This is a genomic window from Vibrio sp. 2092 (genome assembly GCF_033339635.1).
In the GTDB taxonomy this organism is placed as follows: domain Bacteria; phylum Pseudomonadota; class Gammaproteobacteria; order Enterobacterales; family Vibrionaceae; genus Vibrio; species Vibrio alginolyticus.
In genome coordinates this window covers 152,310-209,980 of the sequence record NZ_JAWOUY010000009.1, presented here as the reverse complement: position 1 = coordinate 209,980, position 57,671 = coordinate 152,310, and the positions used below count along the sequence as shown (strand labels likewise).

Genomic DNA, 57,671 nt, shown 5'->3' with positions numbered 1-57,671 from the left:
CGCACCAAATTAATATTGAAAACCACTTCTTGATACCTAGGATTCACATTGCAACAGGATTGTCATTCAACCCTGCTCCACCTGGGCATGAACAAGACTTCAATCTACTGCGGGATTACTTAAATCTTAAACATGATTTAGTGAGTCCTCTCGATTCTCTTCATAAACGACTTACTCAAGACGGTAACGGCTTTGACAAGCGGCACAAGCTAAAGAAAGCAATCAATGTCTGGATTAAAGACATGATTACTAGCAATCGAGTAAACAATCGCAATGACATTATACAAGCACTAAGTAGCGATAAGTTTAAAGAAAAAGTCGGGGTTACCCATGTTAGTGAATCGAGTAACTTCGTCCGTTTGCACTTTGAAGATAAAAAGAACGTGCGTCTCCATGGTTTTGTGTTTACTGAGCAGTTTCGTTCTAGAGACTCCTTAACCCAGTCCAGTGAGCCATTACAAAGCAAACAAAGTCGACTGGAGGAGCTAAAAGACCAACTCGATAAAGCGATTATTAAACGAGCTAATTACAACAACAGACGTTACGGATTACACAAAAGTAAGCCTGAATTCAATGTGAGCAAAGCGCATTATTTACCTTCGAACTCTCGTTGGACAGCAGCACCAACCTTTTACATACCGCAACCTGAGGTTAATTTTACACACATGCCCGAGTTCAACCCATCCCTCAAAGGTTTTGAGATGGTTAAGCAAATTGAAGAAAGAAAAGCATTAGCTGAACGAAATGCAAAGTTAGCGCTAGAGCAGTATCACGAGCAACAAAAGAGGTTTATCCAAGAATGGATGAGTTTTCTACTCGAAGGGAAAATAGAATATGAGCCATATCGAGAAGCAATTAGCTTCACAAATTACGTCATTGACGAAGAATCAGCAGATTTCAAACGAGCATTTGCTCGCTATGATCGAGACACAGAACGAGTTTTACCTAAACACAATAAGACAAATTCAGGAACAGTATCAACACGAACGCAAAACAATCCTGAAGGACATTATTCAAAACAATCAGCTCATGATGCAGGAATACCAAGCATCTGTCGAAGCGTTACAGGGGCTATCGAAAGCCTCAAACGAAATATCCGCATCCACGAGACAGCAAATAGCGAGATTGGAACATCGATTGAACATGCTGGAAAGCTGGCAGAAAGACAGCGGGACAGCTATCTCGAACTTAGTCGAGCTTTTGAAGTTATAGCTTCTGAACCGAAATTGAGGGATGAACTGAAATCGCGCTTGATTAGAAATGAAACACGTAAAATACCACGCATGAAGAAAGACGGTTTGAGGCGGGTTCTTAAAAAACTAACGAAGCCACAACCGCATGAGCAAAAGAGGTTGGATCGTTAAGTTGAATTGAAATTATGACAACAGAATCTCTTCTAGTAGCCTAGTGCAGATACCATACCCAATAATGTGCTAGTAAGGAGGAGATGTCATCAGCGCCAATTGAAGATCATAGCTTGCTGTGTTTTACCCCTGATAGGGGGTAAACTGATTTTTACCCCCTATCAGGGGTAAAACTATCATCTATCATAGTGATTTGCTCCCCGATACCCCCTTACTTGCCCATGGGTGAACTTCTATGGTTGTTTGTAAAATAAAGACGTGTATTGCGAATCGAGAAGTGTTTGCCCTTTTTAGAGTGGTGGTACGTAACATTTTGAGTCAAAACAATTTGAACAAATATCTCTAGTTCTTCAATATGCGCATAGTTGTTCAACGATCATCAACTTGATACCTTACGTTACTATCTTATAAGTGTGGTCATTCTCGGAGGATAGATTGCAGTGTAAATGTGGGGGGCTGATGGGAATTCAGTGTGAAGTGGGTAATCGTAGTTACATATCTAGCACTTTAGTGTGGAATGGGTGCTATAGAGTACACCGTTATATAGTCTCTGGGTGTGAAAATAGCGCACCTACTCACAACGAAAAAACCAATACCATAATGTACGAATTAAACCAATATGACCACCTAGGTATCAATGACCTAGATGATGTGCGTGGTCTATTAAAGAAGCACGAATGTAGTATTGCACTGATTAAATCACTACCTAAGAATGCCAACGATAAAAACCAAGTATATTTTCATTCAGATGCGAGTCTACTTAACTCTATCTTTGATTTGAGGTTTAGTGATCGAGGTGAAAGTTCAAGTGAAACAAAGCGCTCCTCAGATCCTGGTAAGTTGATTCCACAGGCTGAATTCCACCATTTCTCATGGCTAGATACTGATGGGAACGCGGTAAAAGCTAAGCAGTGTAAAGCTATCGTATATGCTCAGTATCCAGAGGCTAGACTATCAGGATTCCAAACAGTGAATCGAGAAATGCCTCGTAGTATGTCAATTGAATATACTAAACGGACTGATCATTTACCTCGTTACTTAGTTTTAGGTGCGAATCGTTCAGGTCATGCTTTTGCCGTTTTAGTTGTGGATCCCAACGAACGATTTATTGAGCAATTTAATCAGCTTGAAAACTACTTCGGCTCAAAAGTCTGCAAGGCGTTCACTATCGATCTCGGTGATGATAGCGGTACGGAGAAGCTAAAAGAGTTACTGAAAGCCAATGTGGCAGGTAAAACCTTGCTTGGTTGTCGACTCAAGTTAGGTGAAACAGTCCCTTTCACTGGTACACAGGTACATGGGTATACTCTTGAGCATGCTCTGGGTATTGAGCCAAATGCTGACAAGGAAGGTGATATTTTTGGTATTGAGTTGAAATGTTTTACTCGCAAGAAGCTTACCTTATTCACTCCAGAGCCTGATGGAGGACTATATAAGGAGAGTTTTCCTGACTTCATGACGACTTATGGCTACAAGAAGAATGATGTGTATCGATTGACGGGGTTACATAGAGCATACAAAGAAAATGAAAAAACTCAGCTCACGTTAAAAATCCAATGCTTTCACCCCATTGTAACCAAAGATGAAAACGGCAAAAAAACTACTCGTTTTGAGCATGGTCTATATGACCCAAAGAAACCCATTACCAAGCAAATGACGGGAATGGAAGTTGTATTAGAAGATAGACAAGGAAAAATCGCAGCTAGTTGGTCCATCGAGCGCCTCTTAAACTGCTGGGGTGCTAAACACAACGAAGTCGTCTACGTACCTGCAACCAAACTACCAAATGATGAACCCAACAGTTTGGCTGATGGGTATACATTTAAGATAGAGTTTCCAGATGAAGTTCTTTGGTGTCTTAATACTAATGCTGAGAGGCTTTTCCAAGCTATTCATAGCGGTACTGTGTATCTTGATCCTGCACCGAAATTTCATCCAACTGATGCCAAGCAAAGTAAGCGACGCTCACAGTGGCGTATCAATGACATATACAAGGCGTCCAGCGAACTCTATGAAGAGGTTCATTTTATTTCGCTCAATCCTTAATAAAACGTCGCTCAGGCCTATAAAAGGGGATTAATGTGTGATACGTTTGCACACAATATTCCCTTTTTGCTACTTATATGAATCAGTATACAACTTTAAAAGGCGATCAAGAGTTTGAGAGCTATATCGAGCACTGCCATCAAGAAACAAATAAGCTACTTAAACTATTGATTACAATATATGATCAAAAGAACTTAGCCATTAAGTTTCAAGAATTAGGTGGAGAGTTCTGCGAGATCAGCCGAGAGAAACTGAATCGTTGGAAAGCCGACCCTGTAGCCAATCCTATTTCACTTGGTGATAGTTCTCTAAACAAATTGAGAGCAACCTTACTCCCAAAAAAACCTGCTCATTGGGACAACCCAAACTTTACCTTTATTGACTTATTTGCTGGCATTGGAGGCTTACGCAAGGGATTCGAAAACGTTGGTGGAAAATGTGTTTTTACTAGTGAATGGGATGAAAAAGCCAGACGAACTTACTTAGCAAATCATTATGTAGATGAGTCAGAACTGCCATATTTCCTGAATAGTGAGCAGGATGATGGCATGAAAAATACTAACTTCATGGATATCACTCAAATCACTCTAAGTGGTGACCCTGAAGCGACAGAGCTGCAACAACAGGCTAGTATTCTGAAACATATTCCTAAGCATGACGTACTTCTTGCTGGCTTTCCGTGTCAACCTTTTTCACTCGCGGGTGTTTCGAAAAAGAACTCATTAGGTAGAGCGCACGGTTTTGAGTGTGATACTCAAGGTACTCTGTTTTTTGATGTACAGAAAGTACTGGAAGCGCGACAGCCAAAATACTTTGTCCTAGAGAATGTTAAGAACCTCAAGAGTCACGATAAAGGCAACACGTTCGCGACAATCATACGTACGCTTGATCAGGTAGGTTATTGGATAGCCGACATCACCGATGTTGACTCTAATATTGAAGAAGCTATCAAGGTTGTACGTAAGCGCAAACCAGAACCAACCATCATTGATGGTATGAACTTTACCCCACAACATCGTGAGCGCATTGTTCTTGTAGGGGTACGTAAGGATCTCGTAGAAAAGAACCCAGAGTATAAAAAACTGTCTCTCAAAAACATTGAAGTTCCGCAAGAGCGCTTACGTGTTAGTGATATTTTGACCGATCTTTCTGAAGAAGAGACAAAGAAATACACGTTAACACCAAACTTGTGGAACTACCTGTATCACTATGCCCTGAAGCATCAAAGTAAAGGCAATGGGTTTGGGTTTGGACTAGTTGACCCTTCAAATCCTAATGCTGTAACAAGAACGCTTTCAGCAAGGTACTACAAAGATGGCTCTGAGATACTAATTAATCATCAAGAACTCTCTGAACAATATCTTGCTGATAACCGTGAGCATGGCTTTAGAAAGAACAAAGAGCGTCTTGAGTTTTCTACTAATTTTGCTGACCGATATGCCAAAGAAAACCCAGAGTGTACGGAAAAACAGTACAAAGAGATGATTAAGGAAGGCGAAGCTAAATATGACCAAGAACACGGTCGTTATGCCCCTGAGTTTGATCCTATGTATAAAACCCCAAGGCGTTTAACACCAAGAGAATGTGCAAGACTGATGGGCTTTGAAGATGTAAATGATCCTAACAGTGAGTTCCGTATCGTTTGTGCAGATGCGCCTGCATACAAGCAGTTTGGTAACTCTGTTGTTGTTCCTGTTTTTGGTGCCGTGGCTAAATTACTAACTAGCTATATGTAATACGCAACAACCTGTCAGCATTCAAATCATGATGAAAGAAGTCTGACAGGTTGCCTTTATACTTCAACAACATTCTGTCCCAAGATAAACGGACTAATAAGCCTGCTGTAAGAAACTCCTCTTTTCCTCATGCTGAAGCATAAATCAATCGTTCTCTTTTAGTTAGTACGAGCTTTAATTATTTAACTGCTCCTCAGAGAATACTTATATGCGGATCAAAGCACTTATGCATTTTGTTTGCTATTCTGTTATGCGTTTAAGACAACATATCCATGAAGGTGAGTAACTGTGAGCATACTAAAAACAAAATTTATTAACTGCTACGGTATCAAAAACTTGGTGTACGATTTTGATTTCTCTGGAGGTGGTAGTAAAGCCTTCGGTATATATGCTCCTAACGGATTAATGAAAACTTCGTTTACCCGAACATTTCTCGCTGTATCCGAAGGCAAAGAACCTAAGGAGGAAAGGTTTAATCGACCTACAACTTTTGAAGCTTCCATCGATGGTGAACAATTAAGTAAAGATAATATCTATATACTAAAATCTGAAATTGACATTAATTCTGATGATGAATCAGTTTCAAACTTGCTGATAAATAGGGAAAGCAAAAAGAAGTACGATTCCTTAATCGAAGGTATCAAAAAAACGAAGTCGGCTATGATTTCTAAGCTTCAAAAAGCATCGGGGGTGAAGCAAAAGGATATTGAAGAAACTCTGATGAATGATTTTGAGACACAAAATCTAATCGAAGCACTTTTGGAAGCCAAACGAACAGACGCTACATTTGAGTCAGACATCGTAATTTATGCTGAGGTTTTTGATCCAAAAGCAATTGAAATACTCGACAGTAGTGAGTTTATTTTAAAAGCAAAAGACTTCGTTCAGCGTTATGACGAGGTTTTTGAAAAGAGTGGTGGTCTTTATATTAAGGGGGTATTTAACCCCAATAAAGCTGCTGCTAGTTGTAGCTCTCTAGAAAAAAACATGTTTTTTGAAGCTGGACATACAATTAAAGTAAATGGCGAAGAGTCTGTCATTGGTTTAGATGAGTTCAAACAAAAAATTAAAGATGTAAATAAGCAGCTAGATGCTGATAAACAGCTCAACATACTAAAAACTAAGCTTGCTAAAAACGCACAGACACTGGCACTACAAGCATTGTTAGAAAACACGCCTACTAGTGAAACTGAAGCATTGATCAACCATCTTAACCCAGGAAAAAGAGAGCAATTTAAGAAAGAACTTTGGCGCATGTATATACAACGAAGTCCAGAAGTGGAAGCTTTCTTAGACTCATGGAAAGAAAATAAAGGGGAAATTGAGGCAATTGAAGTACAAGCGGCGAGTGAAGCACCACAGTGGCTTGAAGCAATCGAACTTTTTAACTCCCGATTCATTGATATGCCCTTCAAGCTTGGTTTGTTTAACCAAGGTGATGCCATTCTTGGTAAGTCAAAAGCACTATTGAAGTTTATTTTTGAAGATGGAGGCGATGTCAGGGAGTACAGTCGCAACGAAATTAAAGCTCTTAGTCAAGGTGAGAAGAGAGCTTTGTACTTACTGAATTTTATTTTTGATGTTGAAATTCTTAAGAGAAAAGAACAACCAACATTTTTCATTATTGATGATGTCGCAGACTCGTTTGATTACAAAAATAAGCATGCAATCCTTCAATATCTAGATGACTTGACTAAGAATGATAATTTTTATCAGATCATACTCACCCACAATTTTGACTTCTACCGTTCGCTAACACAATTTATTAGAAGAAATCGATGCTTGATGGCGAATCAATCCAATGAATCCATAAGCTTAGAGGTGGCGAATGGAGTAAATAACGTGTTCATCGGTCTATGGAAAAGCAAAATTACTACTTCCAATTCGATAATGTATTCATGTGTTCCATTCACACGCAACCTGATTGAGTATATTAAAAGTGAAAAACATGAAGACTATCTTGCCCTAACGAAGTTACTTCATTGGAAAGAAGGGTCAGATCAGTTTACTGAAGGACAATTTTATGCTTTATATAATCGTACGTTTGGTACAGAGCATGATGAAACTAGTCCACAAAAAATGATAGATATTCTACTATCAACTGCCAACGAAATTGCTGATTCAAAAGAGGTTGAAGGACTAAACTTACAAGATAAAGTGTTGATGTCGATTGCTATTAGAGTTCTTGCGGAACGTTATATTACAGATAAACTTCGAACCAAAAAATCCGATCCTTCTTACTGGAGCGTTCAAAAAGCCTACGGTAAACTCTTAAGTAATGAGTTTGAACCAGCTTTCCCTTCTGACCCTTCACTGCCTGTATTAAAAAAAGTTAGTGTGACAGTTTGCTCAAATATTCATTTGAACTCTTTCATGTATGAGCCCATTTTGGATCTTACAATCGAACACTTGATTTACCTGTACAAAGAAGTCCGACAGTTAACTTAAGTCAGTCCGCTCAGCTCTGATACTATGTGATATGTAAATATAGAGAGTTGAGCGAATATTGACTTTTTTCAAATGACATGTAATATCACTAATAAGTCAATTGACTTAGACACTTGTAATCGATTTGCAGCTTGAGTGTCGAAAACTCTTTTATATTCAAGGGTTTGCAAAGGATTTTTAGCGAGCGATAGGGTTCAAATCCCTATCTCTCCGCCACTTATTTAGAGAGCTCGCATTTATTGCGAGCTTTCGTCATTTTAGCTCTTAAAAAACGAGATTTAGAAATCCTCGCTCGTAAACGAATCCGGCACTTCACTATATTCCAGTTAAAAGCCCGCTAATGTTTAGCGGGCTTTTAACTTCGATTTTCTAAAGTTTAAGCAAACTTCTTAATCATTTCAGACAGGTCATTGGTGCAATTTTGCACTTTGGTGTTCATATGATTCGTTTCAGTCATCAGTTCATACGATTCACTGTACTTTAAATTAAGCGACTGGATGTTTTCATTTATTTCATCCGTTACATAAACCTGCTCTTCTATCGCGACCGCAATTTGTTGGTTTCGTTCGACGACGTCCTGAACAAGGGATTCCAATTGTTGAATGCTATCCAAAGCAGTACCTAACAATGTTACCGTTCCGGTCGACATTTCGTTACCTTTCTCTAACGCAGAAACCGCTGATTTGCTCCCATTTTGAATCCCTTCAATGGCCGATTTAATCTCTGTTGTCGATTCCTGAGTTCTTTTAGCTAAGGTTCTCACTTCATCTGCTACAACGGCAAACCCTCTGCCTTGTTCGCCTGCCCTCGCGGCTTCAATAGCAGCGTTCAACGCTAATAAATTAGTTTGTTCGGCAATACCATTGATGACTTCAACAACAGTTCCAATTTGCTCGGTTTGTTGGTTCAAACGTATGACCACTTTAGATATTTCGCCGAGCTCACCCACCAACTCTAAAACCGATTGGTTAACATTATCGATAACGCTACGGCTGTCTATCATCGTATTTTGCGCTTCTAACGTAGCCTCGGCGGTCGCTTGAGCATTATTTGATATCTCAGATGAAGAGGCTTGCATCTCGTTGACCGCTGTTGCGACCGAGTCAATCTCCACTTTCTGTGCGCTTAAGTTCTCCGTCACTTGCTGGCTATTTGTCGCAGCACTGTTAGCACTTGCGCGCGTTTCTTCGCAAGAGTCTTTTACAGACACGCCAACGCGCCCCAATAGCGCATTTGCAAATTGCTTACGCATCTTCATACCCAGCTCAATCTCAGCCAGATCGTTGATTCTTCCGCAATAAATATATTCCATGAGTGGATTATTGAAGTCTTGCCTAGCCTGTTTAGCGAGCTTCTCAACTGGTCTGGTTAATACATAAATAGAGAAAACGGAAAGTAACGCAACAACGCCAAACGCTATCACTGGTGATTGATTCATTTGTAGAATGAGTAAGCCAAGAAGGTTTGAAATTAAAAGGAAGAAGGCCGATCTCATCCACAAACGTGTACGAGGAAGATACATTTTCCACGGCTTACGATTATTTCGAAGCTTCGAATACGCTTTTTCCGCTCGCTGGATGTGTATACGCTCAGGTTTAAATCTCACTGATTGGTATTCCACAACTTCACCATTAGATTTTATAGGAGAAGCAAACGCGTCAACCCAATAATAGCCGCCGTTTTTACGTCGATTTTTGACCATTCCCATCCAGTGTTTGCCAGTTTTCAGGTGAGTCCATAAATCTTTAAAAGCCTGTTTTGGCATATCAGGATGACGCACAACATTGTGGGGTTTACCAATAAGCTCCCCTTCATCAAACCCCGCTACTTCATTAAAGTTTTCACTGGCATATTTGATGTAACTGGAGGTATCGGTAATGGAAACTAGGCTGTAACTCGAGGGGTAATCGTATTCCGTTTCACTCATAAACATGTGTCCTTACATTGAATTAATTAACAAACGGCAAATATGAACTTATCGGCATAACATTCACATGCATAATGATAGATTGATTCAAAAATAAAACAAAATTATTGACAAGCTTACTTGTTACTTAATGACTCTAGTCGCATTTTTATCCTCTAATACAAGGCTTCGTTAATATGTACAAGACTGAGCACTGTTCAAAATTAATACACAAAAGCGCTTCCGTACTGAGTTCGTAAATTGTTATAAGTAATCCACTAAAGCGAAAACAAGGAAGACAAACACAATGACTATTCACTTTCGTCAGCTTGCAGCTAAGAGAAACACGACACACTTGTTTATTGACGATTGGAAAATTAACACTCAGCAGTCTTGGGGGATATTCAGCGCGGATGGAGATATTGGCTCTCTGCTTGGAGACCTTATTTGTGATGAAATATCACCAAATAGTGGGGAAATTGAGCTAAATGGGCTGTCCGTTGCGCAAGTGTCGTTATCAGAGCAACAGCGATTACTGGAAAGAGAATTAGAAAAAGATGATACGGATTTTCTTGATCGTATCGACCAAGGAAGCACTGTTTATTCATTAATCCTAGAACAGAGCCAAGACACTAACTTAACTGAACAGCTAGTTAATGATCTCGACCTAAGTCATCTTAGAGATAGTGGCTTCCGTGTTCTCTCTACCGGAGAAACCAGAAGAGTAATGCTCGCCCGAGCTTTAGCCACACAACCTGACTTAGTATTACTCGATAATCCATTTACTGGCTTAGATATTGCGCACCGAGCTGCTCTCGCTCGCTATTTACACTCGCTTTCTCAAAATGTGCAACTACTCATAACCTTCTCTCGCGAATCTGACATGCCTGAGTGGATCAATAGCATCGCGCTTTTCAGTGCAGGAAAGCTTGATAGTACAATGGATAAGTCCAGTTGGGATAATCATCCAATCATTGGACAAATAAAATCTCAGTCAGAGCAACAGAGTGAAGAAATGATAAGCTTGATACGTCAGCATCAGCACTCGACGCCATTCAACAACCCAATATTTGAACTAAAGAATGGGGCTGTCGAATACACCGATAAGAAGATTTTTACTGACTTGAACTGGCGCATAGACAAGGGCCAACATTGGCAGGTCAAAGGCCCAAATGGTTGTGGAAAGAGTACCTTACTTGGATTGATCTTTGGCGATCATCCGCAATGCTACAGCAATGACATTGATATTTTTGGTAAAAAGCGTGGTACTGGCGAGACAATCTGGGAAATTAAGCAGCATATCGGCATGGTGTCTTCAGCGCTACACCTCCAATATCGAGTCAATTGCAGCGCATTAGAAGTCATTTTGTCAGGATTTTACGATTCGATTGGGTTGTATAACCAGCCAACTCGCAAAGAGATGAATATTGCAAACGAGTGGCTCGATATCTTACATATGAGCCAGTACAAAAAAACCTCATTCAAGCAATTAGAGTACGGTCAGCAGCGACTATTACTGATTGCAAGAGCCATCGTGAAACAACCCACATTATTGATTTTGGACGAGCCGTATCAAGGGTTAGATTTTTTGGGTAGACGGTTAGTTAAGAACACACTTGAACTCATCGCTAGAGAGAATTTAAGCCAACTATTGTATGTGTCTCACTACCAAGAAGACCGCTTAGATAGCATCAAAAATGAGTTAGAGTTTGTGTTTGATGAAAATGCTCAATGTTATAGAGCTAACGTCTACCAATCATAATGACTTCGCTGCGCAAGCTGCTCATAAGGTAATGGTTTGGAGTACAGGTATCCCTGATGATATCTCACTCCCATCTTCTTTAAGTGTTCAGCTTGCGCTATGGTTTCCACGCCTTCAGCGATCAATTGTACTTGTAATTCTTCCGCGAAGTGAACCATCGCTTTTAAGACAGAAGCACTAAGGCTAGGAATACCAATGGTTTCGACAAAGCACTTATCGATTTTTAAGTAATCTATGCGCATGTGCTGTAGAAATGCTAACGAGGTTTGGCCAGTTCCAAAATCATCGATCAGCACATCAATACCATGCACTCGCAGCGCTGCAATGCATTTTCTCGCCTCTGAATCAATGAGCTGACGCTCCGTTATCTCTACCCCTAATGAGACTTTGTTTCGGCTCAACTGTCTGTCGAGCAATTGAATTTTTCTGATCGCGTTTGGTCCGACTAAATAACCAGGCGGCACGTTAATACCAAGGTGGACAGGCTGATCAAAGCCTAATTTACTGAAGTCCTCTGCCGCTTTATCCAGAACGAAATCAGTAAGTAAAAAAACCAATCCACTTTGCTCTGCCGCAGGGACAAACTCATCCGGAGAAATGAACCCCTTACTTTGATGCTCCCATCGCACTAGCGCTTCAAACCCGAATAACTGGCCGGTATCAACGTTAACTTGCGGTTGGTAATACAGGGTCAACTCTCCTCTTTTTATCGCTCTTTTAAGATCCAGTATCAAATTGCGATGGGGATCAATAAACTTATTCAACGCATACAAGCAAAGGTAGATAACGAAAATAATTGGAATTGAGTACAAAAAATAGGAAAGTGTTCTCTGTTTGACGAAAAGATCGCTGGCTTCGCTCAAAGCTTCATACTCAAACATTTGCGACGATTTGATACCGATAGGATTACTTCCCGCTCTTAATGCTCCTTCAGGTGAAACTTGATCATGGATAAACAGCGCAGAGCGTTTTAGGCGTAAATCGTTGTTAAACCCTATTGTTGCATTAAAGTAGTCATGATCGATAATCGTTACGGCTTGATAACCCCGCTCTCCCTCCGTTACCACAAGCAAGAACTGATCGTACAAGCTATCAACACTACCAAACGCTAGCGTTTGTCCCTTAGGAAAGGTGATGTGCTCAGCTAACGGTTTAGAGATACTTCCCAATTTCGAAGAACAAGTAATGACTCCCTCTTTCACAATGAGCATTTCTTCAATATCTCGTTCAAACATTAAGCTTTGCTGGAGCTCTTCACATCGTTCAGGGTGTAGCAACGCCGTGCGGTTTTCTGTCTCTATTTGGAATAAAATTTCATCTGCAATTTGCACATTTTTTTCTAATAAATGATTGAGATTGTTTTGCACGCTTTCACGAGCTAAATACAAAACCTCTCCAATAACCAAGGGAATAGGCAGAAGAAAAATGATGGCTTTTTTAAAAATCGCCTTATTCAGCATATAAAAGTAACCTTTTATAAAACCGATTTACTGAGATGGTACCTCGATTCCGATACCCGCTAGCAACTCACGTTTTTTAACATTATTTGTTTGGATTAACTCAGTATGCGAAACGCTGAGTAATACCGCAAACTAAACAATGTCTTATTCACTCCTGTTCCAATTTAGTATCAAGCGCCTCAAACCTGAGACTTTAATTCGACACCATGTTATGTCTATCGGTACTTGCGAAATTCTTTACCTGTCTGTTTCTCATCATGTAAGAATTACCCATTAAAATTATTTTTCTTTTCTCAGTGATTAAGAATTATATTTGTCGTAACTCCTACAACACGTTACAACACTCTCATGACGACAAACAAAGCTAATGCTAACCAGGTAAACGAAAAATCACTGCAGTTGTTAATGCAAGTTGCAGTTAGTCCGTTCCCAGTTTCGGCGAAAACGCTAAGCGAGCAATTGAACGTTCCTTTAAGCAGCCTTTACCGACACTTAAAACTGCTTAAAGAGTGGAATTTGATCGAAGAAAGCGTTCACGACAAGACATTTGTCGTTGGTCCGGCGGCATTATTACTCATGCACAGCTATGAGACCGCGCAACATGGGCTCGACATGGTCGAAACCATACTGGCTAGGTTGGTACAACAAACCGGGGAAATGGCCGCTTATATGGTACCAGCTGGTTATCGTGCGCTTTGTGTCAGACAGAAAGAAAGTATGCAGGCGCTGCGTTGCAGCTTCGTCCAGGGTCAAAGTCAACCTCTGCTGCGCGGTGCCTCATCTAAAGTGATGCTCGCTTTTATGCCTCAAAGTCGATGCGAGAAAATCTTGAGATATTTTAATCAAGATCACCGACGCGACGAGTGGGAAAAAGAGCTCACAACCATCCGTAAACACGGATATGCCGTCAGTACTTCTGAGATTGACCCTGGTGTTTCAGGTATTAGCGCACCGGTAATGAAAGGAAGCAAACTGATTGGCGCAGTCTCGGTGATGGCTCCGGCCCACCGAGTCGAAAAGGACAAGCAGCGCATTATTTTACATGTACTGCAAGCGGCAAGGGCACTACCACCAGAAAGGTAATTCATCATGTTAAGCTTTTTCAAACGCTATAAACTCCATCACACAGTGAAGCAGCCGCAACATTACCCTTTTTCTTTTATGACAGTGTGTGAGTATTTGCCACCCATGTCTAAGGGCGCGTTTGAATTAGCTGATCAAAGTTTGGAAAATGCTAGTGATTGGCTTTACCAACAACATGATCATGAAACCGCTGAGAACTATGGGCACTTCAACCACGACAAACTGGAGAATGGCGAGTTTCAAGAAGCATTAAGCCTTTCGCTTTCTCGTCACTCAATTCCGGTTTTAGTCACTAACTGTACCGAGGCAATCTTGTCCATGTTACCTGTGGTCGTGTCCTATCGAGACGAAGTGGGTGTCGTAAATATCGGGCATAACATGAACTTGAAGCCGACACTTGAGCCACGCTTAGGCTCTGCATTCCATTTTGCTCTTTCTCGCTATCAAAACGTACGATTGTTTTTTGCTGGCGTCAGTGAGCAAGAGACGAAGCAGGAAACGTGGGAATACGCGGAAGATCAAGGTTGTGATTGGGTGACCGAGAAAGAGTTTTCTTTTCGTCATCGCAATAACGTTAAGCAACAGATCGGCAATTACCTAGACCACTGCGACCAAATAATCATTAGCATCGACCTTGGATCTCTAAAAACCAAAAACAGCCTTGATGGCGCGTCAGAAATTGATATCCAAATGGTTCTACGCACGATTAGGCAATGTCTGGTTGCAGGTAAAGTGAGAGCAATTCAGCTCGTTGGAGATCGAGATTGTCTGGTCTATTCGAGACAAACGAAAGCCATACTAGAAGAGTTATATCAGATGGCTCCACTCATCGTTCACGCTGCCTAGCGTTATAAACATTCAGAATCAGGATCGCTTCCTTCCTGATTCTGAACCAACATGCTTACTTATTATCCTTAACTAACAAATAGTTACACATATAAATCGACACACATCATACTTGCCTCTTGAACTAACCTGACACTTACGTTGTAATAAGGCCGCTAAACTTTGGTATGACATACGAAATAAAAAATAACCAAAGTTCAATAACTAAGCGGCTTCAAAACAAAAAGTACCGCAGCTATTCCAATTTCAGTGAGCACTTGCTCACGCTCGCTTGATGCCATCTTGTTCCACTTTTTTAGGACATTTGATGATGCGTCTTTGCAGTATTTTCGCTGCGGTTCTTTTTTTACCGCTAACCTCACACGCCACCACTTATGACGTAAAAGATCTATCTGAGTTAGGTCAACTTTGCTCACACAAGAATTTTAGTATCGGAAGCGATGGTACGACTTATCACTGTACAGGGAAACTAGTCCTACCCGCTGGTGACAAAATTGTTTCCTCATTACCGGACAAAGAGATAACGCTAGAAGCAGCTCATGGCATTGTGTTAGAGGGGAACAATACGATTGGTGAACCCAATAAGCGTATCTCTCTCCACGCCCTCGCTACCGGATTAACGGTTAGCAATGAGAAGGCTTCAAACCTTGACGATTACCAAAACAAACACACTGTCATCTATGGTGATCTTCTATCGGCTTACCCAACAAAGCTGCATAACATTCTCATAGACGGGAATATTAAGCTAACAGGTTCGACACTTCACATTGATGGAACGTACAACACCATTATTGGTGATATTTCGACACACAGCACGACCAATGTATTTAATACAAACATCTGTGGTAAGGTCGAATCACAAGGCGAAACACTACACCTAAAAACAAACCATCCTTTACAAGACCATTTTGTCGTCGGTGATGTTTCTGCGCACAACTCTCTGATTATAAAAGATATATCGATCTATGGTACAGCTGAATCTGTAGGATCGTCAGCTACATTAAGTGGCTCATTCTATAGTTCCACCGCAGCAATTAAATACTTCCAAACATTGAACTTCAACAACGCTCCAAATCAGCCTAGTCAAGTTTGTGGTGAAATCCAACAAACGCCAGGAAGTGCGCAAACGAAAGCACAAGACAACAAATACACGCAATACTGTGGATTGGGCGAGGCTGATTGTCACTACTCTTCCCAAATCTGTCCAATCACCCCTCAAGATGTTCCGAATTGCAGCATGCAGCCTCCATCGGAGAACGACTTAAACCTCAGCGTCACACCATCGGACGACATGGCACTGATGTGCGGCGACGATCTTCCGCAATTTACAGTAACAACAACCAATAATGGAGAAGTTGTAAGGGCAGAAGTCAGTGCTGTCCTATCACACCCTGACTTATTCACTTTAGAGGTGGTTAAAGGTCATCAGACATTAGGAGCAAACCAATTTATATCTGACGAGAATGGTGAACTTGTTGTTCGAGTGGTCCCGAACGATATTGATACCATCGCGTTAGGTACTAACTACACGCTGACTTTCACTATGGCGAAAGACACGAGCAAGCATCAAACTGTTAGCTTTATGTTTACACCATTTATGTTTGAGGCCTACTCAAAGGCGAAAAGCACCGCTTTAAACGAAATACACGTTATTGCAGGTAAGCCAGAAAACGTGCATACGCGATTACTTGCTTGTGCCACCAACGGCGAACCTGTAGTAGCAAGCAACTACAATGGTACGCCTAAAGTTTTTCATCCATTGGTTCAACCATTAGGAGGAAGTGAAGGAAACTTTAGCTATTCAGTAGAGTTTGAAGATGGCTTGTCTGAACATGGCCTTATCACGAACGAATCCGGCATATTTGAAGTGACACTGTCCGATCATTTTGAATGTGAGGGATTTGAAGAGTGCCCAGAAAAAGGCAAAGTGGAAGTGAGAGGAACATTTAATGTGCACTCGCGACCATGGACACTCGCTATTTGTGACAACCAACGTGCTTTGCCTTCTGGCACCTCTGAACAAGGAGAAGGGTTTCTTGCTGCCGGAGAACTTTTCTCTCTAACGGTGAAACCAATCATTTGGCAACCTGACGGCTCTGTAAGTGGGTCTGTTGAATCAGCACGCTATTGTGATGCTTCTATCACCCGTAATTTTACGCTTGATGACGCTCCAGCAGCATCGGTTGTCTTGTCGAGTGAGCAACATACGCCATCAGAGACAGCGAACCAAACCTCAAAATTGCTAAAAAGTAGTGACTCACTGGCTCAGGCGCATAATTCAGCCAAGAATGATCAATTCGTCTTTAATGGATTATATTGGGAAGAAGTCGGGAGCTTGAGAGTAAAAGCAAACCTAGAAAGTAAATATCTAGGTATGACTGTGAACGAAGGCTATCGTTACGTTGGTCGTTTTTCCCCAAAATATTTTCAAGTGCAAGACCAAGAATGGCACTACCCACATGGCCAAACTTTTGCCTACATGAATCAACCTTTTGAGAAAGTCACTTACGATGTTGTCGCACTCAATGCGAATAAGGAAAACGTGAAGAATTACGTCCACTTTTCGTCTAACCTTCAACAACATTTCGATTTAGGCGAGCTAAGCTCATACTCCGATCGGTTTTTGCCGCCTAAGCCTAAGAAGGTAGACTGGAAACTACTGGGTAGCGCGAGTGTTGGAACGTTTGTTATAGAGAAGCCCTCGACCAATGCGACTTGTAACAATAGCCCATGCTGGAAAAAGAACACGACAGATAAGCAATATCCTGATGGCCCATTTAATAAAGGGACTAACAGTGACAGCAGCAAAATAGGTATAGTCACGACTAAAGCCGTTGATGAGGTAAATTTCTTTGATAACAGCGAAATGCTCACTCAACAACCGGACATTCGATTCGGTCGTTTGAACTTTCAAGATGTAGGTGGCAACCAAGGCATGGTGTTCAAAGTGCCACTTGCTGTAGAAACTTGGCAAAACGGTCGATTTACGACTAACTTCGATGACAGTTCAACGACGGCGAATGGTGAATATTACTTCAGCACGCCAATTTGGTCGAATGCGCCTGCAAACAACGCCATGCTTTCTGGAGTTGGGACAATGCATGTTGGCAGGATGACCGATATCGTTGCAAGCCAAATTGACTCAGCACGCGAGCAAATACAATTCCACCTGGATTTAGACGGCTCAGGTAATCGCATCCCTTGGCTGAAATACGATTGGGATAACACGACAAGTGAAGAGGAAAATCCACCTGTTACAGTTACGTTTGGTATTCACCGAGGAAACGATCGCATTATTTATCGTGGTGAGCCAAATATGCTTGGCCTAAATTAACGCGAAACGACAAAACAAAAAAAGCCCCTCAATTGAGGGGCTCTTTTCACACAGACTGTGTAATTTACTTTGCGCCACGACGCGCTTTCAGGCGCTTCACCATAGCAAGACGACGCTCTGCCGACCCTTGGTCTGTTGCCGACTGGTTCGGGTTATTACGACGACCTTGACGATTCTTAAACGCTGGTTTTGAGTGCAGCTTTTCAATGTAAGATTCACGCTGTTTTGGTTCATAGCCTGCAAGCTCAATACGGCGAATGCGTTGCTGGATTAGATTTTCAACCTGAACAACCGTGAGCTCTTCATCTCGATTTACAAATGAAACGGCATGACCTTGTTTACCTGCACGGCCTGTACGACCAATTCGGTGAACGTAATCTTCCGCTAGGAAAGGCATGTCATAGTTCACAACGTGAGGTAAATCTTCAATATCTAGACCTCGAGCAGCGACATCGGTAGCCACCATGACACGTGCTTTACCGGACTTGAACTCTTCTAACGCACGACGACGAGCACTTTGAGCACGGTCACCATGACAAACCACCGCTTTGATGCCATCAAGTTTCAACTCTTTTACAACGTCGTTTGCGGTCTCTTTGTAGTTCACAAATACCAACACTTGTTTCCAGTTCTTACGACCAATCAGCTCCGAAAGCAGTTCCGTTTTTCGCTCTTGATCAACTGGATATAACACGTGAGCAACTGTCTGTGCTGTCGTATTCGCTCGCTCAACTTCAATACGCTTAGGCTTACGCAGGATATCTTTTGCTAACAGATTTAGTTGGCTCGAAGTCGTTGCAGAAAACATCATAATTTGCGGATCAGTATCCACATCTAGCATAATCTTACGTACTGCGTGAATAAAGCCCATGTCCAAGATACGGTCTGCTTCATCAAACACTAAAAACTCTAAGTGTGCGACCGAGACATTACCTTGTTCAATGTGCTCTTCCAATCGACCAGGTGTAGCCACTAGGATATCTACACCGTTTTCTAATGCCGTTACTTGAGAAGACATTTTACGGCCACCGAAAATCGCGGCCACAGACAGGTTCGTGTACTTCGTGTAAGCTTTGATGTTGTCAGCAATTTGTTCAGCAAGCTCACGAGTTGGAGCCAAGATAAGTGCGCGAGCAGTCTTACGAGAAGCGCTACGGTTACTGTCTAGCAACTGCTGAATCATAGGCAGAGAAAACGCAGCCGTTTTACCAGTACCTGTTTGTGCTGTAGCGAAAATATCATGGCCTTTGCGAGCCATTGGAATCGCCTTCTGTTGAATTGGCGTTAACTTTTCATAACCGCATTCTGCCAGTGCTTTAACCACTTCTGGCGCAAAACCTTGAGATGAAAATGACATTGAGCGTATTCCTTAAACAAACCACTAAAAATAGCTTTAAAAATTTAGCCGTGCACTATACCCGAATTTGAGTGATTTATCTCACTTTTCTCATTGAAACGCTACAAAAGCAAAAACGGCGAACGCAGACAGATTGCTGGCTCACCGTTTCCGTTTAACCTTTGCGCGATTTAATGTTTGATGCCAGATAACTGAAGGAGAATTCGCTCAAGCTCATCCCATGGCAACAGCTGAGAATCTATCACTTCTAATCGTGATTCAAACCCTTCTAAGCTGATTTCATTCACCGAAACGACTCGGTTTGCAACATTAAACGCGTAACAACCTTGATCCGTATTGACCACCGCTTTAACACGCTCTGCGGTCAAGTCCGAAAGCATAGAGAAAAGCTTTTCAAAATCAAACTTATACTCTGCCCCAAACAACCACCCACAACTAAAATAACCCTGCCCTTTGTTCTCTTTGCGCACAAAGGCTTCACCAGGCGCCAACTGGAATTGAGGCTCTTGGTGAGCATGGTCATGATGATGTGACTCGATATGGGAAGAAGCGCTGCCGTAAACCCGTTCGATATCCAAGACTTCTATCGGTAACTCACCGTCATGAATAAGCTTACTGAATACTTTTGAAGGGGATTGGTCCGTCACCCAGTCATTAAACACATCAAGATCGTGGCTGGAACATAGGTCAACCTTACTACCAATAACCACATCTGCACTGTCTAACTGGTCCACGAAGTTTTGGTTAGAACGATACTTTTCATCACTTAAGTTACGCGGATCAACCAAGGCAATCGTCGCTTTAAGATCAACGTAAGGTTCATACTGCTGTGAGGTAAGCGTCGCGATAACCTGTTTTGGATGACCAAGGCCTGTCGGCTCAATCAATAAACGGTCCGGTTTTTGACGCAATAATGCGGTGATACCTACCGACATCGGCACACCCGCAGTGCAGCACATACAACCACCCGGCACTTCTTTAATCAGCGCGCCTTGGTCGGTCATCAATGCACCGTCGATGCCAATCTCACCAAATTCATTGACCAAAACCGCCCAGTTTTCTTTTTCCGGTTTGTTCTTCAGTAGATTTAAAATCGTGGTCGTTTTACCGACACCCAGAAATCCGGTCAGTATGTTGGTTGGTACTCGATTTGACATGCTTATCTCCGACACGTTAGTGCATTAATGCTCCAGCAAAGTATACGGAGAATGTGACTCGCTTCAACGCTTTTTATCGCACGCATCAAGCTCATTGCGTGATGCGTTGGCACACATTTTTCGAGCTTGTTTGGGTTGACTTATCAACTCTGAACGCTTCATATCAGACAGGTATCTACTGGTATAAATAACGCAAGTAAAAAACGCGATAATAGCGACTACGATGGGAAGAACTCCGAGCGTGTTTTCGAATTTAAGCGCAGCAATAGCCAATGCGAAAACAGCGACAGAGATAAGTGCGATTGACTTACTTTTGTTGCTTTTCATAATAACTCGCCTTTCGTAAAGTTAGCCCCCTAACACCTCCTGTACTAGAGGAATGCCAGTTTGGAACAACATCCAACCTGACTATTCAATGCTACTCCTTTCGCTACTTGTGAAATTTGACGAAGCTAACATTTACTACGACATCAAACGACGAGCTTATCATTATCTTTCAAACACTTACTGAATTTTAAAACACTTACTAGCAAATCGTTCCACCGCTTACCAGGATATCGCTATCATTGGCAATACAAACTTGCGCCACCAGCTTTAGTCCTTCGACTATCATGTCCAAAGACATAGAAGGCTGACTGCCATCTGCTGCTTGTTCTGGCAATAATGGAATATGAACAAACCCGTGACGAATCGGATTGTCTTTCAAGTAATGTTGGATCCCATAAAAGAGATGGTTACATACAAATGTTCCAGCACTGTTGGAAATCTGGCTAGGTATACCCTGCGTTTGCAACGTTTGCACAACACGCTTTATCGGTAGTGTCGAGAAGTAAGCATCAGGACCCTCAGCCACCACGGGTTCATCAATCGGTTGATAACCAACGTTATCTGGAATACGAAAATCATCGACATTAATTGCGACACGCTCTGGGGTTATCGCGCTACGCCCGGCCGCTTGCCCTACAGTAATCACACAGTCTGGCTGGTGCGCTTCTATTGCTTCAATAACGACTTTCACCGAGTCGTATCGAGCTACGGGGACTGGGCAAGTAACTATCACACCGCCTTTTATGGCCGCAGCCTCTAATTGCTTGACCGCTTCTAAGGCGGGGTTAATGGCGTCACCACCAAAAGGTTCAAAACCGGTAATCAGGACTTTCTTCATAACAGCCTTTAGGAAAAGAGTTTTACAAATTATTGCACTCCCCTTCACCCCATCCAATAGCAAAAGTATTGATGAGATAAACCAGACAACATTATGTGACTCATGTCTAACCAGAGAGTGTTTTCTGCCTCATTGAATCTAGGCAAGTTCCGGACTATCGAGACTAACTTATTGATGATTAGTGGCAAGGCAAGGTTCTCTCATTACATGACGCACGTAGAAGCTTGGTTTCCACGCTTAACTTAGGTAGAGTACGCGACCGCAATGCAATTCGAAGAGATTGAATACAATGAATATTGATAACCATGTAATCGAAACGATTGAAGAGTTGGAGGCATTTCTGCATTTAGTAGAAAGCGGCGCTCTAGGCCTTGAAGGTGTCACAGGCGTTGCGCTAGCCACCTCTAATACCGATGGCCGTCCATTTGTTGCCGTATTAGGAGAAAAGCACCAATTGCTCCTTGGCCGCTGGGTTTCGCAGCACGTATATGACAATGGTAAAGACATCGTTCGTAACGGCCCAACCAGAAAACACTAAGCGCTCGACGCCACCTATAACATCACGCCGTCTTATACACCAAGCGTATGCTTTGAAAGCAATGCGCTTGGTGTACTCAAAAAATAAAAAAGAAAAGGCTAGCCTTTATTAATTTTGTCGGTATACTGCACATCAGCTCTTACGGAAAGAGCTATTAATGTAATTAAAGATCAAAGTTTCTCTCAGTTCCACATCGAATTCCTCGTTTACGTTCCTGCGACAAAATAGTTATCTCTAAAATCATATAGTAGCACTTGATATTAGCTAAAAATTCAATATTTAAAACAATCAAATATAGAGGTATCTATGTCTAATAAATTAACTGGTTCAGTAAAATGGTTCAACGAAACTAAAGGTTTTGGTTTTATTTCTCAAGACAATGGCGGTGATGACGTATTCGTTCACTTCCGTTCTATTGTTTCTGAAGGCTTCAAAACTCTTACTGAAGGCCAAAAAGTATCGTTCGTTGTTGAACAAGGTAACAAAGGTTTACAAGCAGCTGAAGTAACTGCTCTGTAATTCTTTGTGTGGCATCAATGTTGTTGGTGCCACAATCCCCTTCCACTTGTTACTGCCCTTACTATTCTCTATCTAAATTTATATAGCCAAATCACTTACCTCTCCCACACCATCATTAATCACTTTCAATAAAGTCACTTTGGTATACATCTTTAGGTAATCACACAACCTACCTTGCAATTCCAGTTTGGAATTAAATTAATCTCATTCATATCTGAATCACTTCGCCTCATGCTTTGCTCATAAAAATAAAGTTTATAAAATAAAAGCGATTGGCGAATATAAGAGAAAAAATGAAATTAAATATATCTGCTCAATCAATAAATTCTAATAACTACGAGCACATAATCCCTAGCTGAGAGGTTGAGTTTGCACTGAAATGTCATTACATGAAGCCATTTATCGGACAACACTTCATAGGGACAGCGTGTGAAGTCACACACTTCGGGGTATTTGTTGAGTTAGAGGAACCGAACCGAAGGTCTCATTCCTTTATCAAGTTTCCAAAATGGTGAGTTCGAATTTGATGCAGTCAAACAAAAAATTTCCAGCCAGAGCGCCACGTTTACTTTAGGAGCTAAAGTGCACGTGTTGGTTAAAGACGCCAATTCGAGACAAAGAAAGATCATGTCCAACTTAAAAGACGCGGAACACGCGGTAGGTTAGCCTGTTTTAGGTTACTTTCTAATCCATTAATCAAAAATAAAAAATAAGCTTTTAATACCGCAATTAACTTGTGATATTTCGCTGACATCGACTCATTCTAAAACCCTAATATCTGACAAAGGAAACGAATCTAATTTTTGTTTCCAGACACCATCGCAGAGTGTATTTCCAGCATTCTGTTTGCCTCGAGAGGTTCTTATGACAGCCTAGGATCTCTCGAGGCTTTTTTGCATCTATTCAAACCACCTGATTCTACATCACAACTATTATCCCCTACACAAGCTGTACTTTTTAACTAGTGCACTAGATCGCGAACTCTGATTTAAGCAACTGATCACACAACCACTTCTAAATTTTGGGTATAAAAGTATCAATACTTTCGTTAACTAGGATGTAAATAATGAAAAACTCGTTTGATCTCACTATGCCCAACGAAGAAGGATACTTTGGTGAATACGGTGGTAGCTTTGTTCCACCTGAGCTTGAACAAATCATGCATGACATCAACGCAGCTTATGAGGAATGCAGCAAAGATCCTGAATTTAAAGCGGAACTCGCTCGCCTGTATAAGCACTTTGTTGGACGACCTAGCCCAATCTTCCATGCGGAAAACTTGTCTAAAAAATACGGAGCAGACATCTACCTAAAGCGCGAAGACTTAAACCATACAGGCGCACATAAAATTAACCACTGCTTAGGGGAAGCCATTCTCGCTAAAAAGATGGGTAAGAAGAAACTAATTGCAGAAACTGGCGCAGGGCAACACGGTGTTGCGCTTGCTACAGCCGCGGCATTGGTTGGCTTGAAATGCGACATTTACATGGGTGAAGTTGATATCGCCAAAGAGCATCCGAATGTCGTCCGCATGAGAATCCTTGGTGCTAATGTCATTCCTGCCACTCATGGGCGCAAAACCCTCAAAGAAGCGGTAGATTCTGCATTCGAAGCTTATCTGAAAGATCCTGATACACAACTTTATGCGATAGGCTCTGTCGTTGGCCCTCACCCATTCCCTAAAATGGTGAGAGATTTCCAATCAATTATCGGTAACGAAGCACGAGTTCAATTCAAAGAAATGACCGGCAAGTTACCCAATAATCTCGTCGCATGCGTTGGAGGTGGTTCTAACGCGATGGGGCTATTTACTGCTTTCTTAGAGGATGAACAAGTCGCCATTCACGGCGTTGAACCTGCGGGCCGCTCTTTGCAAAAAGTTGGCGAGCATGCTGCAACACTCGCACTCGGTGAGCCAGGTATCATGCACGGATTTAAGTCTTACATGCTTAAAGATGCGCAAGGCGAACCTCAGGAAGTGTACTCTGTAGCAAGTGGCTTGGATTACCCATCGGTTGGGCCTCAGCATAGTTACTTAAAAGACATTGGCCGTGTCAATTACGGCTCAATCAGTGATGACGAAGCGATTGATGCCTTCTTTGAGCTGTCTCGTGAAGAGGGAATAATCCCTGCTATTGAATCCTCACACGCTGTCGCTTACGCAATTAAACTCGCGCAGCAAGGAGAAACCGGCTCGATTTTGATCAACTTATCAGGCCGTGGTGACAAAGACATTGATTTTGTCGTTGAACACTACGGCGCAAAATACGGCATTGAATCACTCATATAGCCTAACTCCGTAGCCTAACCCTACATGCAAAAAGCTACCTGGTACTAGGTAGCTTTTTGTTTTTGTCTACTATTTTAAGAAGCAAGCCCCTTTACTCACTGCTCTCACTATACCTTTAGAGCATAATTCGATTAACCGATAAGAGCTGGAATGCCTGGAAGCTGACCAACAATAGCAAGGGAGCCTGCACAAACGATAAACGCAGTGCCAGGAATCAGATATTTATCTTTGCGCGATAGTTCGTTAGCACGCTCATGGTCGCCGATAAGCCCGAGGTTATCCAACAGCATCGTGATTGCCCAACCGAAGACTGGATTAACGAATGCACAGGCAAAAATACAGATACCTGCACTGAGTGAATCTTTATGCTTATGGATCATCTGCATACCCGCTTCAAGAAGTGGTAAGAATACACCCACAATCAAAGCAACGCGCAGAACAGGTTCCCACATTGCTAGATCCATTGGGTAGCCAATTACCGCCGCCGCAATACACATGAAACCCGTCAACAGAGCGCCACCTGGAATAGGACGCTTGGCAATTGCGGCAGGAATCATGTACGTTCCCCAAGAAGAAGCTAGGTTTCCGCCCCCTAAGAGTGAACCAACCCCCTGACGAACAGATGCTCCGACCATCGTGTCATCGACATCCATTAGTACGCCTTTCGCTTCTTTCGGGTAGTTAAGTTCTTGAAACACACGATGGCCGAGATAATCAGGGGACCACATAGCGACTGCCAGTAGAGCAAATGGAGTCACGGCAATAAAGTGCTCTAGGGTTGGCCAGCCTAGTTGCCAACCAGTATTTTCACCCCACCAATAAAATGGACTGAAATTAGGTAGGCCGGGCTCAGTAGTAAAAGTGAATTCCGCCCCCATCATATAAGCAACAATACCCGCGAGTGCCGAACACAGCGGGATAGCGAGCCAACGTTTATTGACCTTGGCTAAGTAAGCGTAAACCATAACGGTTAGGCCTATGACCACAAACGAAATGTAACCTTGGTCCGTACTTGCAGCCCACGCTTCCGTCTTATTAATTTGCCCGAGCAACCCAACAGCACCAAGGTAGATCAACAACCCTCCTCGAACCCCGATACCAGTCAGAGTCATGAGTTTAGAGCCACCTTTGGTTAAGGCGAGAATTAACCCAAAAACACATACCATCAAACCTAGCGCGAGAGGGTGCCCTCCTGCAGCTGCAATCATAGGAATCAGCGGTATCATTGGGCCATGGGTTCCCGCTAAGTTTGCATTCGGGTTTAGGATGGCAGAAAACAGAATGACGAACAGGGCTCCAGCGATAAGTAATTCGTAACGCACGTTTTCTGCAATGAATTCCGGAGATAAACCAAACTGAGCAGCAAAAGCGGAAACCATGGCAGTGACCATAACCACTTTACCAATGGTTGCTGCTAATGCCGGTACCCAGTCTTCGATTTCAATACTGTAATCACGTGAGGGCAAATGAATTCCCCAGCGACGGAAGCTCATAACGGTTAAATCATGATTTAGAAAGTCTTCTCGGTTTTCAAATTCATGCGGTTTTTTGCGCACATCCCTGTAAAAAGTCTTACTTTTGTCAGACATTGAGTCATCCTTTTATGTTTCAACGTTGAACTACGTCAACTAGAGTTTCGCTTGGTAGACAGGCCTTCGACCAATACGAGACAACACCCACATCAAACTTCTAGGCCATACTAAGAAAGCGGCATGAACGAATTTTGATTTTGAGCTTATTAAGCATGTGTTGCTATGGGTAGGAATATTAGACATTAGTAAAAGAACAACAAAAATCTCACTTATTATACAATAATTTAACATCGAACTAGGACGCTTGAACTTTTATGAGTCATTTTTGAGCAGAGAGCCAAGTAGAACGGCCAATTCCGATTTATACTTTCAAGGTAGAGATCACTGTGCTCGCATCCATCGCAAAGTAACTATAGATATCTCTGCATTGTATACTTTGTTAAACTCCGCCCTTTAATGAGTAAGGCCCTTAAAAATGATGACTGACGAAGAGAGAATCGAGCTGCAACAGAACAATCCACTGCACGGGTTAAAGCTAGAGACTATGTTGCAAGAGTTAGTGGATTTTTACGGCTGGGACATTCTAGATACAGCAATGCGTTTTAATTGCTTTAACACTAAGCCTTCGATTGCAAGTAGCGTGAAGTATTTAAAGAAAACCGAATGGGCGAGAGAAAAATTAGAAAACTTTTACCTTTATCGCTTTAAGCGCATGCCACGCGCGAGCGAAGAAGAATACAACTTACCGCCAAGAGCTCGTACGTTCCCTCATGGCCTTGAACCTAAAGAGCCAATGCCGCTAACCGTTGACTCTATTCTTAAGTCACAAGCCAAAGCAGCGTCTGCATTTAAAAAGCGTTCACCTCGCGGACGCCCTGCTCGTCGCCAATAACACTATCTTGAAAAGCAATAGAGCCCTACTGGTAGCTCCAGCAGGGCTCTATTGTTCTTTAAAGGAATGGCTAGAAGCGAAGACTCAAGCTAGTGAGCATTCCTTTTCTCTAACAACTCCCGTAAGTAAACTCACATGTAGTTTACGTTTTCTATTGATTACGCTTTTTCTTCTTTTTACCCGTACCTGCCGGCTTCGCTCGCGGCTTCATTGGTAAAAAGTAGGCTTCACTCTGATCGTCTTCCACTTCAAAACCGACTACCTGCTCACGTTCAAGTTGGAACTTATTTTTCTTTTCTATCACTTTGAAATGGTGGTAGTCGTCGTAATCGATAAGAGATAATCCTAAACCTACTTCACCAGCACGACCACTACGACCGATTCGATGCATGTAATCAGCAGGGCTACGCGGAAGATCGAAGTTAATCACCACTGGAAGTTTTTCAATATCAAGGCCGCGTGCTGCGATATCAGTGGCAATAAGAACTTGAATCTCGCCAGACTTAAAACCGTCAAGGACACGAGTACGAGCGCCCTGCCCTTTATCACCATGGAAAACTTCAGCGGTAATACCGCGTTTTGACAGCTTTTGAGCTAAATGGTTACAGACATTCTTAGCATTCACAAAAATCAGAGTCTGTCGCCACTGATGCTGTTTGATTAAGTGCGCGAGTACCGCCGTCTTCTCACCTTTATTTACACTAAACACGCGCTGCACCAAAGTGCTGGCTTCTGCGCTCTGCAACTGAACTTCAACAGGGTCGCGGAGCAACTGCTGAGCCAACGTCGTCACTTTATCAGGGAAAGTTGCAGAAAATAACAGCGTCTGTTTCTTCTCTGGGAGTAACGCAAGAATCTTATTCAGTTCTTCGGTAAATCCGAGGCTCAACATACGGTCGGCTTCGTCAAGAACAAGCGTTTTTACTTGGTCCAACTTAATCGCGTTACTGGATACCAGATCAAGTAATCGACCCGGCGTTGCAACAATGATGTCACAGCCACCACGAAGCGCCAGCATTTGTGGGTTCACCGATACACCACCAAATACGGCAACCGTTTTGATCTTATCTCTGAGATGGTATGAGTAAGATTTGACGTTATATGCCACCTGTGATGCCAACTCACGAGTAGGTACTAAAATCAGGTGGGAAACGAAGTTGCCACGGCGATTGTTTGATTCGTCTTGCTGAACAATTTTTTGCAAGATTGGCAGCGAAAAAGCAGCGGTTTTACCAGACCCCGTATTGGCACCACCAATAATATCTTTCCCTTCAAGGATATCAGGAATAGAACGGGATTGAATGGGCGTCGGTTGGCTGTATTCCAACGCTTCTAGTCGCTCGACTAAGGTTGGAATCAGGCCAAGGTCGGCAAATGTCGCTTGCTGTGTTTTATCTGTCATTACGATGAGTGGCTCAGTGCTAGTAAAGGCCGTGTATCTTATGCTATTTCGCGTCTGGATGTTAGAAATAATGGGCCAAACAGAAGATTGGTGAAAGAAGCACTATAGGGTTCAGGAATTTCCTTTCACTAACATGAGTTAATGGTTTCGGTAACCAATACTCTACGACCAAGATGGTAAAGCTCACGACAAGCAAAGTGAAAAGGAGTCAGGCATTCTGACTCCTGTAAAGCAAAATACAGCTTGAGAAAACCCTATAGCTTATAATTGGACAAAAATGCGTTACGACAAATAGAATATTAGCAACTAATGGATAACTTCAAGTATTGAGAGCTAGCGCATGACATGTACATACGCTAGCAGGGTGCTTGTGCCAAGAGCTTGAAAGGTGATTTAATCGCACGAACTAGGGTCTAAAACATACGTCCGACTTGAGGATTTTAATGTAAGTTCTTGTTCAGAAGTACATTCAATATAGTCATATTGCTTTATTTTTTCTCTCGTGTTGTTATCTAACCATATGGCAGAGGCAATAGAACTTAATACTATTATCGCTATAGAATATAGCCCTGTTTTTGTCGAAAATGGTACTTTTAGTAATAGTTCTGTTGACCTGTGTAGCATAGCTATGGGAATGATCGCTATAAAACCAAATATTAGAAGGCCTACAAAAGAAGCAACATTGTTCACTAAACCTGCTAGTTTTACTTTAGGAATGATACCGATTGAGTTGTTAATGCTAATTAACTCATTAATTGAGCTGTAGCTCAACCACACCATAAAAACCATAAGAGGCCAACTAGCCATCACTTTAAGCCAACGCTTTATCTTTAGTCTTCGGTTAAATTTTTCATTAGAAATCATTAATAGTTTTCTCTACTTGATTCTTCATCGGTTCCGTGAATTTAAATTGGTCATCTAGTTTAGATATTTCCTTTCCTACAATAAACGCAGTAACAGCGAAAATACCAAGTGTTAGAGCGGTTGGCACAACAAGTACCGTACTTAATGTTGCGACTCCCAGAATAGTTATTCCTTGAGCGATAACTCCTGCGGCAATGCCCTTAGATATATCCGCTGTAAATTGGCCGACCACTTCACCTAGCGTTTTTTCATCATGTAGAATGTAGTCAACCGCATTAACCGCACCACTAAACACAAGTTCAACATAGATGTTGCCTTTCAAGAAACTGACATTGCCTTGAACAGTATTTAGAGCATGACCAATTTTAAGCATTTGTGGTGTTGCTTCTTGCCAACGGATACCTAGGTCTAAATATTTAGGCTTGTAGTTCTCAACCACAATATTCATTACACCATTGATATTGACAGCTTTAGCGGTTGCCCCCCAAGCGCCAAGCTCTTTAGCGACCTCATAAGCGCCTTTAAGCCCCATGCCTACGCCAGTGTAGTCCTTGCCGTTCGAAAGTTGTCCATGCGAGTCTTTGATGAGCAAGTCTAAATACTCGTTACCTTCTTCAACAGTCAGTACCGCAATACTCACGTTCTCTTGTTGAGAGGTGTCCCACTGATATTCTTTAGCTTGCTTTTGTAAATCATCGTTCCATTCTTTTTCTGTTAGGTCGTAAGCTTGTTGGTCCGCTTTGCGTTCAGCAAGAACGCGCTCTCTATTTTCAGTCCATCGTTTCTCATCGCTCGCGGTAGATCTCAGCTCTTCCTGACGTTCTCGGCGTTGACGTGCTGCTCGTTCTCTAGTGGTTTCTTGTCTTTCTTCTGGGGCTACAGGAGAGGATTCATATCTCATGGGAGTCGGTTTTACTGATAAATAAAAAGGATAATAACAATATTTTCAGTGATTTATCATCCCCAACAAGATTGCATGATGATTTAACCAATCAAATAGGCAGTTTGACTAATCAAACAAGCACAATGAAGGCTCAATAGTGTTGAGTTACATTCAATCGGATAACTTTTCGTAGGGTAAAACGTACGAACCAAATTTTGTAGAGTATTTATTCCAGTTTGTTTTGGGGCAAAAAAGAGTCAGCCTAACGGTCTGGCTCTTTTGAATGAAAAAATAGTCTGGTGGGAGAACTTGTAAGGCTGTGGCAGGTTACACTCACTTACTCCTTAGGCAGGTGACCAGTTTCCTTCGCAAGCTTTTGCATCGCCTCGGCAAACGTTGTTGTCCCGCCTTTAGCTTTAACCTGTATTACCTTATATCCCAGCTTTTCCAATGCTTGGCGCTCTGCCAAAACAGCTTTGTCATTGTGTTGGCTAACTTGAGCTGGCTGATGAATGTAACATCCCTCTAATTTACCATCTTCGACCAATTGGTGGTGTTTCAGTGCATCGATATCAAAATTCATAATAAGTCTTTTCATCAAGAGTGGGCGTTTCTGTAGCTAATTACATGCGCTTCAAAGGCTTCACGACACTATCTAAGCCTTCAATTTTGAGCGCTAAACATAGCTTGAGCAAATCCCCTAGCTCGCCGCTTGGCCAGCCCTTTTTATCAAACCACAGTAAGTATTCTTCAGGCAGATCGATTAACACTCGCCCTGCATATTTCCCAAATGGCATTTGCATTCTAGCGAGTTTAATGAGGTTTTCTTTTTCTAACATAAGTGACAGAGAGTTAAGGTAACTCGCCCAAGGGTAACACTGGTTCTCCCTCCTCACCAGCAAATCGCAGTCACGTTTATTTTGGCGGCCTTGACTCGCTTTGTGCTAGAGTACGCGGCATAAAAAATGAGAACGAGAAAGCAATGAAGTCACCTTGTCGAGCAGCATGTAAAAATAACGCCGGAATATGCTCTGGTTGTCACCGGACGATGGATGAAATCATCCAATGGAAAGACAAAACCGATCTCCAACGAGATGCGATTATCGAACAAATCGCAGGAGAAGATTCAACGCACAGTTGTCCTGAGTGCGGGACTCAAGCCCATTGTGATATCGCCGCAGGCAAAGAGACATGCTGGTGCTTTACTATTGAAACCCGTGATTTACCCAAGCCAAGCGCCAACCAGCTGTGTTTGTGCCGAAAATGTCTAGAAAAAAAGCCAGTCGCGTAATACGACTGGCTTACTGATCATCGTTTTCTGACTGGTGTTTATTTAGCGGTTAAAGCGGACGCTTCAAACTTAATGCCTTCCCACCCTGTCACCATAAAATTACGAATATTCTGGTGATCGCTGTTCTCTGGATGCTGCAATACATCTTCACGATAAAAACGGCCAAAGCAGGCTAGCGTCGCTTCTTTGTCGAGGTTGTTTAGCAAACCGAAAGCGAAGATCTTACACGAACCGTTGTTCTCGCCTGCATTGTTTTGTGTCTCACCATTTACAAAAGCGGTTGGCTCAAACGTATAGTTATCTTCGATCACCGCCATCGTTGCTTCAAATTCGACCTGCTCTGGTGACGCTGCCAATAAATCTAAAAACGATTTTAATTCCATTATTCCTCTATCCCTACTTCATCATATTGATGACACATTAGTTTCATAAAAAGCCAATATAAGAGTCATCAATCATACATATATTCAGAGCCTTACCAAATCAAACGTCATTCAGCGCTCTATCATTCCAATTGCGGAAATGGACAGCAGCATAAAACCCATGCTGATTGACAACCTATCGGATTGATAAGGAGATATCATGATCACCCCTTTAAAGGCAATCGGTGTACTCGCATTGTCATCACTTGCCATCGCGTGTTCATCACAACCCGAAGATACCGTGGCTTCATTCGCTACACAATGCAAACCTACCACTGCACCCGTTACTAGGGAAACGTCAATTCAAGGTTTAACGTTTATCGGAACATCCGTTGCTGATGCTTCATTCGACACATCGGCAGCTGAAATCGTGAGTTATGACGCCTGTACAGATAAGCTCTATGTGGTGAATGCTCAAGCAAAACGTATCGATGTACTTTCTATGGATGACAACGGCGTACCAACGCAAAGCGCATTCATTGATCTCAACAGCGCTGGCGAAGCAGCGGGCATTGAAATTGGCGCAGCAAACAGTGTCGCTGTATTCAATGGTTTGGTAGCTGTTGCGATTGAAAACAGTAATAAACAAGCGAATGGTATTGTTGGCTTGTACCGCTCCGACGATTTGTCATTAGTCATGACGTTTCCAACAGGCGCATTGCCAGACATGGTTGGCTTCTCGAAAGATGGCCGATACATCGCAACCGCTAATGAAGGAGAACCAAACAGCGATTACAGCATTGACCCTGAAGGTAGTATCACTTTGATCGATCTGAGCCTTGGTGTTACTCAAGCAGAAGTGACACAAATTGGCTTTAACGAATTTGATGGTTCACGAAAAGCAGAGCTCCCAATGAATGTGCGTATTTCGGGGCCAAACGCCACCGTCGCACAAGATCTAGAGCCTGAATACCTCACTTTTGCAGATAACGGTAAAATCTATGTCGCGCTACAAGAAAATAACGCCATGGCAATCGTCAATCCAGAGAGCAAATCGGTAGAAAAAATTGTTGGCTTAGGTGAGAAGTCTTGGTCGGGCGCTAAACTCGATGCATCCAACAAAGACAAAATCATTGGGAACTTGAAAAGCTACCCACAACTGGTTGGCTTATTTATGCCTGACACTATCGACAGCTACTCAGTGAATGGGAGTACTTACATCGTATCTGCAAATGAAGGCGACGGGCGTGAGTATGGATTCAAAACCACTCAAGAATTGTGCGACAAAGCTGGCTTTATGTGGGATGAAGACGATTACCTCGGTACAGATGAATATACATCTGAGCAAGGAACCTGTTTAAGCCATATTGATGAAGTGCGCGGTAAGAAGCTGAAAGTGGCAGCAGAACACCCATTGGCAGAGGCACTAAAAGACAACAAACAACTCGCGCGTTTAAAAGTGATTAAGCCGGAACAAACGCTTTCTGCACAAGAGAATGTTCAATCATTTGGCGCGCGTTCATTCTCGATTTGGGATGAAAACGGCAAGTTGGTCTTCGATAGTGGTGACGATTTCGCGACTATCGCGCTGCTGAATGAAGGCAAGAACTTCAACAGCACCAACGATAACAATAATAGTGGCGATGACCGAAGTGATGATAAAGGCATTGAGCCAGAGGCGATTGAAGTAGCACAAATTAACGGCCGCCATTACGCGTTTATCGGCTTGGAGCGTCAAGGCGGTATCATGATTTATGACATCACAGACCCGAAACAAGCGCAGTTTATGCATTACGTCAACCGCCGTGATTACAATCAACCAGTGTGTACAGAAGTCGAAGATGGCGAATGCATGAACGATACATACAATCCAAAAGCAGGCGATTTAGGTCCAGAATCCATTAATTACTTTACCCGTAATGGTGGTCATTTTATCGTCGTTGGCAATGAGGTATCGGGCACGACATCCGTCTTCCGAATCAATCTATAAAGTAATGTAAAAGTCATTTAGAACCAAAACGCCCGACGTAAGCCGGGCGTTTTTTTGTATGAGGTAATGTCCTACTCTGCCGATGCTAGCGCGTCACACTTTGATGCGCAGATAAAATCGTTTTTATGCAGACCTTTGATAGAGTGACTCCACCACGTTACGGTAACCTTACCCCATTCCAACAAAATAGAAGGATGGTGGAACTCATCTTCTGCCAGTTCCGCGATTTTGTTACTGAAAGCCCATGCTTGTTTGAAGTTCTTAAATTTATACACCTTTTCTAGTTGAGGTATATCTTCTCTTTCAATGATCTGCCAATCAGACAATTGCAGCAGCAGAGATTGTTGTTCTTCTTTGCTTAGTGCAATGGCATCGATACTACAAGCTTCGCATTTTTGTTCATTCAACATGAGCAGGTTCCTTTGGTTCAAAAAGTGGAGGAAGCAGTCCAGCTTCAATCGCTAGATCGGCTTGTTTCAATAAATTTAACTGACTGATTTTAAAAAGCTGAGAAAAGTCATCAATCACGTAGTACTTCGGTTGCATGATGTCGATACGATAAGGCGTTCTCAGCACAGTTTGTAATTCAAATGGGTCGCGAATTGCTGCATCACTCTCTAATGCGTAGAGGGTTTCGCCAGGAGATGAAAGAATACCACCACCGTAAATTTTGGTTTTGTCCCCTTCTTTCACCAAACCAAACTCTACGGTAAACCAGTAGAGACGAGCGAGATAGGCTCTTTGTTTTGGGGTAGCGGCTTGTCCTAGTTGACCATAATGCTCGGTAAATGCAGCAAAGTCTGGGTTGGTTAACATCGCGCAATGACCAAATATTTCGTGGAAGAAATCTGGCTCCTGTAAGTAATCGAACTCATCTCTTGTACGCAAGAATGTGGCGACTGGAAAGCGCTTATTACCGAGTAGATTAAAAAATCGGTCGAAATCAATAAGCGCGGGAACGGGCTCCACTTGCCAACCTGTTGTCTCCATCAAGACACGATTAATTTCTGGCAACTGAGGAACGCGGTCTTGAGGTAAATCAAGCAGCGTCAAACCGTGTAAATAAGCCTCACAAGCTCTGTTTTGGATCACACCCATTTGTCGTGTTACCAAATCTCGCCAAATGGCGTCTTCTTCACGGCTCCATTCAACCCTGCCTTCCTGGTTTACGGGTTTAGAACGATACTGGGTCATGGCTCATCTCCATTAACAAATCCTTTACATTAAGCCTATCTGTAGTCTTAAGAGCTTCCAATCCCTACGCGATTTTCTCAGCATCATCCCGATGTAACATATTGTTTACAACGCATCGTAACTGCATGATTTTTATGACACGATATAATCTCTGGCTTGTTTGACTTTATCGTGTATTCCTCTCAAACTAAAACCTGTTATCACTTTGTTATAGAGGGACCTATGCGCGAGAGCAGCAAAGTATGGCAACCGAGCGAAAGTCGTATCGAAGAAGCCAACATTACACAGTTTATTGAACACATTAATCGACAAGGAAATACCCTTGAAAGCTTCGCTGATCTGCATCAATGGTCACTCGATCATGTAGAAAAATTTTGGCAGGAAGTTTGGCTATTCTGCGACGTCATTGGCACTCAGGGAGAGACCATAAAAGAGCGAGCAGAAAGTCGCTGGCAGCAACCTGTTGAAAATAGGGATATAAAATGGTTCCCAAACGGGCAAATTAACTATGCCGAAAATTTGCTAACCTACGCGTGTCACCAACCCGATGATCTCGCGATTTGGTTTGAAAATGAACGTGAAGAAAAACAGACCTACACCTGGAAACAATTGTGCGAAGAAGTTTCGAGTGTGCAGCAATGGTTGAAAGAATGTGGAATTAAGCAAGGTGATGTCGTCGCTGGGTATTTACCTCACCTACCTCAAACGGTGATAGCTATGCTAGCAACCACCAGTTTAGGGGCGACCTGGACTTCCACCTCACCTGATTTTGGCATCGAAAGCGTTTTGGAGCGCTTTGGTCAAGTGAAACCCAAAATCCTGTTTACTTGTGATGGCTATACATTCAATGGCAAAACTTTCGATATGTCTGAGAAAAACCAGCATATTGCGGATCATCTTGATGGTCTTAAACAAGTTTGCCAAATTAGCTACCTTAAACCACACATTTTTGAATGCGATGTCTGCACCCAAGATTGGCAAAACGTCCTGAATCAATACACCCCCGAAGCGCTGACTTTTACTCGTGTGAATTTTAACGATCCGCTATTTGTGCTCTATTCTTCAGGCACAACAGGCAAACCGAAATGCATCGTTCATTCCGTCGGCGGAACGGTGCTTAATCACTTGAAAGAGCATCAACTGCATTGCGATATTCAACCGAACGACCGAGTGTTTTACTACACAACCTGCGGCTGGATGATGTGGAACTGGCACGTTTCTTCACTCGCGAGCGGTGCATGTTTGGTGATTTTTGATGGTAGCCCTGTTTACCCCACTCATAATGTGCTCTGGGACCTCGCAGAACAAGCCGAAGTGACGCTATTTGGAACCTCAGCAAAATACCTAGAGGCGCTGGAAAAAGCATCTTTTTCTCCGCAGAAAAGTGATGCATTTCCAAGTCTGAAAACCATTTGCTCAACGGGCTCTGTTCTGTATCCAGAACAGTTTGATTATGTCTATCAGCACATTAAAGAAGATGTACACCTCGCCTCGATTTCTGGCGGAACAGACATTTGTGGTTGCTTTGTATTGGGCAACCCTATTTCTCCCGTTTATCGGGGAGAGTGCCAATCAGCAGGGTTAGGGGTTGATGTCCGAGTCTTTAACCCACAAGGTAATAGCGTAATGGGAGAGCGCGGTGAGTTGGTTTGTGCCAATTCATTACCCAACTTCCCTGCTGGCTTTTGGAATGACACCGGTGAGAGATATCATCGTGCTTATTGGGATAAATTCGACAATATTTGGCACCACGGCGATGATGTTGAACAGACCCGCGTTGGGGGATACGTGTTTTATGGTCGAAGTGATACCACGTTGAATCCTGGTGGCGTAAGAATCGGCACGGCCGAAATCTATCAGCAAGTGAACTGTATAGACGGTATTCTAGATTCGATCGCAGTAGGAAAAGAAGTCGATCGCAACGAACAAATATGGCTGTTTGTCCAATTAGTCAAAGGGGTAGAGCTCAATGACGAGATGATCGCTTCCATCAAAGCACAGCTAAAGTCTGCATGTTCTCCAAGGCATGTACCTAGTGCAATTTACGCAATAAGCGATATACCTAAGACACGCTCAGGAAAGCTGGTCGAGTTAGCCGTTAAGCAAGTCGTTAACAACCGAAGCGTCGAAAATTTAGGCGCAATAGCCAACCCTGAAGTGCTGGAGGAGATACGCAGGATAGTCGTCTCAAAATAACCTCCGAAGACTAAGTTGTTCGAGTATGTCCTTGCCTGCACCACGACGCTTGTTTAGAGCAAGTGAAGTTACATATACCCTCAGCAGATAAGAAAAAAGCGAGCTTGTTAGCTCGCTTTTGTCATTTTTTGTTCTTTATTCAGCGGTATTAGCGACGACCAAGCCCCATTAATACCGACATTGTTTTACCATCAGATGTAATGTCAAAAACGTGTTGCGATTCAACTTCAGTAAAGCCTGCTTCTTTCAGTGCACGCTCAGACTTCGCAAGGGTAAAACCGTCTTGTTCACATTCTGCAATCCAATCAAAATGAACAAAATAGCCGCCGTGGTTAAGTAGAGAATGCGAGATCGTTAATGACGCGTCTAAGTCTTCCACAAACGCTAAAACTGATGATGCAACCACCAAGTCGAACTGTCCACGAAAGGCCGGATGCTGAGCGACCAAGCCGCGAGATAATGCATCTACCACAGGTTCTACGTTGACGAGCTCTTTTTTATCGAGTTCCTCAATCATGGCTTCCGATGCGTCTAATGCTACGATGTCTTTAACCATCGGTGACAATCGTTGACTTAACTGCCCTGTTCCGCATCCAAAATCTAGTACTTTAATGCCATCAAGCTGAGTTAGCTGTTGTAACTGCTCAAACACCGACTGCGCAAATTGCTCTGTTGCTGGATTTGATTCCCAGTTTTTTGCTAAGCCGTCCCAATCTTGTGCCATCGTGGCCTCCATGTTCACTTTTTGTAACCCACATAGATTACCGCAAAACCGTTAAAAGACCATAGACTTATCTGGCGGATTCGCGTTTTTTTCGATAATCTTTCATGGCTTTGGGAGCGCATCTGCATAATACCCAAATTATTTGAATTCATTTATTGGTTGTGTCAAATCATGAACTTAACTCAAGTAGAAGCCTTCTGCACCATCGCTGAGTGTGGTTCTGTTTCTGAAGCGGCAAGGCAACTCGACTGCAATCGCACCAAACTCAGTATGTCGATTAAGGCATTAGAGAAAGATCTCGACGTTGAATTGTTTAACCGAACTGGCAACCAGCTCACCCTCTCTGAAGCTGGGAAAGCCATTTACAAAGATTGCGAACACCTACTTATCATCGCACAACGGGTCAGAAAGACCTGCGCTCAAATCTCGGAAGGGTTTAACGCGGAAGTTTGGGTAGCACGTGACGACTCCTTACCTGATGATCTCTGGCAAGAATTATCTCATACATTGAATAACCGCTTTCCTTCAACAACCTTCAACTTAATCTTGGCATCCAGTGGCGACTTAGCCAACTTGGTCAGTACCCACCAAGTAGATTTTGCTTTCGGCGTTGATTATGAGCGAGTAGACGATCCTCGTATCGTATATAACCCTTTAGGTAAGATACGTATGATGTCAGTATGCAGTGTAGAACACCGCCTAAGTAAGATGCGCCGTGTCTCAGACGAAGATCTACGTAGTCAGATGCAAGCACTAATGGTGTACCTAAATGAGAAAGACAACCCTGAACTGCAACCTTTCTCGACTCGATATATTGGTTTTTCGAGTTTTGACTACATGCTGAACACCATCTTAGAAGAAGACGCTTGGGGCGTGCTTCCTGAACCATTAATCCGCCATTACCTTCGTCAGCAGAAGCTCGCCGTTATCAAACACACATACGGATTGACGCAAGAAGACTACTGTATGTTTTCACCTAACGGCCATACTGAGCATCCAGCAATGACGTGGTTAGCAGATAAATTGAGCGAGTATTTATTTGACTTCTAAACATTTTATCAGTGAGCGTCAATTTTACTGACACCAAAAAATCACAGTAAGCCATTGTTTTATAGGAATATAAATAAAAACGCAATTTTTTAGATTAGTTACTGGTCACTTTGTGGTTGCCTAAATTACCTTATGAGCGAAGAATAGTAAGGTATTAAAATTCAAAGGCATCTTTTATGTGTGACAGGACAAGCAAAAACGAAAACCGTATTCTAACCATTTCAGCCCTTTTGGCATCTGGGTTCGCTGCTGGTGGTATGGTACTTGGCTTGCTTGTAGGCTCAATTGTCATCGTGTTTGACGGTGTTTACTCTTTGGTCAGCTTACTGTTAACTTTATTGTCACTGGCCGCTTCTTACTATATTAACAAGCCTTCAAAATCTGTATTCCCATTTGGAAAAGCGGTCTTAGAACCAATCGTTATTGCGATAAAAGCAGCCGTCATTTTAGTGGTTGTAAGCTTCTCTCTCTACTCTGCGATATCAGCATTGATGTCTGGAGGTCGCGAGGTCGATGCTTCTATTGCGACCTTATTCGGCATCGTGAATGTTATCGGTTGTGGTTACGCTTGGTGGTTTATGGCGAAACGCAGCCGCCGCTTCTCATCAGGCTTGATTGAAGCGGAGAAAAAACAGTGGCAAATGGATACTTTGTTGAGTGTGGCGGTGACCGTAGGATTTATCTCGGCTTGGGCTGTTTCACTAACGCCATTCTCTGAGTATGCGGTATATGCCGACCCCATGATGATGGTTTTAATGGGCTTTTACTTCCTCAAAGTACCGTTCGATATGCTAGTAGGTGCCTTACGTGAACTACTAATGATGGCACCAAGCAAAGAGCTGTGTCAGAGCGTTGGCAAAGATGTTCTTGAGATTGAAAAAGTAACTGAGCATCAATTGAAACTGGCTGGCGTAACGAAGGTGGGCCAAGAGCTACGAGTAAATGTGGACGTACATATTGATGACGACACATTGGAGCTTGATACACTAGAGCACACTCGTAAGCAGCTTATCAAGCGACTGTCGAAGCACAGATTCAAGCTTCAACTACACTTGAACGTCGCTTATTAGAGTGCCACCAAAGAGCCGTTAAAACTCAATAAAAAGCTCCCAATCTCGGGAGCTTTTTTAATTTTTTCGATTTAGTTTCTTCGTATTCGAATACAGCTCGCAAGGGAGATCTGTTCGTTGCTCACTTAAATTCTCTGATCTCGTTGGTAACTTACCCAGCCGCTTCGCGCTTCTCTTTGGTGACTAACCAACACATCAGCGAGCCCACCGTTACCATCACAACGCCCTGCCAAAAGCTATGGCTCAGAGTTACGCCAAGAATAATGGAAGAAAATAAAGCGGAAAAAATGGGTGTGAAGTAAGACAAGGTGGCGAGAAAAACCATATTGCCGCCAACGATCGCGATATTCCATAAACCATAACCACCAGCCATTAAAGCCGCAGAGGCCACTAAGTACCCCATCGCTTCCCAACTGAATGTCATTGGTGGCTCATCCGTAAACGCGTATTTGACCCAAAGCGAAACAGCTGTTGCAATAAAAAACAGGGTAATCGCATTATGTTTAGATTGCTGCCTTTGGGTTAAGTTGCAATAAAAAGCCCATATAACCGCGCCAGCGAAAGCCATAAAATACACCAGAGGGTTACTACTAACATTGGACATGATCTGAGTTATGGATAAGCCATTCTCACCGCTCACAGTCCAAGCAACCCCAACAAACGCCAGCGTAACTGCGGGATAAAGCAACCAGTTTGTTTTTTTATTGCTGCCAAGGACCGCAAATAAAACCGTCAGTGCGGGCCAAAGGTAATTGACAATCGACACCTCAATTGCCTGCGCGCGCGAGTTGGAATATCCCAAAGATAGAGCGAGAAATATTTCATAACAGACGAACATCGCACCACCAAGCGCAAGATACTTGGGAGAAAAGTAAGACAACTTTGGAATACCGACCACGATAAGAAGGAAAACAGAGCTAAGAGAGTACAACATGGCTGCCCCGCCTACAGGACCTAAACTCTCCGTAACCAACCTCGCGATGCCAAGCAGACAACTCCAAGAGAGAATCGCGATACAACCATAAAGTGTGAAACGAAATTGCACTGATTTCATGTGACCTACCACTCACGAATGCCAAAGGAAACGTCAGCTTAACTCAAAAATGATCAGGTTCAACGTACTGTTTTATAAAAATCAGTATAAAAATCATTCTATTAAGCCGTTGGAGTCGATATGAAACATTTTCTGCCCTCTAGTGTTATGCTTACACCCTTTGTTGTGCGCTACTATGATGAAGATGACAACGAGAGTGAAAACGTTAAAACACATTCGGAAACGCATGGTCTAGATAGCGAAGAGCAATCTAAGGAACGTTCAGAGTAAAGGAATCCAAACATGAAAAAAGTCGCAGTCATTTTAAGTGGTTCAGGCGTTTACGACGGTTCTGAGATCCACGAAGCAGTGTTGGCGCTCTACGCCATCGAGAAGGCAGGTGCAACTTGGCACTGCTTTGCACCTAACATTGACCAACTCCACGTCATCAATCACCTAACTGGTGACGAAATGGATGAAACACGTAACGTATTGATCGAATCAGCTCGTATTGCACGCGGAAATATTGACGATGTCGCCAAACTTAACGTCGATGAATACGATGCCCTACTGCTTCCAGGTGGGTTTGGTGCCGCGAAAAACTTAACCGACTTCGCTGTTTCGGGTGCGGAGTGCTCCATTAACACACACGTAGCTCAAGCTTGTCGCGCGTTTGCTAATGCGAAAAAACCAGCTGGCTATCTGTGTATTTCTCCTGTCATTATTCCGATGATTTATGAGCAAGGCGTGAAAGGAACGGTAGGCAACGATGAGGCAGTCTCAATAGCATTTAATCAAATGGGCGGTGAACACACCACGTGCCCTGTCGAAGACATCGTTTTTGATGAAAAACACCTCGTACTTTCAACCCCTGCTTACATGTTGGCAGAGAATATCTCTCAAGCGGCTTCAGGTATCGAAAAGTTAGTATCAAAACTGATTAAAATAGCTTAATTATTAGTAGTTAGCTTATAAAACACTTCCCTATCCCCATTGATAATTAAGTTATTAATGGGGATTTTTTATACTTTAGTCGAATTTAGAGATATATCCGCGTCAGAAGTCAATTTCTGCCAATCGTTTGCGTCCATAGTTTCATATTTGTTCTACTTTATATCAGTGTTGCACTTATACGCAGTGCAACAAGATCACTGTCACAGTTTTTCTCTTGCAAGTACCTCTAAGTGGGTAAACTTGCTTTAGATCAACTTCAATCTGGAAACGAATGTGCGACAGTAAATGGCAAATTAAGAAAGATTATTAAAAATAACGACGGAGCTATCCAATATGACAAGTGCATTTTTTATCCCTACGGTAAACCTAATGGGCGCTGGTTGTTTGAAAGACGCAGCAGACAGCATCCAATCTCAAGGCTTTAAAAAAGGTTTGATCGTTACGGATAAGATCCTTAACCAAATCGGTGTAGTCAAACAAGTTCAAGACCTTCTCACTGAGCGCGATGTAGCAACCGTTGTGTTTGATGGCACTCAACCAAATCCAACTATCAGCAACGTTAACGACGGCTTAGCACTTCTTACTGATAACGAATGTGACTTCGTTATCTCTCTAGGCGGCGGTTCACCACACGACTGTGCGAAAGGTATCGCGCTTGTTGCTTCTAACGGCGGCAAAATCGCAGATTACGAAGGCGTAGACCAATCTGCAAAACCAATGATGCCACTTATCGCGATCAACACGACGGCGGGTACTGCATCTGAAATGACGCGTTTCTGCATCATCACTGACGAAGAGCGTCACATTAAGATGGCTATCGTTGATAAGCACACAACACCGCTTATCTCGGTAAACGATCCAGAGCTAATGCTCGCTAAACCTGCTTCGCTAACTGCGGCAACAGGTATGGATGCCCTAACTCACGCGATTGAAGCTTACGTATCTATCGCGGCAACACCAATCACTGATGCAGTAGCAATCAAAGCGATTGAGCTTATCCAAGCTTACCTACGCACAGCAGTGAAAAACGGTGAAGATCTAGAAGCTCGTGAACAAATGGCATACGCACAGTTCATGGCGGGTATGGCGTTCAACAACGCTTCTCTAGGTTACGTACACGCAATGGCACACCAGCTAGGTGGTTTCTACGACCTTCCACACGGTGTTTGTAACGCGATTCTTCTACCTCACGTACAGCGTTACAACGCGCAAGTATGTCCTGAGCGTCTACGTGACGTAGCAAAAGCAATGGGCGTAAACGTAGAAGGCATGTCTGCTGAAGAAGGTGCAGCGGCAGCAATCGACGCTATCGTTACTCTAGCGAAAGATGTGGGTATCCCAGCAGGTATTAAAGAGCTTGGTGCGAAACTAGAAGACATCCCAACACTAGCAGACAACGCACTGAAAGACGCTTGTGGTTTCACTAACCCTAAACAAGCAACTCACGAAGAAATTTCTAAGATCTTCGAAGAAGCGATGTAATCTCGCTAACTAAACAATTCTCTAGCCTTAATTCAATCCCCGATCTCGTATCGGGGATTTTTTACATTCATATACAAGTGAATCTCTGCCAAACATAGTCTTTTAGTGTTAGCTTTTAAGTATTAATACGATTCATATTGGAAGGAACCATGAGAACGATTGCTGCTACCCTACTCGCTTGTTTATCCTGTTCTGCCAACACTGCCGAATACCGCGCCAACGAAGTGGCGAGTGGATTTCAGATCCCTTGGGGGATCGAGTTCTTAGGTAATCAACGCGTTATCGTCAATCAAAAGAACGGTACGGTTTCGTTGCTGGATATCACCACAGGCAAACCTCAAAAGCTGTTTAACGTTCCCGATGTGAACACCAGTGGACAAGCCGGCTTATTGGATGTTGCGCTCGCACCGAATGCCGATAAGCAAAACCCGCAACTCTTCTTTACCTACAGCAAGCGTACGAGCAAAGGCAATACGGTGGCGTTAGCGACGGCGCAATTGCAAAACAATCAGCTTGTAGGTTGGAAAGATCTCTTTGTTGCTGATGCCTTCACCGATACAGGTCGCCACTACGGCAGTCGAATTTCATTTGTAGACGATAAAGTTTACTTCTCAATCGGTGACCGTGGCGAACGTGATAATGGACAAGACACTCAAACCCATGCTGGCAGTATTCTACGCCTTAATCTTGATGGTTCGGTTCCGCAAGACAACCCATTCAAACCTTCCGAAGCTCGTCATGAGATATGGAGTTACGGGCACCGTAACCCACAAGGTATGTTTTACGACGAAGCAACAAAACAGCTGTGGTCGATTGAACATGGACCACGGGGTGGCGATGAAATTAATCTAATCAAGAAAGGCGCGAACTACGGCTGGGCAAAAGTCTCTCATGGTAAAGAGTATTGGGGTCCGTTGGACGTCGGGGAAGCTAAGTCGTTACCGGGAATGGAAGATCCAAAACTGGTATACATCCCTTCTATCGCACCAAGTAACATGATTTTGTACCGTGGCGATAAGTACCCTGAATTGGACGGAAAAATCCTCGCCGGTGCATTGAAACTGGCGCACATCAACGTAGTTTCTATTGAGAATGGCAAGCTCACAGAATCAAAAAGATTGATGGAGAATCTTGGTGAGCGAGTAAGAGATATAACCATCAGCCCCGATGGTTATATCTACTTTTCTACCGACAGCGGCAAAATCTTTCGTCTTGAGGAAAGGTAATCAAACACTAAAATCGTTAAGACTATTTAATTTGTGACGTACTAGTGATTTATTTTCGTACAATCCAAGCAGAAGAATCTAAACTTAACAATAACCTTTTGTTTTTTAAAACGATAGTTCGGTTAAGTTGTACGAGGTCATTATGATTCCATTCCCTTTACAGCTCGATAAAATTAAAGCCGTGGTGTTTGATTTAGACAACACCTTGGTGAGTTCTGATATGAACTTCGGCGAATTGCGACAACAGCTTGGCTGTCCGCAGAGTGAAGATCTATTGGATTTTGTCGACGCACTTGAGCACCCTCATCATCGAGAGCACGCTCATAACGTGATATTTGATTACGAGATTTCTGATGCTGAGCAGTCTGCTCCAATGATTGGCTGCCATGAATTACTCGCCCACTTGCATCAAAATGAAATCAAAACCGCTATCGTGACGCGCAACTGCCAAATCGCCACGCAGCGCAAACTAGAGCACAACCAAATCTCAGTGGAACGAGTCATCACTCGTGAATGCTTCCCGCCCAAGCCAGACCCATTGTCTTTGCAGGTGTTGGCGAAAGAGTGGCGTTTGATGCCTAATGAAGTGCTTTATGTCGGCGATTACCTTTACGACTTGCAGGCAGCGTATAACGCGCAGATGCCCTCTTGCCTTGTTCATCACGGTAATCAAGAAACCTTCAATGATTCAGCCTCATTGGCGCTTAATGAACTCAGTGATTTATTGAGCCGTTTTGAATCCTTACCACGCAAATAAAGCACACATATAAAATACGCAAACAAAAAAAGGGGCACCAACGTGCCCCTTATGACTTATTCCCGATTGTTTCATGCGTTCCCAAGGATTGCTTGGGTGATGCGCTGCTTAGCCTTGTAGGTAAGCGTTAAGCATCCACATTAATTTTTCTTGCTCACGGATGTAGTCACCCATCAATGCCGCTGTACCTTCGTCATCTGCTTCACCCGCGTTTTGTAGAATCTCACGCTGTTTTAGAAGTAGAACGCTAAAGCCTTGAACCAGACCTTGTACACACTCCTCACCAGAAGTCGCGTTTTGATGTTCTTTAATTTCACTTGCTTCCAAGTAGTTGCTGAATGAGTGCGCTGGCGTATGACCCAAAGTTAGAATACGCTCTGCAAGCTCATCGATTTTTGTTTGTAGATCAGTGTAAATCTCTTCAAATTTTACGTGCAGTTCGAAGAATTGCGCACCTTTAATGTTCCAGTGGTAACCGCGAGAGTTCATGTACAACACTTGGTAATGCGCTAGCAGTTGATTTAACTGTTGAGCTAGTTGTGCTGATTGTTCGCTGTCTAGACCAATTAGGCTTACTTGTTTGTTCATAATGTTGCTCCTAGAAGGATGATACCAATCGTAGTAACGAACTATTCTCTTACCGGGATTGGTATAAAGTTTAAAAATTCTTTTGCAGTATTTGCTGCCGATGGAGTCATATTACGACTCTGACTCGGTGAAGAAAATTTGGTTTTAGCTATGATTTAAATAGCCAAATCCAATGAGCAAGCAGACGAATATCGGCGTATCATCCAACAAAAAGCCCCAATCCTTTTTGTGTAAAAAGAATTGGGGCTTTTTTACTATTTGGTTAACGTTCAAAAGTAGATGAACAGACGTAAACCTTATCTATGCCGTTTTGAAAGTTGCCATCTGTTGATTCAGCTCAGTAACTTGCTCTTTTACTTGCAATGATGTCTCTGATGCACGTTGGCTGTTATTCGAAACCTCATCCACTGATTGAGTTATATCGGACATCAATCCAGTGATCGAGTTGGTCGCATGAGATTGCTGCTCTGCCGCTGCCGCAAGCTCTGCCATTTGTTCATTCAAAGAACCAATTTGTTCAGTAGTGACGAGCAAACGAGTTACCGCTTTTTCAATGTGCTCAGCGCCCTGCTCCGCAAGTGATTGGCTGTGTTCAATCTCCTCAACCACCGAATTGGTCGAGCGTTGAATCGCGTTGATAATGCCGTTGATTTCTGTCGTCGATTGAGTAGTGCGAGTCGCTAACATACGTACTTCATCCGCCACAACTGCAAAGCCTCGTCCTTGGTCGCCCGCACGCGCTGCTTCTATCGCGGCATTCAATGCCAGTAAGTTAGTTTGTTCTGCTAAGCCTTCAATCACCTCTGTAACTCGACCAATGGCTTCGCTCTCTTTGCTTAACTGCGTCACTTGCGTGCTCGCGGTTTCAATGCTGCCATGTAAGCTTTCCATGGTGACTTTGTTTTGCTCTAGTGCATCGCGACCTTGTTCAATCTCGCCTTTTGAATCAGAAAGCTTCTGTACTGATTGATTGGCTTGATCTAGGGTGTTACGCGCGGCTAAAGCGATTTCATCCAATTGGCTTCCCATTTCAACAATGCTGGTCTGTTGCTGTTCAACATTCAATGAAGTGACTTGCGCCGATTCCAATAAAGCTCCCATGCTGGTATCCACTTGGTGCGCTTTCTCACTCACCCCTGCCACGATGCTCGCTAACGATTGGTTCATGCGGTTAATCGAATCGGTAAGGTCTGCCAATTCATCTTTCCCAACAACGGTGAGCGGAGGCTGAGAAACGTCCCCTGAAGCGATCGTCTTTGCACGCTCCGATAAGTTTTTCACTCGGCGACCAATGGTATTGCCCATGTATTTTGAAATCGCTACTGCGGCAAACAAAACCAATACCGCAGCAATCAACATGGTGGTGAGTACGTTCTTGATCGACTGATTAATACCCTTTCCACTTTGATCAGCACGACTTTGCTGAGCCAATACGATCGTTTCTAAACTTTGGTCTAGGGCATCCGCTGCTGGTAACAGTTCGTTCGCCATCAGCAAGTTTGATTCGTTCCACTCTGGCGATTGACGCAATGCAATTACCTGCTCTGCTAAAGGAAAGTACAGTTGCTGCATTTCTTTAAACAGTGACCACAGTGATTGGTCGTTATCGGTCAGTCTGTCGAGTTTGCTGTCGATTTCCGCTACAGACTGATTATGGTACTTAATCAAGTCGTGGTATTTGTCCAAATGATCTTGCTGCCCGTACAACAGGAAATCTCGCAGAGCAGACAGTGCATTGGCGAGCGAGGTATAGCTATCCGCGTAAACTTTAAACAGACGCTTTCTGTCTCCACCAAATGGGTTTCCTGACTCTTCATTGATTAAGCTTTGAAGCTGATCAAGTGCCACTTCTGCAATGGGTGCCGCTTCGTTAATAAAGAGGTTGTGCGCGGGTAAGTTCTCATCACTGTGGCTAAGTTCAATCAGCTTGTTTAGAGAAACTTTTACTGCGTCCCACTGGCTTTGAATCGCTTGAAAATCCTGTTCAGAAATCAAAGCCTGCAACGTTGGAAGCGACTCGTCTGTAGATGCCATGATATTGCGTACGTCCTCACTCAGACGTGCGCTCGCCTCTTCATCGCCACCTAGCAACATGTAGGCTCGAATAGAAGACAGCGACGCTTGAACGGACTGTTGGATACCGCGACTGGTGTCGACGGTCGGTAAATCGGACTTAAGTAGCGAAGAGGCGTATTGCTCTACGGTGGTGACGTTGCGATACGTGAATACCGCTGATGCCATAAAAAGTACGGCTAGCAGCACAAAACTGAGCTGCAATTTCCCTGATATCGTAAGGTTCATCCATAAACTCCTGACAACGATGAGCCTTAAATATAACGATGTTTACAAAAATGTTAAATACAGGTATCAAAAGTTACTAAGAAAACCATGTAAACCACTATTTCAAGCCAAGAAATGGGACTTATTCGAAGTATGGTATGCGCTCACTACGTAAAATCAGATAATTAACGTAAGTGGTTTCTAAACAGTCTTGCTCCCACAACGAAAGAATCCGCTTGGTGGCGAAGTAGTAATCTTTGTTACGAAGTAGCACGCCCACCGTACGGCTGAGCTGCTCAAAGCGCTGTTGCTCATTAGCAGAGATGTCATTGTCTTCATTCTGAATGATGGGCGCCAATCCATCGGCAAACCAATTGTTCAGAATTTCACGCATCTCAAGTTCTGACTCCGGCACATCCATACACGACAACTCACGATGCAGTGGCGGCGGTACTATGTACTTTGACGCTTTTGGTGAACTGACATAACGGTACATGTCGCTCCTCCTTGTAAATGACTCTTATACCCAAGTGACTTCAAGATGCAGGATTCAGAGCGTTGTCATTGATTCGGGGTCAAGGAAAACAACGCAGCGTAATAGTCAGCTCTTTCCAAGTTGTTTGACACAGAAACCGAGTCAATGACACGCTCCCGAAGGGCGAGCTGTCTTGGTTTGTATACTTTGTTGTCGATTCTTGATTTAGACCCACTAGACCTTTAAATCGCCGCCGCGTCTACAAACCAAGCCATTCTCGCTGAACCTAACATCTCGAGGTTACTTGGGTATAAACTAGCTAAGAATACTTTTTTCAATTTCCAAGTTTTTTTCTAGAGCTCATAGAAAGAAGCCCAACAAAAAAGCCATGCAAAGTAGGCTCTGCATGGCTTTGGTTTGGGCAGCAATGACACTGCCCTCGTCTAGGACTGGTTACATTGAGCTTTGATCGAAATCGTTGCCTTGGTCAGTACCCGTTTGAGTATCTGAGTCGAAGCTGCCAGAGTCATCCGTGAAGTCAACACCTTGATCTTGACCTCCCGCACTTGTCCAGTCGCTGCCGCCAGATTCCATACCCGCCATGTCTGGTTGCTGATCTTGAGCAGAACCTTGCATGGTGTATTGGTCATCGACTTCAACTTCAACTGTGCCACTCGCACCTTCTACTGCGCTGCCCAATTCGTCGTAACCTTGGAATTGGATTTCGCTCGTACCTTCGTAACCTTCTGGTAGGTCAACCGATACTGGTTGGTTCAGGTTGCCACTTAATGTGAAGCTGCCATCGCCGTTATCCAGTGCGTTGCTTACTGATGCACCATCAGGTAGACCGGACATTTCTGCATAATCCACCGATTCGTTACCACTGACCTCATCTGGAACCGAGATAGAAATGGTATCGCCTGGTGCTGCAGTCACATCAGCTGCGCTCTCCTCTTCACTGTCTGCACCGTTTGCTGCTTGCTCTTCAGGCTGTTGCGCTTCGCCGACTTGCTGCTCTGATGATGCTTGAGCAGTTTGGATCTGTGGCTCGTCGCTTTGCGCTGAATCGTCTGCAACTTGGATGCTCAGATTCTGAGTCGATACTTCACCGTTGTCGTTGACCTGAACATCCATAGCCAAATTGCCATCGAAGTCATCGTTCGGCCAGTATGTCCACTCTTCATCACCTGATTTCGCGAAGAAACCAGCATCGTTTGCATCGGTTACATCCAACACTTCTGCAGAAGGGCTAATGCCAAGCTCATCAATCAACTGTGCTTCCGTTAGTGTTAGTGAACCATCATCAGCCAATGCGTAGCCTTCGCTGGTTGTGGTTTCACCTTCACCTTGGATGTCGACATTAAAGAAGCTCTCAATGCGGTTTTCACCGTCAGTTGCAATGAAGCCAACTTGAACATCTCCGGTGTAGCCTTCTGCTGGTGTGAATTGGTAGTTACCTTGGTTATCGGTCTCTATCACACCTTGACCTTCCATTAGACTCACTGACTCAATGCTCAAGCTGTCGCCTTCTGCATCGCTCAAGGTCGATAGCATGTCATCATTGGTGAACGACAAGGTGCCATCCGCTGCCATTTCTGTGGTAGAAATACTGTCGATCTCTGGAGAAGCATTCTCTTGTGGCGCATCTTCTTTCACGACCACACCTGTTTGCTCATCATGAAGCACACCGTCTTTATCAATCACATAAGCGATATCCGCTTCACCAGTAAAGCCTGGTGCTGGATTGAATGTCCATGTGCCATCACCGTTATCGACTATCTCACCTTGGCTGCGATCAGCTAGGTGAACGAATTTCACTTCATCACCCGCGTCAGCGTCTACGTTTTCTGCCAATCCGATTAGGTCATCAGCGGTTAGGATAACGGGTTCACCCGCTAGGGTTTCGAAGTCACCTGAATCGATGCCATCTTCGAACTCTTCTGGCTCGTCACCGTAATCCACCGTTGTTGCGGTCACGGTTACAAAGAACTCGCCATTGAAGTCAGCCGGAGGCGTCATTTGCAGGTCTGAAATATCCCACTCGTTCAAGTCGATGTATTGACCCGGTTCCGTAATGGTAATGGTGTTCACACCGTCCGTAACTTCGAAGCCCACAGGGAAACCAGTCATCACTAGGTTACTTAGCGTTTCTGAATCGTCGATTAGACCGACATTCAAGCCTAGGTGACCTGTTTCGTCTTCACCGAAGACTAATGGACCATCATGGTCGGTTGTGATGACTGCGCCATCCGCAACTGGGCGAACAAACACTGGTACATCAAGTACCGTCTCAAACTCACCGTCACTTACCACAACTTGCAAGTCAGAAACCCCTGCAAAATCGCCAGTCGGTGTGAATGTCCAAGTACCGTCACCGTTGTCTGTTACCTCACCACCATCTTCACCTTCTGCGGTGATAATGCGTGATACGACTAGGTTTTCAGTATCGATATCGCCGAACAAGTTCATCAGGTCGCCAGCGTCGAAGGTGAATGCGCCATCTTCGTCGGTTGCCATAAAGGCATTACCCACATTGAATGGAGCATCGTTGACTGGAATAACATCCACATTCAACGAACCTTCAACCACTTCTTCACCATCCGTCGCGGTGTAGCCCAGTTCCACCAAACCATTAAAGTCTTGAGTGGTTACCAAGTGGTACATACCATCTGGTTGCTGAGTTAATGTCGCGTTTGCAGGAGCACGAACCGTGATGCTTTCTACGCTGATTTCGTCACCATCAAGATCCGTAACTTGATCAGCGATGTAAGCTGGGTCAATCACCATGACCACATCTTCTTCGCCTTGCATCTGGATGGTTGGCGCTTCTGGTGCATCGTTAACCGCTTCGACGTTTAGATTGCCTTCAGCCGGCGTCACTAAATCACCATCGCTGACGCCGAACGACATTGGCACATCACCATTGAAGTTCTCTGCTGGAGTGAATGACCAAGTACCATCACCGTTGTCTAGCAAGTCACCGTATTGCTCATCAATCACTAGGTCGACAGCAGACAGTTCGTCGTAGGTGTTGTCGATATCTGTCGCGTTAGCAAGCAACATGTCCTGCGTGATAAGAATGGTGGTATCTTCGGTGCCAGCAATATTCACTGGCGTTGATTGCGGCGCATCGTTAATTGGGTTCACCGTTAGGTCAACGCCCACTTCCACGCTCGCACCATCGTTATCAATCAAGTCGAAGCTTAGGTCGATATCGCCATTGAAGTTCGCATCAGGCGTAATCGTAAAGCTACCATCTTGGTTCTCAACAACGGTTGCATTGGCTACCGCGGTTAAGTTCACTGCTTCTAGATTATCGCTGTCGACGTCACCCGCTTGAGCCAGTAACTGCTCTTGACTCAATGTGATTGAACCGTCTTCATCGACGCTGTAAGCCAAGTCGCCAGATACCGGAGCATCGTTGACTGGCAATACATCAATGTTCGCGTTGGTTGTCGCAGTTGCACCATCTTCATCAGCCACTACTACGTCTAGGCTTACACCACCGTTGAAGTTTTCATTTGGTGCGAAGCTATAAGTGCCATCGTCATTCGCCGTTAGAATGCCGTCGCTACCACTGTAAGAGACGCTTTCTAGGCTCACGTCACCTTCCACATCGCTTGACTGCGCTAGCAGTTGCTCTTCCGTGAAGATAATGACTTCGTCTTCATTGACAGAGTAACTTGTCGCACCTGCGATTGGTGGATCGTTCACCTCAAGTACTGTGATACCCGCAGTGGTTGAGTCTGTCGCACCCTCTTCATCGACAACTACAACGTCTAGGCTGACCTCGCCATTGAAGTTCTCGTTTGGAGAGAAGGTGTACGTACCATCGCCATTGTCTTGGAAGACGCCATCGTTGCCACTGTAAGTCACACTACTGATGTCTACGTCGCCTTCAATATCCGACGAATTAGCCAGTAGTTGCTCGTCACTGATGGTGATCGAGTTGTCTTCATGTACTGTGTAGGACGTGCTGCCCGCCACAGGTGGATCGTTCTCTGGCGTCACACTCACTTCAATGTTCGCAGAGGTGGTATCCGTACCGTCTGACACATCGAAGGTAAAGTTCACATCGCCATTGAAGTTCTCATTCGGTGCGAAGCTGTATGAGCCATCACCATTGTCGGTTAGGACACCGTCTGCACCTGTGTAAGTCACGCCTTCAACCGATAGGTCATCGCCATCGATATCCGTTGCGCCATCAAGCAGATCTTCATCAGTGAACAACAAGACGCCATCTTCGCCAATGGTGAACGCTTGATCTTCTGGCTGTGGTAGGTCGTTAACTGGATTAACCGTTAGATCTGCCGTCGCGACCAAGGTGTCAGAACCATCACTGACATCAAACGTGATATCAATGTCACCATTGAAGTTCGCATCAGGCGTAATGGTGAAGCTGCCATCGTCGTTAGCAGTCACTGTCGCATTACCATCCACAAGCAAGTTTTCAGCAACAAGGTCATCGCCGTCCACATCGCTCGCTTGAGACAACAATTGCTCTTGGCTCAATGTAATGGTGTTATCTTCATCTACGTTGTAAGCCAAGTTACCCGATACTGGTGCGTCGTTGATTGGCAATACATCAACAGTGATATAGGTGTCGACTTCTGCGCCATCTTCATCACGAATAGTCACGTCCAACGACACTTGGCCATTGAAGTTCTCATTCGGTGCGAAGCTACAAGTGCCATCGCCATTTACTGAGAAGATGCCATCTGGACCGTCGTAGCTGATGCTTACAAGCTCAACATCCCCTTCGACATCCGAAGCATTCAGAAGCACTTGTGATTCACTGAACGTTAGAACTTGGTCTTCATCGATGGTGTACGCAGTTGGACCTGCGATTGGCGGATCGTTCACCTCAAGTACCGTGATACCTGCGGTAGTTGAATCCGTCGCGCCATCTTCGTCGATTACAACAACATCTAGGCTCACTTCGCCATTGAAGTTCTCGTTTGGCGAGAAGGTGTACGTGCCATCACCGTTGATTTCCAGCACACCATCGTTACCGCTGTAGCTCACGCTATCAATCGATACATCGCCTTCAATATCCGATGAGTTCGCTAGTAGCTGTTCATCACTGATGGTGATCGAGTTATCTTCATGCACTGTGTAAGACGTGCTGCCCGCAACCGGTGGATCGTTCTCTGGCGTCACACTCACATCGATATTCGCGGTCACGGTGTCCGTGCCATCGGAAACATCGAAGGTAAAGTTTACGTCGCCATTGAAGTTTTCGTTTGGAGCGAAGCTGTATGTGCCATCGCCATTGTCAGTTAGGACACCGTCCGCGCCAGTGTATGTGACACCTTCTACCGATAGGTCATCGCCATCGATATCGGTTGCACCATCAAGCAGGTCTTGATCAGTGAAGGTCAACACGCCATCTTCACCAATGGTGAACGCTTGATCTTCCGGCTGCGGCAAGTCATTAACTGGGTTAACCGTTAGGTCCGCCGTTGCAACAATAGTATCGCTGCCATCGTTGATATCGAACGTGATATCAATGTCGCCATTGAAGTTCGCGTCAGGCGTAATGGTAAAGCTACCATCGTCATTAGCCGTAACCATCGCATCACCGTCAACCACTAGGTTAGAAGCGGTTAGTGCATCACCTTCTACATCCGTTGCTTGTGCCAACAATTGTTCTTGGCTTAGGGTGATTGAGTTGTCTTCGTCGACACTGTAAGCCAAGTCACCCGATACCGGAGCATCATTGATTGGCAGAACATCAATGTTTGCCGTCGTCGAAGCGGTCGCACCATCTTCATCCACGACTACAACATCAAGATTCACTTCACCATTGAAGTTTTGGTTTGGTGCAAAGCTAAACGTACCATCACCATTGTCGGTAAAGATACCTTCGCTGCCACTGTAGCTCACGCTATCTAGTGCTACCTCACCTTCAATATCGGAAGAGTTTGCCAACAACTGTTCTGCACTGATGGTGATGACTTCATCTTCATCAATGGTGTAACTGGTTGTGCCTGCGATTGGTGGATCGTTCACCTCAAGAACGGTAATTCCCGCTGTTGTTGTATCAACCGCGCCGTCCTCGTCAACCACTACAACATCAAGGCTAACATCGCCTGTAAAGTTTTCGTTTGGTGAGAAGGTGTAAGTACCATCGCCATTAATTTCTAGCACACCGTCGCTACCGCTGTAGCTCACGCTGCTGATCGCAACATCACCCTCGATATCAGACGAATTAGCCAGTAGTTGCTCATCACTAATGGTGATCGAGTTGTCTTCATGCACTGTGTAAGACGTGCTGCCCGCAACTGGTGGATCGTTCTCTGGCGTAACTGTTACATCGATATTTGCCGTCACGGTATCCGCGCCATCGGAAACATCGAAAGTGAAGTTCACATCGCCATTGAAGTTCTCATTCGGTGCGAAGCTGTAAGTGCCGTCACCATTGTCGGTTAGGACACCGTCCGCGCCAGTGTAAGTCACGCCTTCAACTGTTAGGTTGTCACCTTCTACATCTGTCGCGCCTGTTAACAAGTCAGCATCGGTGAAGGTAAGAAGACCGTCCTCACCCACAGTGAACGCTTGATCTTGTGGCTCTGGTGCGTCATTGACTGGCGTTACCGTTAAGTCGAGACCAGCCGCAACCACTTCTTCGCCATCCGTGACATCGTAACTAAACTCAATGTCACCGTAGAAGTTCTCGCTCGGAGTAATGGTGAAGCTGCCATCCTCGTTCATTTCAACCGTTGCATTTTCATCATTGGTGCTCAGGTTGATTGCGCTTAGGTCGTCACCATCGATATCAACGGCATGCTCAAGTAACTGCTCTTGAGTTAGCGTAATGCTGTTGTCTTCGGCAGTTACCGCAGTGATATCACCCGTCACTTCTGGTGCATCATTGGTTGGCGAGATATGAATCGTCACATCTTGCGTCGCTGTCGCTGTTGTACCTGTATCCACATCCGTAGAGGTTGCATTCACGGTTAGCGTCACATCGCCATTGAAGTCCGCAGAAGGAATAAACTCTAGCCCTTCTAGCTCGCCTGGTTGTAGTGACCAAGTACCATCACCATTATCAACACCCGCTGATAATGAGCTGCCTTCTGGCACATCTTCAATCAAGATAACGAGGTTTTCTGAACCATCGGTATCGGTCAATGCTGCATCGATATCAAGCGGCACTGGTGTATCTTCGGTACCAATGATTTGGTAATCCGCGTCCGCTACCGTGATTTCAATGTTGTCGATGCCGAATGACTCGTCAGGAATACTTTGGTTTAGCGTAGAACCAAAGCCTAACTGAAGCTGACCGTCTTCCACCGGAACGGTTAAGTTCACTTGGTGTGCTTGGTCGTTCCAACCACTGAAGCCTTCACGTTGAGAGGCTCCGTGGATCACTTCACCCACTTCATTACCATCTGAGTCGTAAAGCGTTGTCGTACCATCTTGAGTACGGAACGCTGAGTTCTCTAACGTCGTTAGCTGTTCGCCGCCGACAAAGATTTGGAACGACTCGCCATCCCAAGAGTCGATTTCGTAGAAGCTAAACGAGATATTCACTTCGTTGACATCGCTTGGGATCTCGTAGGTTTTGCTGACCGCTTCATCACCGCCAGTGCCACCAATACGACCCAGCATGTCGCCTGTTTCGAAACCTTGTGAACTTTCAGTATTCGCGTTCCAACCGTTCGAGCCAGACTCGAAATTATCAGAGGCAATCACCAAGTCTGAAGCAATCGAAAGCTCTGGCATATCAACCACAGATTGAACATCAATGTTCGCTTCTGCTGGCACGGTTGCAGTGCCATCGTTGACATCAAACGTTACGTTCACGTTGCCATCGAAGTTTTCGTTTGGTGCGAAGGTGTACGTGCCGTCACCGTTATCGACTAAAGTACCGCTGTCAGAAGCAACGTTTTCAACCGTTAGGTTATCACCATCGATATCACCTGCATTTTGCAGCAGTTGCTCTTCGGTGAAGGTGAAGCTGGTGTCTTCTTGCGTAACAAACTGTGGCTGACCAACCGTTGGCAAGTCATTCACTGGGTTCACAGTCAGATCGGCAGTGGCTTGAATGGTTGCATCACCGTCCGTAATGTCGAAGCTCAAGTCAATGTCGCCATTGAAGTCCGCATCTGGTGTGATAGTGAAGCTACCATCGTCATTCGCAACAACGGTCGCATTGCCATCAACTGTCAGGTTGGATGCGGTTAGGTCGTCGCCATCCACGTCGCCGGCTTGAGCAAGAAGTTGCTCTTGGCTGAGAGTGATAGAACCATCTTCATCCACGCTGTAAGCCAAATCACCTGATACCGGTGCATCATTGATTGGCAATACATCGATGCTTGCATTGGTTGCTACCGTTGCACCGTCTTCATCAACAACCACAACATCTAGGCTGACATCGCCATCGAAGTTGGCGTTTGGTGCGAAGCTGAA

43 protein-coding genes and 1 pseudogene (1 of these 44 only partly in view) are annotated in these 57,671 nt (G+C 43.9%); 23 read left to right on the top strand and 21 right to left on the bottom strand.

What is annotated here, in order from left to right:
- From R7P80_RS16780 to R7P80_RS16765, 4 genes are all read left to right on the top strand, one after another.
- Positions 1 to 1,364, top strand: the 3' portion of a protein-coding gene (locus tag R7P80_RS16780) for a relaxase/mobilization nuclease domain-containing protein (protein ID WP_225491730.1). 448 nt of this gene lie to the left of the window's left edge; only the last 1,364 of its 1,812 coding nucleotides appear in the window; the start codon falls outside the window, past its left edge; it ends in the stop codon at positions 1,362 to 1,364.
- Positions 1,365 to 1,964: 600 nt separating this feature from the next.
- A complete protein-coding gene (locus R7P80_RS16775) occupies positions 1,965 to 3,410 on the top strand; it encodes an MvaI/BcnI family restriction endonuclease (protein ID WP_025553144.1) in 1,446 nt (481 codons plus the stop codon).
- A 77-nt stretch (positions 3,411 to 3,487) separates the two neighbouring features.
- On the top strand, positions 3,488 to 5,146 hold the full coding sequence (gene dcm, locus R7P80_RS16770) for a DNA (cytosine-5-)-methyltransferase (RefSeq protein WP_130201005.1): 1,659 nt from the start codon (positions 3,488 to 3,490) through the stop codon (positions 5,144 to 5,146).
- Positions 5,147 to 5,434: 288 nt separating this feature from the next.
- Positions 5,435 to 7,594 (top strand): hypothetical protein, encoded by a 2,160-nt coding sequence (locus R7P80_RS16765; protein WP_225491731.1) that lies wholly within the window; start codon positions 5,435 to 5,437, stop codon positions 7,592 to 7,594.
- 376 nt (positions 7,595 to 7,970) lie between these two features.
- Here R7P80_RS16765 and R7P80_RS16760 read toward each other — a convergent pair whose 3' ends face one another.
- The gene (locus R7P80_RS16760; protein ID WP_033907145.1) at positions 7,971 to 9,521 is read right to left on the bottom strand and encodes a PAS domain-containing methyl-accepting chemotaxis protein; all 1,551 of its coding nucleotides are present in this window, start codon (positions 9,519 to 9,521) and stop codon (positions 7,971 to 7,973) included.
- Between the two features lie 286 nt (positions 9,522 to 9,807).
- On the opposite strand from R7P80_RS16760, the gene modF reads away from it, so the two are divergent.
- Entirely contained in the window at positions 9,808 to 11,262 is a 1,455-nt protein-coding gene (gene modF / locus R7P80_RS16755; RefSeq protein WP_047101539.1) for a molybdate ABC transporter ATP-binding protein ModF, read from the top strand.
- Here modF and R7P80_RS16750 read toward each other — a convergent pair.
- The gene (locus tag R7P80_RS16750) at positions 11,250 to 12,722 is read right to left on the bottom strand and encodes an EAL domain-containing protein (RefSeq protein WP_005375659.1); all 1,473 of its coding nucleotides are present in this window, start codon (positions 12,720 to 12,722) and stop codon (positions 11,250 to 11,252) included. The two genes, modF and R7P80_RS16750, sit on opposite strands and share 13 nt — an antisense overlap.
- A gap of 348 nt (positions 12,723 to 13,070) precedes the next feature.
- On the opposite strand from R7P80_RS16750, the gene R7P80_RS16745 reads away from it, so the two are divergent.
- The 3 genes from R7P80_RS16745 to R7P80_RS16735 all read left to right on the top strand — a co-directional run bounded on the left by R7P80_RS16745 (position 13,071) and on the right by R7P80_RS16735 (position 17,985).
- Positions 13,071 to 13,805: an IclR family transcriptional regulator gene (locus R7P80_RS16745; RefSeq protein WP_005386192.1), complete on the top strand. Its 735-nt coding sequence runs from the start codon at positions 13,071 to 13,073 to the stop codon at positions 13,803 to 13,805.
- 6 nt (positions 13,806 to 13,811) lie between these two features.
- Positions 13,812 to 14,651 (top strand): arginase, encoded by an 840-nt coding sequence (locus tag R7P80_RS16740; protein WP_005375657.1) that lies wholly within the window; start codon positions 13,812 to 13,814, stop codon positions 14,649 to 14,651.
- 307 nt (positions 14,652 to 14,958) lie between these two features.
- The gene (locus R7P80_RS16735; RefSeq protein ID WP_225491732.1) at positions 14,959 to 17,985 is read left to right on the top strand and encodes a polymer-forming cytoskeletal protein; all 3,027 of its coding nucleotides are present in this window, start codon (positions 14,959 to 14,961) and stop codon (positions 17,983 to 17,985) included.
- 64 nt (positions 17,986 to 18,049) lie between these two features.
- Here the strand turns inward: R7P80_RS16735 and R7P80_RS16730 are convergent, their stop codons facing one another.
- From R7P80_RS16730 to pcp, 4 genes are all read right to left on the bottom strand, one after another.
- A complete protein-coding gene (locus R7P80_RS16730; RefSeq protein ID WP_025768979.1) occupies positions 18,050 to 19,342 on the bottom strand; it encodes a DEAD/DEAH box helicase in 1,293 nt (430 codons plus the stop codon).
- A gap of 170 nt (positions 19,343 to 19,512) precedes the next feature.
- A complete protein-coding gene (locus R7P80_RS16725) occupies positions 19,513 to 20,499 on the bottom strand; it encodes a CobW family GTP-binding protein (protein WP_213964131.1) in 987 nt (328 codons plus the stop codon).
- Between the two features lie 63 nt (positions 20,500 to 20,562).
- On the bottom strand, positions 20,563 to 20,826 hold the full coding sequence (locus R7P80_RS16720) for a hypothetical protein (protein WP_171342534.1): 264 nt from the start codon (positions 20,824 to 20,826) through the stop codon (positions 20,563 to 20,565).
- 199 nt (positions 20,827 to 21,025) lie between these two features.
- Positions 21,026 to 21,664 (bottom strand): pyroglutamyl-peptidase I, encoded by a 639-nt coding sequence (gene pcp, locus R7P80_RS16715; protein WP_138940367.1) that lies wholly within the window; start codon positions 21,662 to 21,664, stop codon positions 21,026 to 21,028.
- 289 nt (positions 21,665 to 21,953) lie between these two features.
- Between pcp and R7P80_RS16710 the strand changes: the two genes are divergently transcribed.
- From R7P80_RS16710 to trpB, 4 genes and pseudogenes are all read left to right on the top strand, one after another.
- Positions 21,954 to 22,202, top strand: coding sequence for a hypothetical protein (locus tag R7P80_RS16710; protein WP_005375646.1), 249 nt, complete (start codon positions 21,954 to 21,956; stop codon positions 22,200 to 22,202).
- A gap of 306 nt (positions 22,203 to 22,508) precedes the next feature.
- Positions 22,509 to 22,721 carry a cold-shock protein gene (locus R7P80_RS16705; RefSeq protein WP_005375644.1) on the top strand — a complete coding sequence of 71 codons (213 nt, stop codon included), beginning with the start codon at positions 22,509 to 22,511 and terminating at the stop codon, positions 22,719 to 22,721.
- A 359-nt stretch (positions 22,722 to 23,080) separates the two neighbouring features.
- Positions 23,081 to 23,387 (top strand): annotated as a pseudogene (locus R7P80_RS16700) (S1 RNA-binding domain-containing protein); the annotation flags it as partial.
- Positions 23,388 to 23,787: 400 nt separating this feature from the next.
- Positions 23,788 to 25,011 carry a tryptophan synthase subunit beta gene (gene trpB, locus R7P80_RS16695; RefSeq protein WP_213964130.1) on the top strand — a complete coding sequence of 408 codons (1,224 nt, stop codon included), beginning with the start codon at positions 23,788 to 23,790 and terminating at the stop codon, positions 25,009 to 25,011.
- A gap of 131 nt (positions 25,012 to 25,142) precedes the next feature.
- On the opposite strand, the gene R7P80_RS16690 is transcribed toward trpB, so the two are convergent.
- Entirely contained in the window at positions 25,143 to 26,600 is a 1,458-nt protein-coding gene (locus R7P80_RS16690; protein WP_225491733.1) for a DUF3360 domain-containing protein, read from the bottom strand.
- Between the two features lie 418 nt (positions 26,601 to 27,018).
- Between R7P80_RS16690 and R7P80_RS16685 the strand changes: the two genes are divergently transcribed.
- The gene (locus tag R7P80_RS16685; protein ID WP_005375544.1) at positions 27,019 to 27,435 is read left to right on the top strand and encodes a VF530 family DNA-binding protein; all 417 of its coding nucleotides are present in this window, start codon (positions 27,019 to 27,021) and stop codon (positions 27,433 to 27,435) included.
- A gap of 151 nt (positions 27,436 to 27,586) precedes the next feature.
- Here the strand turns inward: R7P80_RS16685 and R7P80_RS16680 are convergent, their stop codons facing one another.
- From R7P80_RS16680 to R7P80_RS16660, 5 genes are all read right to left on the bottom strand, one after another.
- Positions 27,587 to 28,837, bottom strand: a complete 1,251-nt coding sequence (locus tag R7P80_RS16680; protein ID WP_225491734.1) for a DEAD/DEAH box helicase — start codon at positions 28,835 to 28,837, stop codon at positions 27,587 to 27,589.
- Between the two features lie 393 nt (positions 28,838 to 29,230).
- Positions 29,231 to 29,701 (bottom strand): hypothetical protein, encoded by a 471-nt coding sequence (locus R7P80_RS16675; protein WP_017821094.1) that lies wholly within the window; start codon positions 29,699 to 29,701, stop codon positions 29,231 to 29,233.
- Complete coding sequence (locus R7P80_RS16670; protein WP_017821095.1) at positions 29,691 to 30,602, bottom strand: hypothetical protein; 912 nt, start codon at positions 30,600 to 30,602, stop codon at positions 29,691 to 29,693. The genes R7P80_RS16675 and R7P80_RS16670 overlap by 11 nt, the downstream gene beginning before the upstream one ends.
- Before the next feature lie 319 nt (positions 30,603 to 30,921).
- Entirely contained in the window at positions 30,922 to 31,167 is a 246-nt protein-coding gene (locus R7P80_RS16665; RefSeq protein ID WP_136976461.1) for a hypothetical protein, read from the bottom strand.
- A gap of 40 nt (positions 31,168 to 31,207) precedes the next feature.
- Positions 31,208 to 31,423 carry a DUF3820 family protein gene (locus tag R7P80_RS16660; protein WP_005375557.1) on the bottom strand — a complete coding sequence of 72 codons (216 nt, stop codon included), beginning with the start codon at positions 31,421 to 31,423 and terminating at the stop codon, positions 31,208 to 31,210.
- A 143-nt stretch (positions 31,424 to 31,566) separates the two neighbouring features.
- On the opposite strand from R7P80_RS16660, the gene R7P80_RS16655 reads away from it, so the two are divergent.
- Positions 31,567 to 31,875, top strand: coding sequence for a cysteine-rich CWC family protein (locus R7P80_RS16655; RefSeq protein ID WP_080276966.1), 309 nt, complete (start codon positions 31,567 to 31,569; stop codon positions 31,873 to 31,875).
- Positions 31,876 to 31,913: 38 nt separating this feature from the next.
- On the opposite strand, the gene R7P80_RS16650 is transcribed toward R7P80_RS16655, so the two are convergent.
- Positions 31,914 to 32,258, bottom strand: coding sequence for a HopJ type III effector protein (locus tag R7P80_RS16650; protein WP_005375560.1), 345 nt, complete (start codon positions 32,256 to 32,258; stop codon positions 31,914 to 31,916).
- Positions 32,259 to 32,457: 199 nt separating this feature from the next.
- Here R7P80_RS16650 and R7P80_RS16645 point away from each other — a divergent pair, with 199 nt between their 5' ends.
- On the top strand, positions 32,458 to 34,227 hold the full coding sequence (locus R7P80_RS16645; RefSeq protein WP_136976463.1) for a choice-of-anchor I family protein: 1,770 nt from the start codon (positions 32,458 to 32,460) through the stop codon (positions 34,225 to 34,227).
- A gap of 71 nt (positions 34,228 to 34,298) precedes the next feature.
- Here the strand turns inward: R7P80_RS16645 and R7P80_RS16640 are convergent, their stop codons facing one another.
- Together R7P80_RS16640 and phhA are read right to left on the bottom strand one after the other, a co-directional pair.
- Positions 34,299 to 34,637 carry a 4a-hydroxytetrahydrobiopterin dehydratase gene (locus tag R7P80_RS16640; RefSeq protein ID WP_005375563.1) on the bottom strand — a complete coding sequence of 113 codons (339 nt, stop codon included), beginning with the start codon at positions 34,635 to 34,637 and terminating at the stop codon, positions 34,299 to 34,301.
- Entirely contained in the window at positions 34,627 to 35,421 is a 795-nt protein-coding gene (gene phhA / locus R7P80_RS16635; RefSeq protein WP_005375564.1) for a phenylalanine 4-monooxygenase, read from the bottom strand. The genes R7P80_RS16640 and phhA overlap by 11 nt, the downstream gene beginning before the upstream one ends.
- A gap of 222 nt (positions 35,422 to 35,643) precedes the next feature.
- On the opposite strand from phhA, the gene R7P80_RS16630 reads away from it, so the two are divergent.
- A complete protein-coding gene (locus R7P80_RS16630; RefSeq protein WP_225491735.1) occupies positions 35,644 to 37,617 on the top strand; it encodes an acetoacetate--CoA ligase in 1,974 nt (657 codons plus the stop codon).
- Between the two features lie 148 nt (positions 37,618 to 37,765).
- Here R7P80_RS16630 and R7P80_RS16625 read toward each other — a convergent pair whose 3' ends face one another.
- Entirely contained in the window at positions 37,766 to 38,341 is a 576-nt protein-coding gene (locus R7P80_RS16625; protein WP_017821100.1) for a class I SAM-dependent DNA methyltransferase, read from the bottom strand.
- A 171-nt stretch (positions 38,342 to 38,512) separates the two neighbouring features.
- Here R7P80_RS16625 and R7P80_RS16620 point away from each other — a divergent pair, with 171 nt between their 5' ends.
- A complete protein-coding gene (locus tag R7P80_RS16620) occupies positions 38,513 to 39,391 on the top strand; it encodes a LysR family transcriptional regulator (RefSeq protein ID WP_005375568.1) in 879 nt (292 codons plus the stop codon).
- Between the two features lie 176 nt (positions 39,392 to 39,567).
- On the top strand, positions 39,568 to 40,461 hold the full coding sequence (locus R7P80_RS16615) for a cation diffusion facilitator family transporter (RefSeq protein ID WP_053303754.1): 894 nt from the start codon (positions 39,568 to 39,570) through the stop codon (positions 40,459 to 40,461).
- Between the two features lie 151 nt (positions 40,462 to 40,612).
- Here the strand turns inward: R7P80_RS16615 and yddG are convergent, their stop codons facing one another.
- Complete coding sequence (gene yddG / locus R7P80_RS16610; RefSeq protein ID WP_005389394.1) at positions 40,613 to 41,515, bottom strand: aromatic amino acid DMT transporter YddG; 903 nt, start codon at positions 41,513 to 41,515, stop codon at positions 40,613 to 40,615.
- Positions 41,516 to 41,635: 120 nt separating this feature from the next.
- Between yddG and R7P80_RS16605 the strand changes: the two genes are divergently transcribed.
- The 5 genes from R7P80_RS16605 to R7P80_RS16585 all read left to right on the top strand — a co-directional run bounded on the left by R7P80_RS16605 (position 41,636) and on the right by R7P80_RS16585 (position 45,913).
- Entirely contained in the window at positions 41,636 to 41,785 is a 150-nt protein-coding gene (locus tag R7P80_RS16605; RefSeq protein WP_017634379.1) for a hypothetical protein, read from the top strand.
- A 12-nt stretch (positions 41,786 to 41,797) separates the two neighbouring features.
- Positions 41,798 to 42,448, top strand: a complete 651-nt coding sequence (gene elbB, locus R7P80_RS16600; protein ID WP_017634378.1) for an isoprenoid biosynthesis glyoxalase ElbB — start codon at positions 41,798 to 41,800, stop codon at positions 42,446 to 42,448.
- 333 nt (positions 42,449 to 42,781) lie between these two features.
- Positions 42,782 to 43,930 carry an L-threonine dehydrogenase gene (yiaY, locus tag R7P80_RS16595; RefSeq protein WP_005388247.1) on the top strand — a complete coding sequence of 383 codons (1,149 nt, stop codon included), beginning with the start codon at positions 42,782 to 42,784 and terminating at the stop codon, positions 43,928 to 43,930.
- A gap of 149 nt (positions 43,931 to 44,079) precedes the next feature.
- On the top strand, positions 44,080 to 45,156 hold the full coding sequence (locus tag R7P80_RS16590; protein WP_225491736.1) for a PQQ-dependent sugar dehydrogenase: 1,077 nt from the start codon (positions 44,080 to 44,082) through the stop codon (positions 45,154 to 45,156).
- A 142-nt stretch (positions 45,157 to 45,298) separates the two neighbouring features.
- A complete protein-coding gene (locus tag R7P80_RS16585) occupies positions 45,299 to 45,913 on the top strand; it encodes an HAD family hydrolase (RefSeq protein ID WP_021707668.1) in 615 nt (204 codons plus the stop codon).
- Positions 45,914 to 46,021: 108 nt separating this feature from the next.
- On the opposite strand, the gene R7P80_RS16580 is transcribed toward R7P80_RS16585, so the two are convergent.
- The 4 genes from R7P80_RS16580 to R7P80_RS16565 form a co-directional block, all read right to left on the bottom strand.
- The gene (locus tag R7P80_RS16580) at positions 46,022 to 46,501 is read right to left on the bottom strand and encodes a Dps family protein (protein ID WP_033906834.1); all 480 of its coding nucleotides are present in this window, start codon (positions 46,499 to 46,501) and stop codon (positions 46,022 to 46,024) included.
- 300 nt (positions 46,502 to 46,801) lie between these two features.
- Positions 46,802 to 48,802, bottom strand: a complete 2,001-nt coding sequence (locus R7P80_RS16575) for a methyl-accepting chemotaxis protein (protein ID WP_225491737.1) — start codon at positions 48,800 to 48,802, stop codon at positions 46,802 to 46,804.
- A 121-nt stretch (positions 48,803 to 48,923) separates the two neighbouring features.
- Positions 48,924 to 49,277, bottom strand: a complete 354-nt coding sequence (locus tag R7P80_RS16570; RefSeq protein WP_222716920.1) for a hypothetical protein — start codon at positions 49,275 to 49,277, stop codon at positions 48,924 to 48,926.
- A gap of 432 nt (positions 49,278 to 49,709) precedes the next feature.
- On the bottom strand, positions 49,710 to 57,671 hold a 7,962-nt coding region (locus R7P80_RS16565), incomplete at its 5' end, for a tandem-95 repeat protein (RefSeq protein WP_225491738.1).

What these genes read in the sequence shown, in the direction of transcription:
- R7P80_RS16775 (WP_025553144.1), top strand. Translation starts at nt 1,965, where the DNA reads ATGTACGAATTAAACCAATATGACCACCTAGGTATCAATGACCTAGAT.
- dcm (WP_130201005.1), top strand. Translation starts at nt 3,488, where the DNA reads ATGAATCAGTATACAACTTTAAAAGGCGATCAAGAGTTTGAGAGCTAT.
- R7P80_RS16760 (WP_033907145.1), bottom strand. Translation starts at nt 9,521, where the DNA reads ATGAGTGAAACGGAATACGATTACCCCTCGAGTTACAGCCTAGTTTCC.
- modF (WP_047101539.1), top strand. Translation starts at nt 9,808, where the DNA reads ATGACTATTCACTTTCGTCAGCTTGCAGCTAAGAGAAACACGACACAC.
- R7P80_RS16750 (WP_005375659.1), bottom strand. Translation starts at nt 12,722, where the DNA reads ATGCTGAATAAGGCGATTTTTAAAAAAGCCATCATTTTTCTTCTGCCT.
- R7P80_RS16745 (WP_005386192.1), top strand. Translation starts at nt 13,071, where the DNA reads ATGACGACAAACAAAGCTAATGCTAACCAGGTAAACGAAAAATCACTG.
- R7P80_RS16740 (WP_005375657.1), top strand. Translation starts at nt 13,812, where the DNA reads ATGTTAAGCTTTTTCAAACGCTATAAACTCCATCACACAGTGAAGCAG.
- R7P80_RS16735 (WP_225491732.1), top strand. Translation starts at nt 14,959, where the DNA reads ATGATGCGTCTTTGCAGTATTTTCGCTGCGGTTCTTTTTTTACCGCTA.
- R7P80_RS16730 (WP_025768979.1), bottom strand. Translation starts at nt 19,342, where the DNA reads ATGTCATTTTCATCTCAAGGTTTTGCGCCAGAAGTGGTTAAAGCACTG.
- R7P80_RS16725 (WP_213964131.1), bottom strand. Translation starts at nt 20,499, where the DNA reads ATGTCAAATCGAGTACCAACCAACATACTGACCGGATTTCTGGGTGTC.
- R7P80_RS16720 (WP_171342534.1), bottom strand. Translation starts at nt 20,826, where the DNA reads ATGAAAAGCAACAAAAGTAAGTCAATCGCACTTATCTCTGTCGCTGTT.
- pcp (WP_138940367.1), bottom strand. Translation starts at nt 21,664, where the DNA reads ATGAAGAAAGTCCTGATTACCGGTTTTGAACCTTTTGGTGGTGACGCC.
- R7P80_RS16710 (WP_005375646.1), top strand. Translation starts at nt 21,954, where the DNA reads ATGAATATTGATAACCATGTAATCGAAACGATTGAAGAGTTGGAGGCA.
- R7P80_RS16705 (WP_005375644.1), top strand. Translation starts at nt 22,509, where the DNA reads ATGTCTAATAAATTAACTGGTTCAGTAAAATGGTTCAACGAAACTAAA.
- trpB (WP_213964130.1), top strand. Translation starts at nt 23,788, where the DNA reads ATGAAAAACTCGTTTGATCTCACTATGCCCAACGAAGAAGGATACTTT.
- R7P80_RS16690 (WP_225491733.1), bottom strand. Translation starts at nt 26,600, where the DNA reads ATGTCTGACAAAAGTAAGACTTTTTACAGGGATGTGCGCAAAAAACCG.
- R7P80_RS16685 (WP_005375544.1), top strand. Translation starts at nt 27,019, where the DNA reads ATGATGACTGACGAAGAGAGAATCGAGCTGCAACAGAACAATCCACTG.
- R7P80_RS16680 (WP_225491734.1), bottom strand. Translation starts at nt 28,837, where the DNA reads ATGACAGATAAAACACAGCAAGCGACATTTGCCGACCTTGGCCTGATT.
- R7P80_RS16675 (WP_017821094.1), bottom strand. Translation starts at nt 29,701, where the DNA reads ATGATTTCTAATGAAAAATTTAACCGAAGACTAAAGATAAAGCGTTGG.
- R7P80_RS16670 (WP_017821095.1), bottom strand. Translation starts at nt 30,602, where the DNA reads ATGAGATATGAATCCTCTCCTGTAGCCCCAGAAGAAAGACAAGAAACC.
- R7P80_RS16665 (WP_136976461.1), bottom strand. Translation starts at nt 31,167, where the DNA reads ATGAATTTTGATATCGATGCACTGAAACACCACCAATTGGTCGAAGAT.
- R7P80_RS16660 (WP_005375557.1), bottom strand. Translation starts at nt 31,423, where the DNA reads ATGTTAGAAAAAGAAAACCTCATTAAACTCGCTAGAATGCAAATGCCA.
- R7P80_RS16655 (WP_080276966.1), top strand. Translation starts at nt 31,567, where the DNA reads ATGAAGTCACCTTGTCGAGCAGCATGTAAAAATAACGCCGGAATATGC.
- R7P80_RS16650 (WP_005375560.1), bottom strand. Translation starts at nt 32,258, where the DNA reads ATGGAATTAAAATCGTTTTTAGATTTATTGGCAGCGTCACCAGAGCAG.
- R7P80_RS16645 (WP_136976463.1), top strand. Translation starts at nt 32,458, where the DNA reads ATGATCACCCCTTTAAAGGCAATCGGTGTACTCGCATTGTCATCACTT.
- R7P80_RS16640 (WP_005375563.1), bottom strand. Translation starts at nt 34,637, where the DNA reads ATGTTGAATGAACAAAAATGCGAAGCTTGTAGTATCGATGCCATTGCA.
- phhA (WP_005375564.1), bottom strand. Translation starts at nt 35,421, where the DNA reads ATGACCCAGTATCGTTCTAAACCCGTAAACCAGGAAGGCAGGGTTGAA.
- R7P80_RS16630 (WP_225491735.1), top strand. Translation starts at nt 35,644, where the DNA reads ATGCGCGAGAGCAGCAAAGTATGGCAACCGAGCGAAAGTCGTATCGAA.
- R7P80_RS16625 (WP_017821100.1), bottom strand. Translation starts at nt 38,341, where the DNA reads ATGGCACAAGATTGGGACGGCTTAGCAAAAAACTGGGAATCAAATCCA.
- R7P80_RS16620 (WP_005375568.1), top strand. Translation starts at nt 38,513, where the DNA reads ATGAACTTAACTCAAGTAGAAGCCTTCTGCACCATCGCTGAGTGTGGT.
- R7P80_RS16615 (WP_053303754.1), top strand. Translation starts at nt 39,568, where the DNA reads ATGTGTGACAGGACAAGCAAAAACGAAAACCGTATTCTAACCATTTCA.
- yddG (WP_005389394.1), bottom strand. Translation starts at nt 41,515, where the DNA reads ATGAAATCAGTGCAATTTCGTTTCACACTTTATGGTTGTATCGCGATT.
- R7P80_RS16605 (WP_017634379.1), top strand. Translation starts at nt 41,636, where the DNA reads ATGAAACATTTTCTGCCCTCTAGTGTTATGCTTACACCCTTTGTTGTG.
- elbB (WP_017634378.1), top strand. Translation starts at nt 41,798, where the DNA reads ATGAAAAAAGTCGCAGTCATTTTAAGTGGTTCAGGCGTTTACGACGGT.
- yiaY (WP_005388247.1), top strand. Translation starts at nt 42,782, where the DNA reads ATGACAAGTGCATTTTTTATCCCTACGGTAAACCTAATGGGCGCTGGT.
- R7P80_RS16590 (WP_225491736.1), top strand. Translation starts at nt 44,080, where the DNA reads ATGAGAACGATTGCTGCTACCCTACTCGCTTGTTTATCCTGTTCTGCC.
- R7P80_RS16585 (WP_021707668.1), top strand. Translation starts at nt 45,299, where the DNA reads ATGATTCCATTCCCTTTACAGCTCGATAAAATTAAAGCCGTGGTGTTT.
- R7P80_RS16580 (WP_033906834.1), bottom strand. Translation starts at nt 46,501, where the DNA reads ATGAACAAACAAGTAAGCCTAATTGGTCTAGACAGCGAACAATCAGCA.
- R7P80_RS16575 (WP_225491737.1), bottom strand. Translation starts at nt 48,802, where the DNA reads ATGAACCTTACGATATCAGGGAAATTGCAGCTCAGTTTTGTGCTGCTA.
- R7P80_RS16570 (WP_222716920.1), bottom strand. Translation starts at nt 49,277, where the DNA reads ATGTACCGTTATGTCAGTTCACCAAAAGCGTCAAAGTACATAGTACCG.